Raw genomic sequence first — 41,619 nt, 5'->3', positions numbered from 1 at the left:
CGAGAGCTCTACCGACGCCTCGAAACCCCACCCCAACCACTTGACGCGGCATAGGAGCGTCCGTCCGGGCCGGCGCGGGCCGGCACGCCGTCGTGCCACCCGGCCGGGTCGGTCGGTCACGGCAACGGATCGGCGCTGCACACCGGCCGCACCGCCCCGGCCGACCCGACCAGCCTCCGCAGCCACCACGTCGTGCGCCCGGTGGCGCCCGCCGCCGGGCGGGGCCCACGCGCACTGGCGGGGCGCGGTCCGTGACCCCGTACCGACCGGTGACTCCGCCGCCCGACGTCCGCACCTGACACCGCCTCGTCGCGGGGCCGGCGGGGACGGTGGACGGCACCTGACCAGCCGAGCGAGGTGGTCACCCGGAGAATGATGTTGCGCGCTGACCGCTTTGCGCGATGTACAGACATGGCATCGACGCGACCGGCCCGGAACCGACACGGCAGGCATGCGGTGGCACGACCACCGGCTGATCGACCGCGGTCGACCCGTACGCCTGCCGTCGTCGCGCAGGCCACCCCGTCCTGCGCGGCCTCGGACACGGTGGTGGCGCGGTGCGAAAAGCCTCAGATCGGCCGTACGGCGTTGCCACCGTCAGGGAACGGTGGTTGACTGCTGCACCGTGTCAGAAGCCCCGATTACCGATAGGTCCACTATTTCGTGAAAGACGACGAGATGTCCACAGTGGCGGCACCGCATCGTCGACGCATGACGTGGCGGCAGCGAGCGGCCCGGTGGCTCGATCCCGCGCTCGCGGACGCCGCCGCGGCGAGCCCACCCCCACCCGAGAACCACGCGGAGGACCTCTGGCCGGCGATCTGCGACCAGTTCGCGCTGCGCATCCTCGCCTCCGCGTACCAGATGGGCAGCCACCTCGAAGCCGTGGAGACCGACGAGCAGGACCCGGAACGGCTCGAACGGCTCTACCGCATCGACCACGCGAACACCCGCATCCGCCGCCACGCGGAGAACCTCCAGGTGCTGCTGGGCCGCCGGGTCGAAGACGCCAGCCCGCAGACCGTCACCCTGGTCGACGTGGTCCGGGCCGCGTCTTCGGCCATCGAGCACTACCCCCGGGTGCGGGTCGGACACGTCGTGGACCTGGGCGTCGTCGAGTTCGCCGCCGACGACGTCATCCGGGTGCTCACCGAACTGCTCGACAACGCGACCCGCTTCTCGCCGCCCACCTCGTCGGTGGTCGTCTCCGCCTACGTCACCGAGGACGGCAGCGTGCTGCTCCGGGCCGAGGACGCCGGCGTGGGCATCGACCCTGGCCAGCTACCGCAGCTCAACGCCATGCTGGCCGGCGCCGCGCCGGCACCGGCCACCGGCAACCCCGCGGCCCACCTGGGCCTGCTCGTCGTCGCGCACCTGTCGCGCGCTCACCAGCTGCGGGTCAACCTCACCGCCCGCCCCTCGGGCGGCACCACCGCGACGGTGCTGATTCCCGGATCCCTGCTCTGCGAGGTGGCGCCCGCCGCCCGGCCGGGGCCTGCCGGCACCGCGCCGACAACGGCGGGCGGCCGGCCACCCGTCTGGGCCGGAATCCCGCACGGGAGCGCGCAGATGTCCAGGTCCAACGACAGCAGGCACGCCCCGACGGTGCGCCTGGCCACCCTCCTCGATGCCGCGCCGGCCGGCGACGGCCCGGCCCCGGACACCCGCCCGCCGGAGCCGGCCGGCGGCCTGCCCCGCCGGGTACGCGAGAGCGTACGTGGGCAGACTCCCTCGCCCGGGGCGCACCGCCCGCCGCCAGCGGGTACGGCACCCCAGCCCCCGGCCCCAGCGCCCGGCGGGTCTGCCTGGCCCGATGAGACAGCTGACTTCGCCGCCGGGGTCGGCGACGCCCGACCAGCCACCCTCGACGAAGGACACCCCTGATGACCGCACCGCTCGACGCACGCCACCAGCAGGTCGCCGGCCAGAGCCCGCCGGACTGCGCCTGGCTGGTCCGCCAGTTCGCCGACGACGTACCCGGCGTCACCCACGCAGTGCTCGTCTCTCTCGACGGACTCCAGCTCGCCGCGTCCGATCGGGTGCCCCGCGACCTCGGCGACCAGCTCGCCGCCCTGACCTCCGGGCTGCTCAGCATCGCCGACCGCAGCGCTGCCCTGCTCGACCTGGGGATGTCGGAATACCTGACGGTCCGGCTGCCCCACGGGCACCTGCTGTTCATGCGGGTGGGCGAGTCGGCGGGCCTGGCCGTGGCCGCCACGGCCGGCTGCGACCTCCGCGTCGTCGCCTACCGGATGACGCAGTTCGTCGGAGCCGTCCGGCACGCGCTCACCCCGCAGGTCCGTAGCGAGTTGCACCGCCACACCGCCGGCCGGCCGGCCCGCTGACCGTCCCGGAGCCCAAGGAGGTCTCCACCATGCCCACCCCGTACTGGAAGGTGCGGCCCTACGTCCTCACGGGCGGGCGCACCCGCACCCGGCAGCACCTGCTGGTGCACACCCTGGTGTCGGTGCCGTACTACGACGCCGTGTTCGCCTCGGGCCTGCTGCCGGAGCCCCGTTCGCTCTACGAGCACGCCCGCACGACGCGGTCGGTCGCCGAGCTGTCCGCCGTCTGCGGCATGTCGCTGGGAGTGACCCGGGTAGTCGTCGACGACCTCGCCGCGACCGACCGACTGTGCATCCACGGCGACACCGCCGCCTCCCCGTTCGACCACCGCCTTCTGGAGAGACTCCGCGATGGCCTCCGTCAGCTCGCCTGAGCACCCCCTGCCGACCTCGGCGAAGATCGTCATCGCCGGCGGCTTCGGGGTCGGCAAGACGACGTGCGTGCAGTCCATCTCGGAGATTCCGCCGATCAACACCGAGGCGTGGATGACGGCGGCGAGCGAGACCGTGGACCGGCTCGATCCGGGGATCGACAAGACGACCACCACCGTGGCGATGGACTTCGGCCGGCTGACGATCGGCGGGGACCTCGTGCTGTACCTGTTCGGCACGCCCGGCCAGCCTCGGTTCTGGCCGATGTGGGACGACCTGTGTCGCGGCGCGGTGGGCGCCCTCGTCCTGGCCGACACCCGACGCCTGGAGGCGTCCTTCCCCGCGGTCAACTATTTCGAGCAGGACACCGACCTGCCGTTCGTGGTCTGCGTCAACCTGTTCGACGGCGTGCTCACCCACCGCCTGGACGACGTCCGGGAGGCCCTCGGACTGTCCGCCCACGTTCCCCTGGTCGCCTGCGACGTCCGGGATCCCTCGTCGGTCGCGCGGGCCCTGGTGACGGTCGTGGAACACACCATGGCCAGCACCGCCGGCGCGGTCCGGTAGCTCACCCACCTGGAGGTACAGATGCGCAGAATCCTGATCGTCGGGGCCGGTCAGTCCGGGCTGCAGCTCGGACTCGGCCTGCTCGCCGAGGGCTACGACGTGACCATCATGTCGGCCCGTACGCCCGAGGAGATCCGCCGTGGCTGGGTGCTGAGCACACAGGCCATGTTCGCCGCCGCCCTGCACACCGAACGCCGGTACGGCCTGGATCTCTGGACGGAGCAGACGCCGCAGATCCAGGGGCTGCACGTGTCGCTGTCCGCGCCGCCCGGCGAGCGGGCCCTGCGCGTCCCATGCCCGCTGGACGACCCCGCGCAGAGCACCGACCAGCGGCTGAAGATGGCCGCCTGGCTGGAGCTGTTCGAGCAGCGGGGCGGCACCGTGCACTACCAGGGCGTGACCACGGCCGACCTGGACGGGCTGACCCGGCTCGGCCGCTACGATCTGACCGTCGTGGCGGCCGGCAAGGGTGACCTGGTGGGCGTCTTCGACCGTGACCCGCAGCGGTCGGTGTACGCCACGCCGCAGCGCGGGTTGGCCGTCGCGTACGTGCACGGCATGGCGCCGGACCCGCTGTGGCCCGAGCCGCACGTCAGCTTCAACGCGGTGCCCGGGCTCGGGGAACTCTTCGTCATTCCCGCGCTCACCCTGTCCGGACCGTGCGACATCCTGTTCTGGGAGGCGGTACCGGGTGGGCCGCTGGACCTGTGGCAGGAGCGGCGGGATCCGGCCGAGCATCTCAGGCTGACCCTGGAGCTGACCCGGCAGTACACGCCGTGGATCCACGAGCGGTGCGCCCGGGTGGAGTTGACCGACGGGCGGGCCACCCTGTCCGGCCGGTACACCCCCACGGTGCGCCGCCCGGTCGGCGAACTCCCCTCGGGCGGCGCCGTCCTCGGCATGGCCGACGTGGTGATCGCCAACGACCCGATCACCGGCCAGGGCAGCAACACCGCCGCCAAGTGCGCCGACGCGTACCTGCGCTCGATCCTGGAGCGCGCCGACCAGCCCTTCGACCCGGAGTGGATGGAGCGGACGTTCGAGCGGTTCTGGGCCGACACCGGCCGGGCGGTCACCCACTGGACGAACGCCATGCTCCAGCCGCTGCCCCCACACGTGCAGCAGATCCTCGCCACCGCCGCGACCAGTCCGGCGATCGCCCGCCGGTTCGCCTACGGCTTCTGCGACCCCAACGACCTGGACGACTGGTTCATGGCGCCGGACCGCGCGGAGCAGTACCTGGCCGCCGTGGCCGTCGGCTGACCCGCCCCCACGCCCGGCCGGCGCCGGTCGGCCGCGCGGCGGCGCGCGGGGGATCCACCGTCGCCGGCCCCCCGGGTACGACCGGGGGCCGGCGTCGGTCAGGGCCCGTGTGGCAGGGGCTCGGCCAGCGCCCGGAGGTCCGCCGGCAGTTGCACCATGGCGTCCGTGAATTCCCGGTGTCCGACCACCCGGTGCAGGGTCTGCAGGACGGCCCGCACGCCCCGCTCGGCGACCCCGCGGTCCACCCCGGCGCGGTCGGCCACCCGACGCAGGAACTCGTCGTAGCCGAACGCCTCCGGATCCTCCGTGCCCTTGATCAGCAACGGGCTCAGCTCGTCGGCGAGGTGGCCGGCCAGGGCCCCGGCCTGGCCACCACTGATCCGCTGGGTGAGGGTGCCGAGGGTGGCCTCGGTCAGGGACCGCGCCGTCTCCGGCGGTACGCCCGCCCGTGCGGCGACCTTCTCGACGAACTTCAGCTCGGCCATGCGACGTCCTTCCCGTGGCGAGGCAGCGTGGCTACCCGCGGCCACCGTCGGCAAACGCTCCGCCGCCGGCGCACGGCGACCACGCCCCTTGGCGTTTTGCGCTCTTTCTGCCATTTGTTCGGAAGGTGTCTTGTTCCTGACCAGCGGCGAGGCCCGTCCTCGACCCGTCGAGAGGGGACATCCGGTCGTCGCTCGACCCGCCCTTCAGCCTCCTGCGGCTACCCGTCCACGGCCGCCCGCACCCCTGCTGACCAGCGCTTATGTCGGATCCCATCAGTTGGGGCGACCAGAAACGGGTGGTATGACTAGAGGTGTCGACCACCGATGGCGCTCGTCGTCACACCCGGCACAGCAGCGGGTGCCACCAGGGCAGCGTGGTCGTCCGACTCCGGCAACCGCTCCCGACGGGGTACCCGCAACGACCTCAGGGAGTTGCCGTGCAGAGCATGCGGATCTGGCGCAACCGGCGACCGTTCGAGAACGCCGTCCTGGTCACCGCGCCCGTGTGCGGGCTCCTGCTGATCGCTCTCAACGTGCGCCCACCCTCGGTGGAGATGGCGATGCCGCGACCGATCCGGATCGGCTGGGAACTCGGCCTCATCGTCGTCGGGCTGGGCGGCCTGCTCGGCCTGACCTGGCCGGGACGGATCTCCACCGCCCTCGGCATCGAACTGGCCTCGATGCTCCTGCTGGGCACCCTCGCCGGGATGTACTCCGTCGCGCTGATGGTGATGTCCGGCCGGATGGCGATCGCCGCGACGTCGTTCATCACCGCGGTCGCCGTGGGTTCGTGGTGGCGCGCCACGGAGATCCTGCTCGACCTCCGCAGGCTGATCCGCAAGATGGACGTGGACAGCGGCAACTGTCCCACCGGCGGCCGACGATGACCCCGCCGGCCGACACCACCACCGCCCCGCAGTGGGTGCAGGTCGCCCTGTCCGTGCTCGGCGTGCTCGGCGGCGCCAGCGGCCTGGCCGCCATCGCCGCCGTCGTGGCCCAACGCGGCAAGTTCAAGGCGGAGGCGGCGGACATGCTCACCGACGCGGCACTGACCCTCGTGCAACCGATGCGCGTGCGGGTCGCGGAGCTGGAGGCGGAGGCGCAGGCCGCCCGCGAGCAGCTGAGGACGGCCCGGGAGCAGACGGAGCGGGCGACGGCCACGCTCAGCGACCTGCACGCGATGCTCGACCGCTGGTACGCGCTCATCTTCGCCCCCGACGCCACGCTGCGGTCGATCCGCAGCGCCGTACGGGAGGACCGCCGCCGGCGCGGCGAACAGTGGGATTGGGGGCCCGACCCGACGCGCCGCCGACCCTGACGGCGACCACCGACGGGCCGGTACCGGGCGGGGTCCGGATTCGGCCGCCGCCGGTGCCGTCGATGTGGGGCCGGGATGGCCGACGCGGATCGGGTGCCGTCAGCCCCGCTGCGGCGTCATCGCGGGTCGTCCTCGGCGGACGGGTGCGACCCGGAGGTGGCGCCGTCGACCACGGGCGCACCGGCGACGGCGTCCAGGCACGCGGTCACGGTGGCGGTGACGCCGTCGACCCCTCGGGTGAGCAGCAGGCCCTCGCTCAGCCGATGGGCCAGCCACAGGCCGCGTCCCCCGGCGACGTCGACGGGGGGCAGCCGCACGGGCAGACCTGACCCGGTCGCCCCGTGGTCGCTGACCTCGCAGATCAGCACGTCGTCCTGGCGCCGCAGGTGAAGGTGGCCACGGCCGCCACCGTGGCGCACCGCGTTGGTGGCCAGTTCGTGCACGGCCAGCACGAAGTCGTAGCCCTCGTCGCCGACGAGTCCCGCGCCACCGACCGCCGCCCGCAGCCGGTGCCGCAGGGCGGTCAGGGTGGCGGCGGTGAAATCCTCGGACATGAGCACGGACGCCGTGGTCGGCCGGGGGCTCACGAGCCCCGGGTCGAAAGACCCGGCGTCGTCATTCATGCTCGCAGGTTACCCACGGTGGAAATTTCCGCGACCGTTGCGAGGAGGCAACTACCTGCTGGTCGGAGCGTTGCCGGCCAGCGGGTACGTCGGTCGGCCCGCCGGCGCGGCCTCCGGTGCCGACGAGCGCCTGTGAGCGACCACACCGTGGTCACTGCGCCCGCTCCCCCTCGTCCAGGAATTCGTCGATCATCGGGGCCAGCCAGTCGGCGCGGTGCGGGATGGTGGTGTGAGTGGTGCCGGGCAGGATGGCCAGGCGGCAGGCGGGCAGGCCGGTCAGGTCGCCGGCCACCGCCCCGCCGAGCAGCCGGAACATCCGTACGGCGTGCTCGGGCTGGACGATGTCCGAGTCGGCCAGCACGATCATCGTGGGCGCGGCCAGCGCCCGGATCTGCTCGGGCGTCCACTGCGGCAGGTTCGCGTCCAGGACCTTCATCTTGGTGACCAGGTTGGGCCAGCCGGCCGGGTCGGGCGCGGTCCGCAGGTACTCCTCGTGGAACTCCGAGCCGTGCAGGTGTTCCGGTTGCAGGTCCTGGATACCGTCCAACAGTCCGGGGTGCAGGCCGGCGTCGTCGAAGCTCACCGAGGCGAGCACCAGCCGCCCGACCCGGTCGGCGTGGTCGGTGCCGAGGCGCAGCGCGACCGCCGCGCCCATGCTCCAGCCGAACAGGTCCGCCCGCTCGACACCGAGGCGGTCGAGCAGCTCGACCACGTCGGCGGCGAAGTTCTCCACGGTCAGCGGACGGTCGATGTCCGGGGTACGACCGTGCGCCTGCAGCTCGATGGCGATCACCCGGCGGCTCTTCGCCAGCAGTGGCAGGATCCTGCCGAACGAGGTGCCGATGCCGGAGAGCGCGCCGTGGACGAGGACGACCGGGCGGCCCTCGCCGGTGCCGTGTTCTTCGTGGTGGATGTCCATGTGCCGACGGTGGGCCACGGCGCTTACGGTCGGCTTCAGATCGCCTTCCGCGTCGATAGGATGGCCGCCGTGCAGTTCGGGGTGCTCGGGCCGCTCGCCGTCAGCACCGACGCCGGCGAGCCGGTCGTCGTACCCGGCACCAAGGTGCGGGTGCTGCTGGCCGACCTGCTGGCCCACCGCAACCAGGTGGTCTCGGCGGACCGCCTGATCGACGACCTGTGGGGTGCGGACGTCCCGGCCAATCCGGCCGGCGCCCTCCAGGTGCGGGTGTCCCAGCTGCGCAAGGCGCTCAACGACGCCGAGCCGGGCGCGCGCGAGCTGGTCGAGTCACGGCCGCCCGGTTACCGGCTGCGTACCGGCGCGGTGGACGCCGACCGGTTCGCCGAACTGGCCACCGCCACCGACGTGGACCGGCTGACCGCCGCCCTCGCGCTGTGGCGCGGCGACGCGTACGCCGACGTGGCCGACGCCGAGTTCGCCCGCGCCGAGGCCACCCGCCTGGCCGAGCAGCGCCTCGTGGTGCACGAGCGGCTCGCCGACGCCCGGATGGCCCGCGGCGAGCACGATCTGGTCGCCGCCGACCTGGCCGAGCTGGTCGCCCGGCACCCGCTGCGCGAGGGTCTGCGAACGTTGCAGATGCGCGCGCTCTACGCGGCCGGCCGTACCTCCGAGGCCCTGGAGAGCTACGCCGACCTGCGCGACCGGCTCGTCGACGAGCTGGGCCTCGACCCGGGGCCGGAGCTGGTCGCCCTGCACCGCAGGATCCTCGAACAGGACGCCGGCCTGAGCGCCCCACCGAAGGCCGCGATCATCCGGAACAGCCTGCCGGCCCGGCTCGACGGGCTGGTCGGACGGGCCGAGGCGCTGACCGAGCTGCGCGCCCTGCTCCCGGAGCAGCGGCTGGTCACGCTGATCGGGCCGGGCGGGGTCGGCAAGACCCGGTTGGCCACCGAGGCCGCCCGCGAGCTGGTCCTCCCGGACGGCGCCCACCTGGTGGAGCTGGCGCCGCTGCCGGTCGGCGATTCGCACGTCGCTGACGAGGTGCTCGGGGCGTTGGACCTGCGTGAGGCGGCCGGCGCCAGCGTGTCCGCCGTCGACCGGCTGTCCGCGGTGCTCCGGCACCGGCAGCTGCTGCTCGTGCTGGACAACTGCGAGCACGTCATCGAGCCGGTCGCCGCGCTGGTCGCCCGGCTGCTGCGGGACGCGCCCGGCGTGACCGTGCTGGCCACCAGCCGGGAACCGCTCGGCCTCACCGGTGAGCTGCTCTGGGAGGTGCCGCCGCTGGCCGTACCCGAGCACGACCGGGACCTCGACGCGGTCCGGCGCTCGGCCGCGGCCCGGCTGTTCGCCGCCCGCGCCGCCGCGCAACACCGCGGCTTCCACCTCGACGAGCGGACCGCCCCGGCGGTGGCGCAGCTCTGCCGCCGGCTGGACGGCCTGCCACTGGCCCTCGAACTGGCCGCGACCCGGGTACGCGCGCTCGGCGTGCAGGGCGTGGTGGACCGGCTCGACGACCGGTTCAGACTGCTCGCCACCACCCAGCGGGACATGCCGCCACGGCAGCGCACGCTGACCGCGGTGATCGGCTGGAGCTGGGACCTGCTGGCCGAGGCCGACCGCCGGGTGCTGGCCCGGCTCGCGGTGTTCAGCGACGGCTGCACGCCCGACGCGGCCGAGCAGGTGTGCCGGACCGACCTCGACGCGCTGGCCCGGCTGGTGGACCGTTCGCTGGTGGTGGTGGACGACTCGGGCGCGAGCCCCCGCTACCGGCTGCTGGAGTCGGTCGCCGCGTTCTGCCTGGAGCGCCTGGCGGACGCCGACGACGTCCGGGCGCGGCACGCGGCGTACTACACCGACCTGGCCGAACGCGCCGACCCGGAACTGCGCGGCGCCGACCAGCAGGAGTGGCTGGCCCGGCTCGACGCCGAGGCGGCGAACCTGCGCTCGGCGCTGGCCCACGGCGGCGGGCTGCGCCTGGCGGTCGCGCTGAGCTGGTACTGGTTCCTGCGCGGCCGGCTCACCGAGGCGCGGCGGGCGCTGGCGATGCGGGGCGACCCGGCCGAGGAGGCGCGCGCCGCGCCGTGGCGGGCCGGGTTCGCGCTGTTGCAGGGCGAACCGATCGCGCCGGGCGACCTGCGCGCCGCCCTGGCCGGCGACCCCGGCGGCCGGGCCGCGTGGTTCGTCGCGAACGCGGTCATCGATCGCAGCGACCTGACCCTGGCGGCGGAGCTGCTGCCCACCACCGTCGACGATCCCTGGACCGAGGCGGCGGTGCTCAGCTCGCGGGCCAAGCTCGCCCACGCCACCGGCGACCTGGCCACGCTGGAGCACGCCGGTAGCCGCTGTGCGGCGTTGTTCGCGCAGGTCGGCGACCGCTGGGGTCGGCTGCAGGCGACCGACTGGGTGGGCGGCCTGGCCGAGATGCGCGGCGCGCACGAGCGCGCCGCCGCCCTGCACCGGGAAGGGCTGCGCTGGGCCGAGGAGCTGTCGCTCTGGCCGGAGGTGGGCAGCAAGCTGTCCTGGCTGGCCTGGCTGGCGGTGCAGACCCGCGACTACGCGCAGGGCCGGGAGCTGGCCGAGCGCGCGTACCAACTGGCGGTGGAGCAGGACGCGCCGAGCGCGTTGATCTTCGCGGAGATCGGCCTCGGCCTGGCCGCCCGCCGCGACGGCAAGCTCGACGTGGCCGTCACGCACCTGACGCGCCTCGCCGAGCAGGGCCGCCGCGAGACGCAGCCCGCGCTGTACCTGCCGATGGTCCTGGTCGAGCTGGGCTACGCGGCCGAGCAGAACGGCGACCCGGCCGCCGCTCTGGCCCTGCACGTCGAGGCGTTCGACGCCGCGCAGGCGATGGAGTCACCGCGCGACGCCGTCAACGCGCTGGAGGGGATGGCCTCGGTAGTGCGCCCGCCCGAGGTCGCGGCCCGCCTGCTGGGCGCCGCGGCCGCCGCGCGGGAGGCCGCCCGGGCCCCGGCCGCGCCGGCGGAGCGCGACGAGACCGACCGGGTGACGGTACGGCTGGTCGCCGCCCTCGGCCGGGAACGCTTCGACGCGCTGGTCACCGAGGGCGGCAAGCTGGGCCCGGACGAGGCCCGGGCCCAGCTGAAGAGCGCGTCCGTCAGCGGGCCGCCTTCGGCCGGTACGAGGCGATGATCACGCCGCTGCGCTGCACCTTCGTGTCGATGAGCTCGAACGACGCCTTGAAGTCCTTCAGCGGTGCGGTCACGCTGTCGCCGCCCTCCAGCACCGGGTGGATCCAGAACCGCACCTCGTCCAGCAGGCCGGCCGCGATCAGCTGGGTGGTGACCGAGCCGAAGCCGTACTGGAGGATGGCCTTGCCGTCCTGCGCCTTGAGCCGGGTCACCTCCTCGATCAGGTCGCCCTGCAGCACCTCGCTGTTCTTCCAGGTGGGGTCGGTCAGGGTGGTCGAGGCGACGTACTTCTTGACGTTGTTGAAGTAGGCGGCGCCGGTGCTCGGGTCGCTCTCGTCCCGGGTCGGCCAGGCGGCGGACATGCCGTCGTAGGTGATCCGACCCATCAGCAGCGCGTCGGCCTCGTCGGTCTGCCCGGCGGCGAACGCGGCGGCCTCGTCGTCGAAGTACGGCATGGTCCACATGGGGTTCTCGATGACGCCGTCGAGGGTGATGTAGGTCGAGTTGATGAGCTTGCGCATCGGGATCTCCTGGCTGTCGGTGGTGCTCTCCGGTGACACCCAGAACATTGCCGGATCCCGCTTACGATTCGCTTCAGGCGCCCTTACGCACGCCGGCCCACTTCCCCCGCCGGGGCGGGATTGCTTCGCGCCGGACCGGGTAGCCCGCCGGACAGTCCCGCCGAGCGGAGGCACCCATGCCGATCACCCCGGAGACCGCCCGACCGCACGAGCAGCCGGAGGAGAACTCCCGGCACGGCCGGCTGAGCGTACGACCGGGTCCACCGGTAACCGCCACGGGCCGCACCGGTCTGGTGTCGTTCGACGCACCGGACGGTGAGCTGGTCGCCCAGGCGTACGTGCCGGCGCCGGCGGACGGCGGCCCGTACCGGCTGGCCCTGCTGCTGCACGGCGCCGGCGGGTCACCCCGGCAGGCCCTGGAGCTGATGCTGCCGGTCGCCGACGACCAACGCCTGCTGCTCGTCGCGCCGCAGTCCACCGCGGCGACCTGGGACATGATCGGGGTCGGCTACGGCCCCGACGTACGGCGGATCGACCGGGTGCTCCAGGAGGTCGTCACCGGCTACCCGATCGCCGGCATGCTGATCGGCGGGTTCTCCGACGGCGCGTCGTACGCGCTGTCGATCGGCCTGATCAACGGCGACGTCTTCGACGCCGTCCTGGCCTTCTCCCCCGGCTTCGCCGCCCCGCTGCTCACCCACGGCACGCCGCGGGTCTACGTCTCGCACGGCACCGCCGACCGGGTGCTGCCGATCGACCGGTGCAGCCGGACCCTCGTGCCGCGCCTGCAGACCCTCGGCTACGACGTCACCTACGACGAGTTCGACGGTGGGCACGACGTACCCGAGACCACCGTGCGCCGGGCGGTGGCCTGGCTGGAACCCGCCGCCTGACCGCGGGACCCGCCCCCACCTGCGTCGGAACCACGGCCGAGGCCGCTCACCAGCCGCCCGGTGTCCCGGAGCCGGAACATCGGGCTGTCGCGCCGGGCGCGGCGTTCGCCGGCGAGGTGACATCATGTGCGCGAACCGGCCGACTGTTCCGCGCGGGGAAGGATGAGCTGCCCTATGGCGCGCTTCGAGGCGACGACGTCCACCGAACCCGGGCGGGCGGTGGTGCGGCTCGCGGGCGAGTGCGACCTCGCCGCCCGGGAGGAGCTCACCGCCGCGCTGCTGACCGCCGTGGCCGGCGCCCAGGTCGTGCTGGTCGACGCGGGGGCGCTCGACTTCCTCGACTCCACCGGCATCCACGGCCTGGTCACCGCCCACCACGCGGCCCGCGCGGCCGGCGGCCGGCTCTACGTGGTCAACGCCCGCGGGCCCGTCGCGAACGTCCTGGCGATCACCGGCGTCGCCGACCTGCTGCGACCGCCCAGCGACGACGGCGTGGACCCACGGTGACGGCCCGTCGGCCGGTGGAGGACGACGATGTCTGACCGTCCCGGCACCCCGTCCTTCGCCGTCGCCACGATGCCGTACGCGCACGCCGACGACCTGGCGCAGGTCCGCGCGTTCGTCTGTTCCCGGGCCCTGGCCCGGGGGTTGCCGGCGGGCCGGGTGGAGCTGCTCGCGCTGGCGGTCAGCGAACTGGCGACCAACACGTTGCAGCACACCCACGGGGGCGGCCTGGTGCGGGTGTGGGCCGAGTCGGGCCAGCTCCTCTGCGACGTCGTCGACCAGGGCGGACCGCGCACGGTGGCCCGCGAGATGCCCACCGCCGGGGCGATCCGCGGTCGGGGGCTGGCAATCGTCGCCCGGATCTGCGACGAGGTCGCCGTCGAGCCGACCCCGGCCGGGACGGTGGTGCGGCTCCGGTTCCGCCTCTGAGGACGGCTCAGCGCAGCACGCGCACGGCCAGGGTGCAGGTGTCGTCCTCCGGGCTGGGCTGGTGCAGCACGTCGCGCAGCCGCGGCAGGGTCTGTGCGTCGGGGTCACGGGAGAGGTCGGACAGCGTCCGCATCACCGGGCCGAGCAGGTCGACCGTGTCGCCGACCCGGCGTTCCACCAGCCCGTCGGTGTAGAAGAGCAGCAGATCGTCGCCGCGCAGTCGTGGGCTGACGACCGGGTAGGTCGCGTCGGGGTCGGCGCCCAGCAGCAGTCCCGCGGGCCGCTCGAGTTCGGCGGTCGTCCCGCCGTGCGCCAGCAGCGGGGGCAGGTGGCCCGCCTGCGCCCAGGACAGCGACCGGGTCGCCGGGTCGTAGAGGGCGACCACCGCGGTCGCGGTGATCTTCAGCTGACCGCAGAGCCGGTTCATGTGCCCGAGCAGCGCGCCGGGGTCGCGGATGCCGATGGAGAGCCAGGCGACCAGCGCGAACCGCAGGTGCGCCATCCCGCTGGCCGCCTCCAGGCCGTGCCCGGCGACGTCGCCGACGGCGAGCGCGACCAGCCCGTCGGGCAACGTCTGCGCGTGGTACCAGTCCCCGCCGACCTGCACGGCGCTCTCCGCCGGCAGGTAGCCGACCAGCACCTCGAGGCCGGCCAACGGGACCGGCTCGCGGGGCACCGGCTGGATCAGGTTCTGCAACTGCCGGGCCAGGCGGTGCTCCGCCAGCGCCGTCAGCTCCCGGGTGTGCAGCTGGTCGCTGAGCCGCTCGATGGCGGTACGCGAGTCCACCCGGGCCGTCACGTCCTGCACCACGGCGTAGATCTTCACCGGAGCGCCGTCGGCGTCCCGGGCGACGTCGGAGAGGATGCGCAGGTACTTCACCGACGAGCCCGCCCGGAAGCGCACGGTGACGTCCGACGCCGCACCGCTGTCCAACGTCTGCCAGGCGGCCTCCCGCAGCCCGTGGTCGTCGGGGACGATCGCCGCGGACTGCTCGGCCCGCGACAGCGGGCCCAGTGCAGGATCACGCTCGAAGATCCGGTACATGCCCGGCGACCAGTCGCTGAGCCCGGTGATCAGGTCGTACTCCGCCCAGCCGAGGCTGCCCAGCAGCTCGGTACGCTCCATCCGGCGCTGGTGCTCGTCGAGCCGCTCCCACCACACCAGCAGGCCGCCCAGCACCCGCTGCACGCTGATGTCGAACAGCGAGTCGGCGACCACCCCGGCCTGCTTGCCCTCGTACCGGAAGTCCGGCACCCGGGCCGGCACGCCGCTGGCCAGCACCCGGTGGTACGCCTGCCACAGCGCGCCGCCGACCATGCCGGGGTAGAGCGCGCTGAGCAGCCCGCCCACCCGCCCGGCTCCCCGGCCGTAGACGTCGCGGCCCTGTTCGCTGGTGGCGGCGACGCGGAAATCGACGACCTCACCGTCCTGGGTCACCGGCAGCAGCCAGCTGCACCCGGACGGCAGCGCCGCCAGCACCTCCCGCACCGCTGCCACGATGGGGTCGTCCACCGACCAGGTCACCACCTCGGCATGGGTGGTCGGCACGCCCTCGTCTGCCATGCGAGCAGCGTAACGATCCCTCCCCGGGGACAGCGGTCCTGGCGACCCCCGGCCGGCGTGCGACGTGCTGCGGATGCGCCTGCTACACGACGGACGGTGTACAGCGAGGTCACGCCGGAGGGCGGGTCCGCCTGGTCGCCACGGACTCGCCACCGGCCACCTGTGGCGTTCGACGGAGGACCCGCCGGCCCTGCTGCCGACCATCGGACCGGGCGGACCCCGTATCAGGCCAGCGCCTGGGACGAGGGCGGTTCCCCGCTCGGCGGCCGTCCCCAGTGGATCCAGGACGCCGACACCCGTGGGCCGTCCGGGCCACCTCATCCGGCACCAATGGCGACCACCCGCGCCCAGTCCGGCGGCGAGTCCGGCACGTAGTCGGGATCCTCCTCGTCCACCGGCCGGGCACGGGGAAACAGTCCCACCACCGTCCGGCACGGCGGCCGCGAGGTCGGCCAGGGCGTCTGCCCGTCGGTCAGCACCACGACGACGTCCGGTCGGGGCCGGCTGCGCAGGGCCCGGGCGAAACCGGTCCGCAGGTCCGTTCCCCCGCCGCCGACCAGCGGGATGTCCTCTGCGCGGCAGAGCGGATGCACGACCCGGGCCGCCGCGTCGCACGGCAGGACGCTGACCAGGTCCCGCCGCCCGCCCACGGCCCGGGAGATCGCGGCGACCTCCAGCAGGGCGCTGCCCAGTTCGGCGTCACTGACCGACCCCGACGTGTCGATCACCACGCAAACCCGAGGGGGCGTGCGCCGCAGGCTCGGCAGGATGGCGCCGGGCACGCCGGCGGAGCGCCGCGACGGCCGCAAGTACGTGTAGTCCTCCCCCACCCCGGGGGCGGAGGCCGCCGAACGGACCGCCGCGCCCAGCAGCTCCCGCCACGGCTGCGGTGGATGGAACGCCTTCTCCGCCCACCGTCGCCAGCCCGCCGGCGTGGTCCCGGGCCGGGCGGTGATGCCCTCGGCCACCCGGAACCGCACCGCGTCCCGCTCCTGCGCGGTGAGCCCGTGCGCGCCATCGGGCCCCAGGTCCCACCCGCGCTCCAGCCCGTCGGCCCCGCTGCCGCAGTCCAACCAGGCCAGGTCCTGGGTATGCGGCCCGAGCCGGAACTGGCGCAGGTAGTCCTCCATCAGTTCACCCTCGGGCAGTCCCAGGTGCCCTGGATCGACGGACCCGTCGGGCCGGGCCAGGCCGTCACCGAACACGTCGTCGTTGATCTCGAAGTCGGCGGCGATGTTCATCCGCAGCCGTTCCCCCGGCCCGGTCAGGCCACGTTCGCGCGCCACCCGGTCGCCGCGCCCGTGGTGGTCGCGCAGCAGGTGCGAGACCTCGTGGACCCACACCCCGGCGAGTTCCTCGACCGGGGTCCGGTCCACGAACGCCGGTGCGACGTAGCACCGCCAGTGCGGGTCCACGGCCATCGTCGGGACCTGCCGCGACGGCACCACGTGCAGGGCGAACAGTGCCGTCGCCAGGTAGGGCCGGACCCGGGCGGCGTGCAGCCGGGCGGCGAAGAGCTTGTCGAGGTCCAGCATGCCGGTGCGGTCGGCGGTCACCGGCCGGCCCCTGCGGCGGCGGCCACCCGTGCCGCCGCCTCGTCGGCCCGCCGGGACAACGACACCGCGCCGGCGAGCCGCTCGATCGACGCCGGAACGTCCCAGTCCTCGCGGCGCAGCGCGGCGAGGGTCGACGCGGGGACGACCACCAGGTCCGGCGCTCCCGTGTCGAGCGCCCGGACCAGCAGCGCCCACGCCGCGTCCCAGCGGGACTTCTCCGGACGCCGGCGGACCGCCTCCACCACGCCGTCCAGCACGGCCTGGCGCAGGTCACCCCGCTCGGGCAGGACGGCAGCGGCCGGATCGGCCAGCAGCACCTCCGGGTCCGGCAGGTCCATCCGGTCCATGCTGGCCAGCAGCTCCAGCCCCGGGCCGTCCCCGACGGCGCCCCGGACCAGCATCGACAGCACCTCACGAGAGGTGCCCGCCGCGGTCGCGAAGGCGATCAGGCGCAGCGTCATCTCCCAGCTCCGCGGCGACGGCCAGGGGCCACCCCGGCGACCCTCGGTGGTGGGCAGCCGGTGCACGAGCGTCGGCCGGGCCGAGAGCAGCCCGCACACCGCGCGGCGGGCGAAGGCGACGGCCGCCGACAGCCGCCGCGGGTCGAGCCGGGGCAGGGCCGCCCGGGGCCAGGTCCCGCCGAGGCCGCGTACGACGACCTCGTGGTCGTGGGTCCACTGGAGATGGACGAAGCGATTGGCCAGCGGCGGGCTCAGCTCCCAGCCGTCCGCGGCCGAGGAGCGCGGGTTCGCGGCGGCCACGATCCGTACGCCGGGCGGCAGTCGCAGGGCGCCGATGCGGCGTTCGAGCACCAGGCGGAGCAGGGCGGCCTGCACGGCCGGCGGCGCGGTGGACAGCTCGTCGAGGAAGAGCAGCCCCCGGCCGGCGCGGACCAGGCGCACGGCCCAGTCCGGCGGGGCCATCGGCACACCCTGCACGGCGGGGTCGTCGCCGACGACCGGCAGCCCGGAGAAGTCGGACGGCTCGTGGACGCTGGCGATCACCGTGGTCAGCGGCAGGTCCAGGGACGCGGCGAGCTGGGTCAGGGCCGCGGTCTTGCCGATCCCCGGCTCGCCCCAGAGCAGCACCGGCAGGTCAGCGGCGACGGCCAGGGTCAGGGCCTCCAACTGGGTGTCGGGGCGCGGTTCGGTGGTGGTGTCGCCGAGCAGGGCGAGCAGCTCGGCGGCGACCGCGAGCTGGGTGGCTTCGGCGGAGATGTCGGTCGACATAAGCATGTGTGATCACCTTGTGGGTTCGTGACGGGTGGGACAGCGCGGCGGGCCCGGGCCCGTCGGTCAGCGCGAGCTGCCGTGGCGCGGGCGGGAGCGGCGGTCACGGGTACGGCGACGGTCCGAATGCTCGGGGCCGGGCCCGCTTCCGGCCAGCCCCGCCCGGAACAGCCCGTAGGTGACCCGCCGCGACGCGGCCGTCTCCAGTTCGTCGCGCAGCGCGCCGGTGCGCAGCAGCGCATCGGGGCCGAGCAGCGCCTCGACGGCGGCCAGCGCGCCGGCCGTGTCGCCGTGGTCCAGCCGGGCGCGGACGTCGTCGAGGCACTCCGGGTGGCGGTGCGCCTCGTCGATCGCCCGCAGGCAGGCGAGCGGCGTGCCGGTCAGCGCGGCCAGCAGTTCCTCCCGGCGGATCTCGGCCGGGTCGTGGTCCAGGGCGACGAGTACCCCGTCGACCAGGCCGATCCGGTGCTGGGCGCCCCGGCACCGCACGAGCCGTGGCTGCCCGGCCGGCTGCGGGACCCACGGCGCGCCGGCCGGCCGACGCTCGGGTGCCAGTGCCGGGGCCACCAGCGGGTGCAGCCGGTCGACCTCGATCAGCCCGGCGCGGAGCAGTGCCAGGTCCGGCAGCACCCAGGTCGCGGCGTCCGGGAGCACCGGCAGCTCCCCGGCCCGCCGGGCGACCACCGACGGCGACCGGAGGACGCCCCCGTCCGGATTCACCTGCAGGACGAGTCGACGGCGGCCGAGTCGTACGGCGACGGCACCGCCGGTCCGCCTCTCGGCGCGGAGCAGGATCTCGGCCTCGCCCGCCCACCTGTCCACCGCGCAGTTCAGCCCTGGCGGCGCCGCCGGCGACGGACCGGCGTCCAGTGCGGGGTGGCGGTCGGCAGGCAACCGGTCCGCCGCCGACCGCGTCCTCAGCTCGTCGGCCCGGCGCGCGTCCCAGAGGTGACGGTGCAGGTCGAGACGGAACCGACGGTCGGGGTGTGGATGGGGGTGCCGGCCGTCCCGGTGACCGTCCCAGAGCGCCAGGCTGAAGCGCTGACCGGCGTCCGCCCAGGCCGGTGGCGTGCGGGCCACCAGGTGCACCCCGCGGCCGCCGTCGCGTCCGGCCTCGTCGTACCGGGCGAGCGCGATGGTCAGGCCGGGGCGCAGCAGCCCGTCAGGGGCGATCCTCGGCAGGTGCCAGCGCAACAGGTCGGGCGCCAGCTCCCGGAGGTCGGCCCGGACCCGGGCCGCGAGTTCCCGGCCGTGGGTGCGGGCCATCGCGCGCAGGCTCGGGTCGACGTCGACGCGCGCGGCGGCGCACGCCCCGGCCCAGTCGCCAACGCGGCGACGGGCGGTCGCAGTCTCGATCATGGACGGCGGCACGGCGAACTCGCGCACGCGCCGCCAGAGGGAAAGACGAGAATCCGCATCCGCGGCTCGGGAGTGCATCAGCACTCACCTTGCGCGGACGGGACCCCCAATCTGCCACGAAGGGTCGTCATCGCGAGGGAGCATACCGCTCCGCACACCGGCTCTGCCAAGGGTTTCGCACCGGCTTGAATGCCCGGCGTGCCCGTTCGCCGTCACCCCGTCCGGCCCCGCCGCCCGCACCCATCCCACTTTTATTGCGCCGTAATATTGACGCGCCCTGATGGGATTGGGAAGGATTCCTTACCGGGACGAGGGCGGTCCCGCACCGAGAGGGTGCGGGCGGCCGACTCCCGTAGGGAGGCACCACGTGAGTTCATGCTGGCGCAGCCGCGTCGCACTCGTCGGAACCGTCGTCCTGGCCGCATCGCTGCTGCCGGCGTCGTCCGCTTCGGCCGCGAGCACCCAGACCGTCACCGTGTCCGCGGACCGGTCGGTCCAGACCGTCGACGAGGGCGGCCCGGCGGCGGTCACCGTCTCGGTGACCACGTCGGACGGACGCCCGTTGGCGGCCCCGACGACCGTCCGCTACACCACGGGCAGCGGCACCGCCACCGCCGGCGCCGACTACGCCCCCGTCGCCGGGGCACTGACCTTTGCCGCCGGCAGCCGGTCCGGCGCCGCCCGGAAGATCACCGTCACCGTCCACGGCGACCGGACGGCCGAGACCGCCGAGACCATCCCGCTGACGCTCGCCACCACCACCACCGGCGCCACCGTCGGCGCCCAGCCGGTCCTGGTGGTCAACGCGCACGGCCTGCCGTACCTCGACCGGAGACTGCCGGTCGACCGGCGCGTCGCCGACCTGCTCGGCCGGATGACGGTCGAGGAGAAGATCGGCCAGATGACCCAGGCCGAGCGGGCCGCCGTCGCGGCCGATCCGACGCTGGTCGCGCAGTGGCGGCTCGGTTCCGTGCTGTCCGGCGGGGGCTCGACGCCCGCCACCAACACGCCCGCCGCCTGGGTCGACATGGTCAACGAGTTCCAGGCCCAGGCGCTGAGCACCAGACTGCAAATCCCGATGATCTACGGCATCGACGCAGTGCACGGGCACGGCAACGTGTACGGGGCCACCGTCTTCCCGCACAACGTCGGCCTCGGGGCCACCCGCGACCCCGCCCTGGTGGAGCGGATCGGGCACGCCACCGCGACCGAGGTACGCGCGACCGGCATCCCGTGGAACTTCGCTCCGTGCGTGTGCGTCTCCCGCGACGAGCGGTGGGGGCGCAGCTACGAGAGCTTCGGCGAGGACCCCGCGCTGGTCATCCCGATGGAGACCGTCATCGACGGCCTGCAGGGGCGCCGCGCCGGCCAGCTCGACGACGCCGACCGGGTGCTGGCCACCGCCAAGCACTACGCCGGCGACGGCGACACCGACTACGACGAGGCCACCGCGGCCGCCAACGAGGGCAAGCCGTGGTGGGAGCAGCGGTACCCGATCGACCAGGGCGTGACGGTGACCGACCGGGCCCACTTCGCCCGGACCGACCTCTCGCCGTACGGTCCCGCCCTGTGGCGACACCACGTCGGCAGCGTGATGCCCTCCTTCTCCAGCGTGGACTGGACCGAGGACGGCCTCGGCAACCCGACCAAGATGCATGCCAACCGGGAGCTGCTCACCGACGTCCTGAAGGGCCGGATGGGCTTCGACGGGTTCCTGATCTCCGACTGGGAGGGCATCCACCAGATTCCCGACCCGGCCGAGCCGACCAACAACGGCCTGACCGCGTACAAGGTCCGGGTCGGCGTGAACGCCGGCACCGACATGTTCATGGAGCCGAACACCGCCCCGCAGTTCGAGGAGCTGCTCCTGGCCGAGGTGACCGCCGGCCGGGTCGGCCCGGCCCGCCTCGACGACGCCGTACGGCGCATCCTGCGCAAGAAGTTCGAGCTCGGGCTCTTCGAGCAGCCGTACGCCTCGGCGGCGAACGTCGACCAGGTCGGCAGCGCGAAGCACCGGGCGATCGGCCGGGACGCGGTGGCGAAGTCGCAGGTGCTGCTGAAGAACACCGGGCGGGCGCTGCCGCTGCGCCGCGACGCCAACCTGTACGTCGCCGGCCGCAACGCCGACGACATCGGCAACCAGGCCGGCGGCTGGACGATCACCTGGCAGGGCCAGTCCGGTGACCTCGTCCCCGGCACCACGATCCTGGAGGGCATCCGGCAGGTGGCGCCGCAGGCCCGGGTCACCTACAGCGCGGACGCCTCGGCGCCCACGGCCGGCGCCGACGTGGGCGTGGTGGTGGTCGGCGAGACGCCGTACGCCGAGGGGTACGGCGACGTCGGCGGCCCGGAGTGCGGCTGGTGCTCGACGCCCCAGCAGGAGGAGAAGTCGCTGCGCCTGCAGCCCGCCGACCAGGCCGTGATCGACAAGGTCTGTGCCGAGATCGAGACGTGCGTCGTCCTCGTGGTCTCCGGACGGCCGCAGATCGTGACGGACCAGCTCGGCAAGATCGACGCCCTGGTGGCGTCGTGGCTGCCCGGCAGCGAGGGCGCCGGTGTCGCCGACGTGCTCTTCGGCCGGCGGCCCTTCACCGGCCGGCTCCCGGTGACCTGGCCGCGCAGCGAGGCCCAGGTGCCGATCAACGTCGGCGACCGGGACTACCGACCGCTGTACCCGTTCGGCTGGGGACTGCGCACCGACCACGGCCGGTCCGGGCTGGCGGCCGTGGCCGACCAGCGGCCGGAGCTGCGCGCGGCGCTGGCGCCGGGCAACTGGAACGCCGACGGCTCACTGCGCAACGCGCCGGAGGTGCTGCGGCCGCTCGCCCGGCAGCTCGGCACGGGTCAGGGCTCCGCCGCACGGAACGACGCGATCCTCGCGGTGGCCCGCGAGGCCGCCCAGAACGCGGTCGTGCGGGGAAGCGCGCCGGCGGACTGGGCGGCGCTGATCGCCGAGGCCGACCGCGCCCAGCTCACCGACGATCCGGTCCGGGCGTTCACGCTGCTGGCCCGCGTCGCCGGCTGACCGGGCCGACCGCGCCGACGACCGGCGCGACCCCGGGTGCCGCCGCACACGGCACCCGGGGTTCGCCCGGCGGCCCGGGTGCCGCGCAGTAATTCAGCGCGCCGGCGGGTGCGACGCGGCTGCCCGCCCCTCGCGTCGGGCCCGCCGGGCCAGCCGCGCCCGCCGCCGGGTGCCGGTGATCCTGGTCCGCCGCGGCCGGCGCAGCTCCCGGCGCAGCGGCGGACGGAGCTCGGCCGCCCCGGCCAGCGCCGCCTGGCGCACCATCCGGTTGGCGTCGTCCGGATGGCACCCCGTTCCTCGCAGCAGGTCGCTGGCGGCGGTCCGAAGATCGGTGACGAGGGCGTCCCCGTACGACCGCACCCCCTCCGCCCAGGCCCGGCCGGCGAGGTGGGCGCATTCCCGGACCAGCTGCCGGGTCCGCTCGGGCTCCTCATCCGCCCGGCTCTCCCGGCGCAGCTCCGCGATGCCGTCACCCAGCCGACGAACCGCCCGGGGCAGCTGCGCCGGGACGGGTTCACCGTACTGGAGGGCGGTCGCGCTCCAGCGGGCCAACGCCCGGCTCATGAGGATCAGGCGCTCCAGGTGTTCGGCGTTGCGGGCGTAGCGATGGAACCGCGCCCGGCGGTGCCAGCGGGCCGGCGCCAGCGTCACCACCTCCTCCGCCCCACTGAGCGACTCGTTCAGCCGCCCGATGTCCGCGTCCAGCCCCCGCAGCCGGTCCAGCGCCCGGATCGCGGCGTCGGCGTCCCGGCGGGCCAGGGCGTCGGCCACCGCGTACAGCTGCTCGGTGACGGCGGCGAAGAGTGGCGCGGCCGCCCGGTCCAGCACCCGCAGCGGGTTGATCGGCAGCAGCAGCGCCACCACCAGCAGGCCGACTGCGCCGCCGACCAGCGCGTCGAAGACCCGGGGCAGCTCGAGGCCCCGTTGCATCGGGGCGAGCGTCGCGATCAGGACGGCGGTACCGCCGGCCTGCCCGACCAGGGCCCCGCCCCGGCCGGCCACCAGCAACGCGCTGGCGATCGCCAGCGCGACCACCGCCCCGGTCTGCCAGGGGCCGGAGCCGAGCAGGAACCGCAGCCCGTCACCGATCATGATGCCGATCCCGACCCCGGCCAGCAGCTCGAAGGTACGGCGGGCCCGCTGCCCGATGGCGGTGGCGATGGTGCCGACCGCGGCGGCCGGGGCGAAGACGTGCGCCCCGGGGCCGAGCAGGTGCTGGGCGATCAGGGCGGCGAGCCCCGCGGCCAGTCCGGCCTGCACCGCGATCACGACGGTCACCTCGAGCTGGCGCAGCCGCAACCGACCGCCCGCGCCGCCGCGCCGGCGGGCCTCGGCCACCGACCGGACGGTCCGCTCGGCGACCGCGTCGAGCGCTGAGCGCACGGGACCGTCGCCCGGACGACGATGGGCCATGGCGGCGGTTACCCGGCAGGCACCCGTCCAACCTTTTACGCCGCAGCGTCCGTGACACAGGCGGGGCCTCCCGCTCGGGTGTCGCCGCTCCGGAGTGGGCGAGCCGGGCCCGGATCAGGCGCCGGGATCACCGCTCAGGCGGGTACGGCGAGCCTTTGACCCGGCCTCGTACGCTTCCCGGGCGGCCCGCGTCCGCGCGGTGGTGGAGACGGCGGCGACCGGCACGTCCCACCAGGCGCCGCCGTCCGGGCCGGCCTCGAACGGGTCGGTCTCGACGTGGACGACCGTGGTGCGCTCCGCCGCCCGGGCGGTGGCCAGCGCGGCCCGCAGCTGCGCCGTGGTGGTCACCCGGATCAGGTCCGCGCCGAGGCTCGCCGCGTTCGCGCCCAGGTCGACCGGGAGCCGGCCGCCGGCCCGGTCGCGGTAGGCGGTGCCGAGCCGCTGCGCGCCGACGCTCTCCGAGAGCCGGCCGATCGAGGCGAACCCCTGGTTGTCCACCAGCACGACGACCAGCTTCACCCCTTCCGCCACCGCGGTGGCCAGCTCACCGGGCAGCATGAGGTACGAGCCGTCACCGACCAGCACGAAGACCTCGCGGTCCGGCGCGGCCAGCCGGACCCCGATCCCACCGGGGATCTCGTAGCCCATGCAGGAGTAGCCGTACTCGACGTGGTAGCTCTTCGGGTCGGCGCTGCGCCACAGCCGGTGCAGGTCGCCGGGCATGGACCCGGCGGCGCAGACCACCACGTCGCGCGGCCCGGCGGCGTCGTTGACCGCGCCGATCACGGCGGTCTGGGTGGGCAGCGCCTCCGGATCGGCGTGCCGGGCCCGGTCCGCCACGGCCGCCCACCGCTCGGTCAGCTCCGCCACGGACGCCCGGTACGCCGGCTCGGTGCCCCAGCCCGCGCACGCCGCGTCCAGCGCCGCCAGGCTCTCCCGGGCGTCCCCGACGACCTGCACGCCGGAGAGCTTCGCGGCGTCGAAGCCGGTTATGTTGACGTTGACGAACCGGGCGTCGTCGCCGAAGAGGGTGCCGGAGGCGGTGGTGAAGTCGCTGTAGCGGGTGCCCACCCCGATCACGAGGTCCGCGCCCGCCGCGATCTCGTTCGCGGCGGTGGTGCCGGTGACGCCGACCGCGCCGAGCGCGAGCGGGTGACCGTACGGCAGGGCGCCGGTGCCGGCCTGCGTCTCGGCGACCGGCACCCCGTGCTCCTCGGCGAATCGGCGCAGCGCCTCCGTGGCCCCGCTGTAGATGACCCCGCCGCCGGCCACCACCAGCGGCCGGCGTGCGGCGGTGACGGCCCGGGCGGCCCGGGCGACCGCGGCGGAGTCCGGGCGGGGACGCGGCACGTGCCAGACCCGCTCGGCGAACAGCTCCGCCGGCCAGTCGTACGCCTCGGCCTGCACGTCCTGAGGCAGGGCGAGGGTGACCGCGCCGGTCTCCACGGGATCGGTCAGCACCCGCATCGCGGCCAGCAGCGCCGCCGGCAACTGTTCCGGCCGGTTGATCCGGTCCCAGTAGCGGGAGACCGGCCGCAGCGCGTCGGTGACGCTGACCTCGTAGGAGCGGGGGTCCTCCAGCTCCTGCAGCACCGGGTTGGCCACCCGGGTGGCGAAGATGTCGCCGGGCAGCAGCAGCACCGGCAGCCGGTTGACGGTGGCCCCGGCGGCGCCGGTGACCAGGTTCGTCGCGCCCGGACCGATCGAGGTGGTGCAGGCCAGCGTGCTGAGCCGGTCGGTCATCCGAGCGTACGCGGCGGCGGTGTGCACCATGCCCTGCTCGGTGCGGCACAGGTGGTACGGCAGTTCCGCGCCGGCCGGCCCGGCCAGCGCCTCCCCGATCCCGGCGACGTTGCCGTGGCCGAAGATGCCGAAGCAGGCCGGGATCAGCCGCTGCCGTGCCCCGTCGCGTTCGGAGAACTGCCGGGCCAGGAACGTCACCAGCGCCTGCGCCACCGTCAGTCTGGGCATCACGCCTCCCGCGTCGTCGGGCCGGTCAGCGGCAGCCGCGGGTCGACCGGCTGGTCCGCCCAGCTGCCGCGGACCCAGTGGTGCCGGGGATCGTCCACACAGGCCATGCTCCGCGCCGGGCCCGGCCCGGCCAGCACGTTGAGGTAGTAGAGGTGGTAGCCGGGCGCGGCCATCGACGGCCCGTGGTAGCCGTACGGGACGAGCACCACGTCCCCGGCGCGCACCTCGGCCAGCACCTCGATCGGCCGTCGGGCGGTGCCGTAGACGCGCTGGTAGCCGACCGGGCCTCCGGGGCCGCCGGGCACGCCGCCGGCCACCTCGAAGTAGTAGATCTCCTCCAGCTCCGCCTCGACCCGGCCGTCGTCGTGGGTCCGGTCCTCCTCGTGCTTGTGTGGCGGGTAGGACGACCAGTTGCCGCCCGGGGTGAGCACCTCCACGGCGACCAGCCGGTCGCACTCGAACGCCTCCGGGGAGCAGAAGTTGTTGACCTGGCGGCTGGCCGGACCCGCGCCGCGCAGCTCGACCGGCACGTCCCGGGCCGCACCGTAGCGGGGCGACAGCCGGCGGGTGGCGCGCGCCGACGGCAGGGCGAACCGGCCCTCGCCGCGCACCGTCACCGTGGCGTCGCGCGGCAGGTACGCGAAGTCGGTGACCGCGGCGAAGACCGAGGCGCGGCCCGCCAGGGTCAGGCTCAGCCCGTCGCAGTGCACCGTCGCGGCGCCGGCCAGCGGCAGGACCAGCATCTCCTCGTCGCCGGTGGCGAAGGTGACCGTGCCGCCGGGGGGCAGGGTGAGCACCCGCAGGCCGGCGTAGCGCCAGCCCGCCCGCTCGGGGGTGACCTCCAGCGCCCACGGCGCCCGGGTGGTCGTGCCCCAGGGCAGGTGCGCCTCGACGGCGCTCACGCCTGCTGTCCGGTGGGGAGCAGCGAGCCGGCCAGGTCCACGGCGGCGGCCACGTCGTCGTCCGGCGGGTAGAGCAGCGCCCGGCCGACCACCAGGCCGCGCACACCGGGCAGCCGCAGCGCCCGTGCCCACCGCGCGTACACCACGTCCGGCGCCTCCACCGGGTCGCCGCCGAGCAGCAGCACCGGCAGGGTGGTCGCGGCGATCACCCGTTCCATCTCGTCGATCGCCGGCAGTTTCAACCAGGTGTACGCGGAGGTGGCGCCGAGGGCCTGGCCGACGCTGACGCCCTTGATGACCGCCTCGGGGCGCAGGTCGGCGTGCACCCGGCCGTCGGTGCGCGCCACCCAGAGCGGCTCGACGAGGGCCACCGTCCGGTGCGCCGCGAGGGCGGTGACCGCCCGGGCGCAGGCCTGCAGGGTCGGGGCGGTGCCCGGGTCGTCCGGGTCGATGCGGCAGAGCATCTTGCCGCCGTCGTAGCGCATCGCGGCGATGCTGTCGGCGTCGTACGCGGTGAACCGGTCGTCGAGCTCGAAGGTGGCGCCGGAGAGGCCGCCGCGGTTCATCGAGCCGATGGCCAGGCGGTCCTCCAGCGCCCCGAGCAGCAGCAGGTCCTCCAGGACGTCCGGGGTGCCGAGCACGCCGTCGACGCCCGGCCGGGACAGCGCCAGGCGCAGCCGGTCGAGCAGGTCGGCGCGCCCGGCCATCGCCATCGGCCGGTCCCGCACGCCGAGGGCGCCGCGGGCGGGGTGGTCGGCGGCGATGATGAACAGCGGCCGGCCGTGGTCGGGCCACGGCCGGCGGGTCCGGCGGGCGGCGGCCTCGGCGATCGCCTGTGGCCGGTGGGCGCGGGTGAGGGTCAGCGCGTCGTACTCGGTGCTCACCGGTCTTCTCCTCCCCCGGCGGCGATCGACGACGCCGGTTCCGACTGGACGGCACGGGCCAGCGCCGCGGTCTCGGCGTGATCGGGCATGGCGGCGGAGCAGGCCAGGCGGGAGGCGACGATGGCGCCGGCGGCGTTGGCGAAGCGCAGCGTCCGCTCCAGCGGCCACTCGCGCAGCAGGCCCAGGCAGAGCGCGCCGCCGAACGCGTCGCCGGCGCCGAGCCCGTTGACCACCTCCACCGGCACCGGCGGCACCCGGACGGTCTCGGTGCGGGTGCGGGCCAGCACCCCGGCCGGCCCCAGCTTCACCACGGCGAGCCGGGGCCCGCGGTCGAGCAGCAGCCCGGCGGCCCGCTCGGGGTCGCGGGTGCCGACGGCGATCTCCACCTCGTCGAGGTTGCCGACGGCCACGGTGACCCGCGGCAGCACCTCGGCGGCCGCGGCGGTGGCCGCCGCCGGGTCGGACCAGAACATCGGCCGGTAGTCCAGGTCGAGCACGGTGTGCGGGCGCCCGTCGCGGGCGACCAGCGCGGCCGCGTGCGCGTCCCGGCTCGGCTGCTGGCACAGGCCGGTGCCGGTGAGCCAGAAGACCCGGGCCGCGGCGATCGCGTCGAGGTCGAGTTCCTCGGGGCAAATCTGCAGGTCGGGGGCGGTCGGGCTGCGGTAGAACCAGAGCGGGAAGTGGTCCGGCGGGAAAATCTCGCAGAAGGTCACCGGGGTGGGCAGCCCGTCGACCGGGTGCACCTGGCTGTCGTCGACGCCGAAGTCGCGCAGCGCCCGGTGCACGTAGTCGCCGAACGCGTCGGCACCGGTGCGGGTGATCACGCCGGCGCGCAGTCCCTGGCGGCTCGCGGCGACGGCCACATTGGTGGGACTGCCGCCGAGGAACCTGCCGAACGTCTCGACCTCGGCCAGCGGCGTGCCGATCTGCAACGGATAGATGTCCACCCCGACCCGGCCGATGGTGAGCACATCGAGCATGCGGCGTCCTTCCCCGGCCGGCGATGCCGTGCCCGCCGGCCCTGCCCCCTGATTGGTAACAGCGCCCTACGAGTTCTGTCAATGTGTTGTCATGACATCCGCCCTCTGCGTTCGGTGACCGCTTCGGTACAGTGGCGCCCATCATCGTGCCCCGAGATCCCGCGCGTGCCCAGCGAGGAGGTGCCGTGACCGGCCCCGAGATCGCGGTCGACCGGAGCAGCCCGGTCCCGCTCTACTTCCAGGTCGCGGAGCAGTTCGCCGCGGCGATCCAGCGCGGCGACCTGGCGCCCGGCGACCGGCTGGACAGCGAGTTGCAGCTCGCCGACCGGCTCGGGTTGTCCCGCCCGACCGTGCGACAGGCCATCCAGCACCTGGTCGACAAGGGACTGATCGTGCGCCGCCGTGGGGTGGGCACCCAGGTGGTGCGCGGCGAGGTGCGCCGGGCGGTGGAGCTGACCAGCCTCCACGACGACCTGGTGCGCGCCGGCCAGCAGCCGTCCACCTCGGTGCTCGAACTGGCCACCGTGGCCTGCCCGGCCGAGGTCGCCGCCGCGCTCGGCGTACCGGTCGGCAGCGAGGTGCAGCACCTGCGCCGGCTGCGGTTCTCCGACGGGGAGCCTCTCGCGGTGATGGAGAACTGGCTGCCGCCCGACCTGGTCCGGCTGAGCATGGACGCGTTGCAGGCCAAGGGCCTGTACGCGATCCTGCGCGCCGGCGGCATGCGGATCCGCGGCGCCCACCAGCGGATCGGCGCGCGGGCGGCGACCGCCGCCGAGGCGCAGATGCTCGGCGAGCGGCGCGGCGCGCCCCTGCTCACCATGACCCGCACCGCCTACGACGACCAGGGCCGGTACGTGGAACACGGCGCGCACCTCTACCGGGCCAGCCGCTACTCCCTTGAGGTGACCGTCGCCGAGCGGTGACGGTGGATGTTTCGGGCTCATTTCAGTGACAGGTATTTACGTCGTCAGGCTGTCATGACATTGTGGCCGCAAACACCGCCGGCGGCGGACGTGCGGCCGGCGGGCGACCCGCGAGTCTCTTCGAAGTCTCCTTGCGAAGGGAAGCAGCCCATGACATCCAAGCCGAGACGCGCAGCGGGCGTGCTCGCCGCGTTCACCACCCTTGCCCTGGGCCTGACGGCCTGCGGCGACTCGTCCGAGCCGGCCGGCAAGGACGCCAAGAACATCACCCTCACGATCTCCGCCAACTCCATCGTGGGCGGCAAGAACTCCGCCGGCGCGGAGTGGATCGAGAAGTGGGTCATCCCCCGGTTCGTCGAGGCGCAGAAGGCCAAGGGCGTCACCGCCAAGGTGACGTTCGTGCCCAGCGGCGTCGACGACGAGCAGTACAAGACCAAGCTGGCCCTGGACCTGCGCTCCAAGGGCGGCGCCGACGTGATCGCGGTGGACGGCATCTGGGTGGGCGAGTTCGTCCAGGCCGGCTACCTCAAGCCGCTGTCCGAGGTGGCCGGTGACCAGGCTGACTCCTGGGAGGGCTGGTCGCAGATCCCGGAGACCGTGCAGGGCCTCGGCAGCTTCGAGGACAAGCGCTACGGCATCCCGCTCGGCACCGACGGCCGGGTCCTCTACTACAACAAGAAGCTCTTCGCCCAGGCCGGCCTGCCCGCCGACTGGCAGCCGAAGAGCTGGCAGGAGATCCTCGACGCCGGCGCCAAGCTCAAGGCGCTGCCCGGGGTGACCCCGATCCAGATCAACGCCGGCACCGCGATGGGCGAGGCGACCTCCATGCAGGGCGCGCTGCCGCTGCTGGTCGGCGCCGGCGGCGAGATCTACAAGGACGGCAAGTGGGCCGGGGCCAGCCAGCCGGTCAAGGACATGCTCGACTTCTACACGAAGATCTACGGCGGCGGCCTGGGCGATCCCAAGCTGCAACAGGAGGCGAAGGGTCGCGACAAGTCCTTCGCCGAGTTCGCCGCCAACAAGATCGGCATTCTGGCCGAGGGCGACTACTTCTGGCGCAGCGTCATCAACCCGAGCACCGGCATCGCCAAGATGGCCGACCGGGACACCGCCGTCGGGTACGCGATGATCCCCGCCAAGCAGCCCGGCGCGGGCATCCGCGGGCAGGACTTCGTCAGCATGTCCGGCGGCGGCGTACGGGTGCTCAACCCGAACTCCAAGTTCCCGTCCCAGGCCTGGGAGCTGCTGTCGTTCATGCACTCGGCGGAGGCGGTCAAGGCCGAACTCGCCGGCGAGGCACGGATCACCGCGCGGATGGACGTCAACAAGGAGGTCCTCGCTGGCGACCCGATGCTGAGCTTCGTCACCGAGAAGGTCCTCCCGGTCACCGCGTACCGGCCGCCGCTGGCGGTGTACCCGCAGGTGTCGGTGGCGCTGCAGGAGGCGACCGCCGCCGCCGCGTCGGGCCGCAGCGCCGACGAGGCCGCCGGGGCGTACCAGAAGAAGCTGGAAGGGATCGTCGGTGGCGCAGGTAACGTCACCTCCTGACCAGGTGGTGGAGGGGAGGCGCCCGGAGACGGGCGCCTCCCCCGCCCCCGACGCCGCCGGCCTGGGCCGGGCCCGGGCCACCGGGTTCCTCGTGCCCAGCATGGTGCTGATCCTGCTCTTCCTGGTGGTGCCGGCCGCCTGGACGATCTACCTGGGCGTGACCAACTACCGGCTGACCGGCCTGGCCGCCGCCAACCCGGAGATCGTCGGCCTGGACAACTACACCCGGGCCCTGAGCGACGAACGGTTCCGCTCCTCGCTGGTGCTGACCCTGCAGTTCGTGCTCGGCTCGGCGGTCATCGGCCAGGCCGGGCTCGGCTTCGCCATCGCCTTCGCGCTGCGCGACCGGCGCGGCCCGCTGCGCCGGGTGGTCGAGGCATTCGTCCTGCTCTCCTGGATCCTGCCCAGCTCGGTGGTGGCCTTCCTCTGGATCGCCCTGCTCGACCGGGACGGCGGCACCCTCAACACGCTGCTCGGCATCCCGGGCACGGCCTGGCTGCTCGACCACCCGATGCTGTCGATCATCGTGTTCAACACCTGGCGCGGCACCGCGTTCTCGATGATGCTCTACGCCGCCGCCCTGGAGAACGTGCCCCGCTCCCACCTGGAGACCGCCCGGCTGGCCGGCGCGTCCACCTGGCAGCAACTGCGCGACGTGGTCTTCCCCCGCATCCGGGGGCACGTGCTGACCAACCTCCTGCTGATCAGCCTCTGGACGTTCAACGACTTCGCGCCGTTCCTCATCACCGCCGGCGGTCCCGAGCAGCGCTCGGAGATCCTCCCGGTCTACGTCTACAAGGTGGCGCTCTCCGGCGGTGAACTCGGCTTCGGCGCCGCGATCTCGTTCGTCATGCTGCTGATCAACCTGGTCATCGCGCTGGTCTACCTGCGCATGCTAGGCCGGCGGAAGGAGACGGCGTGAGCAGCGCGACCAGCACGGCACCCACGCCGACCACCGAGCGGGAGGCCGGCACGGAAGCCGTCCGGCACCTGCTCGGCCGGGTCGCCCGCTACACCTTCCTCTGCGCCGTCCTCGGGTTCTTCGCGCTGCCGCTGCTCTGGCTGGCCACCGCCCCGTTCGACGACACTCCGACGATCACCGCGTCGCTGCCGCGGTTCACCCTGGACAACTTCCGCGCGCTGCTCGACAACCCGTACGCGCTCAGCTCGCTGCTCAACTCCGTCTACCTGGCCGCCGGCACCGCGGCGCTGGTGGTGACGTTCGGGGCGCTGGCCGCGTACGCGCTGAGCCGGGTCCGGGTGCCCGGCCGCGACGCGCTGCTCTACGGGCTGCTGCTGCTCTCGTCGATCGTCACCGGCACGGCCACCATGGTGCCGCTGTTCGAGTTGGCGTTCCGACTCAACCTGATCGACTCCCGGCTCGGGGTCATCCTGATCCTCAGCGGCGGGCTGCTGCCCGCGGCGATCTTCATCCTCAAGGACTTCATGGACGCCACGCCGACGTCCTACGAGGAGTCCGCCCGGGTCTTCGGCGCCAGCCCGTTGCAGATCATGCGGCACATCGTGGTGCCGCTGGTCCGCCCCGGCCTGGCCACCGTCGGGGTGTGGGCGGTCGCCAACGTCTGGGGCAACTTCCTGGTGCCGTTCCTGCTGCTGCGCGGGCCGGAGAAGGCCCCCGCCGCGGTGATCATGTACACCCTCTACACCGAGGGCGGCCAGGCCGACCTGCGGTTGCTCTCCACGTTCTCGCTGCTCTACTCGCTGCCGGTGGCGCTCATGTTCGTCTTCGTCAGCAGCCGGTACGGATTCCGCTTCCACGGAGGGATCAAGCGCTGATGTCCGCCATCACCATGCGCGACCTGACCAAGGTCTACCCCAACGGGGTGCGGGCCCTGGACGCCCTCGACCTGGAGATCGCCGACGGCGAGTTCTTCGCGCTGCTCGGGCCGTCCGGCTGCGGCAAGACCACCCTGCTGCGCACCATCGCCGGGCTGGAGGTCGCCTCGGGCGGCAGCGTGCACATCGGTGAGCGCGCCGTGACCAACCTGCCGCCCGGCAAGCGGGACGTGGCGATGGTCTTCCAGGACTACGCGCTCTTCCCGCACATGACGGTGCAGGAGAACATCGCCTACCCGCTGCGGATCAAGAAGATGGACCGTCGCGGCCGCGCGGAGAAGGCGGCGGAGACCGCCGACGAGCTGGGCCTGTCCGCGCTGCTGCAGCGCCGCCCGGGGCAGCTCTCCGGCGGGCAGCAGCAGCGGGTCGCGCTGGCCCGGGCGATGGCCTGCCACCCGCAGGTGTTCCTCCTCGACGAACCGCTGTCCAACCTCGACGCCCGGCTGCGGCTGGAGGCGCGCACCTTCCTCAAGCGGCTGCAACGCGAACTGGGCGTCACCACCGTCTTCGTCACCCACGACCAGGCCGAGGCGCTCGCCCTCGCCGACCGGATCGCCGTCATGGAGGGCGGCCGGATCCGGCAGGTGGGCACCCCGACCGAGGTGTTCCGCCGCCCCGCCAACACCTTCGTCGCCGGGTTCATCGGCTCCACCCCGATGAACCTCGTCGACGCCGAGGCGCAGGACGGCGAACTGGCGGTCGCCGGCACCCGGCTGCCGATGCCCGACGACGTCCGGGACCGGGTGAGCGCCGGCGAGAAGCTCGTCTACGGGGTACGCCCCGAATACCTGGACTACTCCGCCGAACCGGTGCCGGGGGCGCTGAGCGGGCAGGTGGTCGTGGTGGAGAACCTGGGCAGCTTCTCGCTGGTCTCCCTCGACGTGGCCGGCGGGGGCGTCGCCGGGCTCGCGGGGACCAGCGTCCAGGTCGTCGTGCCGGAGGGGCGCGAACCCGAACCCGGTGACACCGGCTGGGTGGTGCCCCGGCCCGGCCGGTCGCTGCTCTACCGGGACGGCGAGCTGGTGAGTGGGGCGGCGGCGGCCGTGCCGGCCGCGCGTACCGGCGCGGAGGGGTGAGCCATGGCGGTGCACCGGGGCAGGTGGACGCTGGCCGACCGCGCCGAGAACGTGCTGCGGACCCTGCCGGTCACCGTGCCGCCGGGCACCGCCGCGCTCACCGTACGACTCGACTACCCCCGGCAGGCCGGGGTGCTCGACCTGGGCTGCCTCGGGCCGGCCGGCTTCCGGGGCTGGTCCGGCGGGGCCCGCGACGGCTACACGGTGGCCGCCGACTGGGCCACCCCCGGCTACCTGCCCGGTGAGCTGGAACCCGGCGAATGGCAGGTGCTGCTCCGGTTGCACCGCATCCCGCCGGAGGGCCTGAGCTACGAGGTCACCGCCACCACCGGCACCACCCGGCCGGACGTACCGACGCCGCCGGCGGCGCCACCGCGCCCGGACCGCCCGCCGCGCCGCGCGCTGCCCGGGGTGGACGGCCGGCGCTGGATCGCCGGGGACCTGCACGCGCACACCGTGCACAGCGACGGCGCGGCCACCATCGACGAGCTGGCCGCCCTCGCCGCCGCCCGGGGCCTGGACTTCCTCGCCGTCACCGACCACAACACCGTCAGCCACCACCCGTGGCTGCCCGCCGCCTCGGCCCGGTACGGCCTCACCCTGCTGCCCGGGCAGGAGGTGACCACCGACCGGGGACACGCCAACGTGTTCGGCCCGGTCGGCTGGGTCGACTTCCGGCAGCCGCCCGACGAGTGGCTGGCCGCGGCGGAGCGGGCCGGCGGGCTGATGTCGGTCAACCACCCCCTCGGCGGCGACTGCGCCTGGCGGCAGCCGCTGACGACACGTACCCGGTTGGCCGAGGTGTGGCACTCCGGTTGGTGGGACCGCACCTGGGGCGCCCCGCTCGCGTGGGCGCGGGCCTGGCGCCCGGACGTGGTGCCGATCGGGGGCAGCGACTTCCACCGCCCCGGCGACGACGCGCCGCCCGGCTCCCCCACCACCTGGCTGCTGGTCGACGAGGACCGCGAGCCGCAGGCGGCCGTGCTCGACGCGCTGCGGGCCGGTCGTACCGCCGTGTCCGCCGGCTCCGACGCGCCGCTGCTGCTGCGCCTCGGCGACGAACTGCTCGCCCTCGACGCGGACGGCACGCTGCTCGGCTACCCCGACGGCAGTCACCGCGTGGTCCACGGCGACCGGTGCCGGCTCCCGGCCGGCGAAGGCCTGCACGTCCTGGAATCGCACCGTATGGAGGTGGTCGCACTGTGCAGCTGAGCGAACGCACCCGGGTGGCCGGCGCACCGGTCAACCACGGCATCTACCAGCACGACGACCCGCTCCTCGACCCGGACGACCTGCTCGCGGCCCTGTCCCGCGACGGGTACGACGGGGTGGACTCCGGCCCGATCGGCTACCTCGGCACCGGCGAGGCGCTGGCCGGCCGGCTCGCGGCGACCGGCATCGGGCTCGCCGGCGGCTGGGTCGACCTGCGCTACACCGACCCGGACGGCTTCGGCGCGGACCTGGTCCAGCTCGACGCGGCGCTCGACGCGTTCACCGCCGTACCGGCCGACGACGCCCGGTTCGCCCCCCGGCCCACCCTGGCCTGTCCCGGCAACCCCGGCCGGATGGCCCGGCCCGGCACCCCACCCGACCTCACCTCGGTGCTGCCGGCCACCGCCTGGCCGGAGTTCGCCGCCCGGGTGCAGCAGGCCGCCGACCGGTGCCGGGACCGGGGACTGGAACCGGTGTTCCACTACCACCTCGGCACCGACGTGGAGACCGAGGCCGAGGCCGATCGGCTGCTCGAACTCACCGACATCGCGGTCTGCCTGGACACCGGGCACCTGCTGCTGGCCGGCGGAGACCCGGTCGCGGCGGTCCACCGGTGGGCCGGCCGGATCGGGCAGGTGCACCTCAAGGACGCCGACCTGGCGGTCCACGAGCGGGTCCGGGCGGCCGGCGGTGGCCTGGCCGACGTGGTCGCCGCCGGTGGCTTCTGCGCCCTGGGCGCCGGCGACGTCGACTTCGCCGGGGTGCTCGCCGGCCTCGACGCCATCGGCTACACCGGCTGGCTGGTGATCGAACAGGACGCGCCGGCGCACGGGCGGGACCTCGACCGGACGCTGGCCGACCAGCGCGCCAACCGGCGCTGGCTCGAGGAGGCGCTGCGATGACCGAACCGGGCAAGCGGATCCGGATCGCCGTCGCCGGGCTGGGCATCATCGCCCGTACGGTGCACCTGCCGCTGCTGCAACGCCGCGCCGACCTGTTCGAGATCGTCGCGCTCGGCGACCTCTCCCCCACCCGGGTGGCCGAGCTGGGCGGCCGGTACGGCATCGAGCCGGGCCGCCGGTACACCGACGCCGCCGCGATGCTGGCCGACGGCGGGTACGACGCGCTGCTGCTGGCGACCTCCGGCTCGCACGGTGAGCTGGCCGCGGCGGCGCTGCGCGCGGGCCTGCCGGTGCTCTGCGAGAAGCCGCTGGCCTACACGCTGGCGGAAGCGGCCCGGCTGACCGAGCTGAGCGGCGGCGCGCCGGCGCTGATGGTCGGCTACATGAAGCAGTACGACCCGGCGGTGACCGAGGCCGCCCGGCTGCTCGACGAGTGGGGCGGGGCCGAGCGGATCCACGCCGTGGAGGTGAGCGTGCTGCACGCCGGCGGCGACCGGCAGCTCGCCTTCGCCAACCTGCCCCCGGCCCCCGCGGACGTGCCGCCCGGCGAGGTGGCCCGGCTGCGCGCCGCCGACACCGCGCTGCTCGACGCCGCGGTCGGCGGTGACCCGGGCGCCCGCACCCTCTACCAGATCCTGATCAACAGCATCTCCCACGACCTGTCCCTGCTGCGGCTCTTCACCGGCGCGCCGGCCAGCGTGGAGCACGTCGCGACCTGGCCGCTGGCGCCGGACGGGCCGGCGGAGCCGTCGGTGGAGATCAGCGGGCGGCTGCCGGGCGGGGCCCGCTACGGCATCCGCTGGCTCAACCTGCCCGACTACCCGGCCTACCGGGAGACGGTGACCCTGCACCACGCCCGGGGCTCGCTGGAACTGGTCTTCCCGTCGCCGTACCTGCTCAACGCGCCCACCACGTTGACCCTGGTGGAGACGCACGGCGACGGCGAGCGGCGGGCGGCGTTCCGGTCGGTGACCGAGGCGTTCGAGCAGGAGCTGGTCGCCTTCCACGCGATGGTCACCGCAGGCGCGCCGCCGCTGACCGGGATCGCCGAGGGCGCGACCGACGTACGGACCAGCCAACAGGTGGTGCGCCGCTTCGGTGAGCTGACCGGGGCGGCGATCGGCGGAGAGGCGGCCAGCTCATGACACGACCGACCGACATCATCGTCGTGCCGCACACCCACTGGGACCGGGAGTGGTACGAGCCGTTCCAGCGGTTCCGGCTGCGGCTGGTGGCGCTGCTGGACGACGTGTTCGACCGGATGGAACGCGACGAGCGGCAGCGGTTCACCCTCGACGGGCAGCTCGCCGCGGTCGACGACTACCTGGAGGTGCGCCCGGAGCGGCGCGAGCAGGTGATCGCCCTGGTCCGCGCCGGACGGCTGGCGGTCGGGCCGTGGCAGATCCTGCTCGACGAGTTCCTCTGCTCCGGCGAGAACATCGTCCGCAACCTGGAGCGCGGGCTGACCCGCAGCGCGGAGCTGGGCGGGGCCATGCCGGTCGGCTACCTGCCCGACATGTTCGGCCACATCGCCCAGATGCCGCAGCTGCTGGCCGGGGCCGGGCTGGCCCACGCCTGCGTGTTCCGGGGCGTACCCGACCGGGTCCGCACCCACGCGTTCGCCTGGCAGGCGCCGGACGGCACCACGGTGCGCACCGAGTACCTGCCCGGCGGGTACGGCAACGCGGCCGGCCTGATGGACGACGCCGCCCTGGTCACCCGCCGGGCCACCGACCTGGCCGACCGGCTCGGCGGCTGGCGACCCGAGGGCGCCACCGGCCCGACCCTGGCCATGTACGGCACCGACCACGCCGCGCCGGCCCCGGACGCCCCCGACCTGCTCGCCGCCGCCGACGTCGACGGCATCCGGTTCCGGCTCGGCACGCTCGCCGAGTACTTCGCCGCCCAGCCGACCACCGTGGACGGGCTGCCCACCGTACGCGGGGAGCTGCGCTCGCACGCCCGGGCGAACATCCTGCCCGGCGTGATCTCCGTGCGCGCCCACCTGAAGCAGGCGATGGGTCGCGCCGAGCGCCGGGTCGAGCGGTACGCCGAACCGCTCGCCGCGCTCTGGCACGACCGGTCCGTGCAGCGCTTCCTGGACATGGCGTGGACCCGGCTGATCGACGCGAGCTGCCACGACTCGGTGACCGGGTGCGGCTGCGACGAGACCGCCGAGCAGGTGGCCGCCCGGCTGGCCGAGGCCGACCAGCTCGGCCGGGCGGTCTGCGACCTGGTCGGGGCCCGGCTGGCCGCCGCCGTGCCGCGCGACGGGTACCTGGTGTTCAACCCCGGCCCGACCGCCCGGACCGCGCTGGTGCGCCTCGACGTCGAGGCGCCCGACGGCGCGGCGGTGGGGCTCGCCGGCGCGGACGGCACGACGGTGGCCGCGCAGGTCCTCGACCGGGCCCGGACGCTGCTCGCCGACGACCTGGTGCCGGCCGTCGACCTGCCCGGGGTGCTCACCCGGGTGCACGGCCGGGAGCTCTACGGCCAGGAGGTCACCCGGTGGTCGGTGTCGCCGGCCGACGCCACCCTCACCTTCGAGGTGGCCCGGCACGGCGACCCCGCCTTCGACGTGGAGGACGTCCGGCTGGCACTGGCCGACGCCGGCCGGCCGGACCACTGGCGGGTCCGCATCCTCGCCGCGCCCCGGCTGACCGTCGCCGCGCTGGTCGACGTGCCTGCGCTCGGCCACGCCGCGGTGCGGCCGGTCCCGCTGCCGGCCGGCGCCGCCCCGCTGACCGCCCCGGTCACCGTCGCCGACCGGAGCCTGGACAACGGACTGCTGCGCGTCGACGTCGCCGAGGACGGCACGCTGCGGCTGTCCACCCGGGACGGCGTCACGGTGGACGGGGTGGGCCGGATCGTCGACGGCGGCGACGTGGGCGACAGCTACAACTACGCCCCGCCGGCCGCCGACGAGCTGGTCGACAAGCCGCGCGCGGTACGCACGGTGGTGCGGCCCGCGGGTCCGCTGGTGGCCGTGGTGGACGTGGTCCGCGAGTACCGCTGGCCGGTGGCGGCCGACGTGGACGCCGGCTCCCGCGCGGTGGACCGGGAGGCCGTGGCGGTCACCACCCGGGTCGAGCTGCGCTCCGGCGAGCGGTTCGCCCGGCTGCGGATCGAGTTCGACAACCGCTGCGACGACCACCGGGTGCGGCTGCACCTGCCGCTGCCGTCCCCGGCCCGCACGTCGTACGCCGAGGGCCAGTTCGCGGTGGTGGAGCGCGGGCTGACCGCGGAGGGCGGCGGCGGTGAGGTGCCGCTGCCGACGTTCCCGGCGTCCGGGTTCGTGGCCGCCGGCGGGTCGGACGGCACGCTGGCGGTGCTGCTGACCCAGCCCACCGAGTACGAGCTGACCGACGCCGGGCGCGAGCTGGCCCTGACGGTGCTGCGGTCGATCGGGATGCTGTCGCGCAACCGGCACGCGCTGCGTGACGAGCCGGCCGGACCGCAGCTGCCCACCCCGTCGGCGCAGTGCCGGGGCGAGCGGACCGTCGAGCTGGCGGTGCTGCCGTTCCGGGGCGGGTGGCACGGGGCGGGGGTGACCGAGGCGGCCGAGGCGTACCGGCACGAGCCGCTGGCCTTCGCCGGCACGGCGCCGCCGTCCGTCGCGCTGCCGGCCCCGGCCACCGGGCTGTCGGTGACCGGTCCGGGGGTGGCGCTCACCAGCGTCCGGGACCGGCAGGGCCGGGTCGAGGTGCGGGTGGTGGCCGAGACCCCGACCGACACCGGGGCGGTCATCGGGGCCGGGCGGGCTGTCCGGGGGGCGTGGCGGGCCGACCTGCTCGGCCGGCCGGGCGAACGGCTGAGCGTCGACGCCGACGGTCTGGTCCGGCTGCCGTTGCGCGCCTGGGAGATCGCCACGGTGCAGCTCGACCTGGCCTGAGCGGCGGGCCGACCCGACGGGTGCCCCGATCCGGGGCACCCGTCACCGCTCGCCCCGCCGCGCCGTCACCCGGCGGGCGACGGCCAGCAGGTACTCCTTCCGGTCGGTCGGGTCGTGGTCGGTGCGGGGGCGGGTGGGCGGCTCGCCGTGGACCGGGCGGTGGTGGTCGAAGGTGGACTCGAAGATGCCCTCACCCCGGGTCAGCGTCGGCAGGCGCTGCTGCACGGCGTGCACCCGCCGCGCCGGGACGTCGCCCTCGACCACGTACGACGAGCCCCGTGCCAGCGTCGCGTGGGGCACCGCGTCCAGCCTGGCCAGCACGGGCAGGACGGCGCTGAGCGCGTCGCCCGGGAGCTCCAGCCGGAACCGGTGCATCGGCTCCGCCACCCGGGTGCCGGCGCGCCGCAGCGCCTCGACCAGCACCAGCGGGGTGAGGTTGCGGAAGTCCCCGGCGGTGCTGGACATGCTCTTGTCGAAGGTGCCGTGCGAGTGGCTCTGCCGGGCCCAGTACCCGGCGTGGGTCATCGTCACCTCGCAGTCGAGGACCTGCCAGCCGCGCAGCCCCTGGCGCAGCGTCGCCCGGACGGTCTCCTCGACCGCGGTGAAGAAGGCGGGCGGCATCGAGCCGAGTTCGACGCCGAGCCGGAAGCCGAACCCCGTGCCGGTCGCCGTGGGCGCCACGCGCAGACCCACGGTGGCCAGGAACGGGTTGGGCACCACCCCGATCAGCTCGACCGCCGCCCCGGTGCCGACCAGCCGTTCCACGAAGACCGTCGTCGTCTCCCGGAAGCCGACCGCCACGCCGTACTCCTCGGCGAGCGTCGCCTGGATGACCTCCTTCTGGACCTCGCCGTAGAGCGAGACGGTGATCTCCCGCCGCAGCTCGTCGACCCGCACGTTGATCAACGGGTCCTGTTCGGCGAGCTGGGTGAGCGCGGCGTGCAGGGCGCCCCGCTCCGCCTCCCGCTCCGGCACGACGACGGTCTCCAGGGTGGGCAGGGCGAAGTGGCGGCCGCCGGTGGATGCCGTGGGCCGCGCCGCCCCGACCGGGTCGCCGATCCGGACGTCGCCGAGGCCGCGCAGCAGCGCGATCCGGCCGGCGCCGACGGCGTCGTCGCGGACGGTCGCGCCGCGGTCGAAGACCTCGATCCCGGTGACCGTGGCGAGGCGTCCCGCACCGACCGGCAGCCGGTCCCGCACCCGTACGGTGCCACCGAAGAGCCGGACGTAGGCGATCCGCTCGCCCGAGGGGCCCCGCTGCACCTTGAAGACGGTGCCGGAGGTCGGGCCGTCGGCGCCCTCCTCGGCCACCGGCAACAGTTCGGTGAGGCCGGCGATCAGGGGTGCCACGCCCGCGCCGGTGATCGCGGAGCCGGCGAACACCGGGTGGACCAGCGCCTGTCGGGTCTGCGCCGCGAGGGCCCGGCGCAGCCGCCGTCCGGTCAGTCGCCGCTCGTCCTCGACGTACTCGGTCAGCAGCGCGTCGTCGTGCGCGGTGAGCAGGTCGAGCAGCCGCCGGGTGAAGCCCGGGTCGGTGTCGCGGTGGGGTACGCAGCGGGCCGCCGGCGTACCGGCGCCGTGCACCGCGCCCGTCGCCACCACGGCGGGGGTGAGCCGGGCGGCGAGGTCGCGCAGCACCCGGCCGGGATCGGCACCGGCCCGGTCGATCTTGTTGATGAAGATCAGGGTCGGCAGGCGCAGCCGCTGGAGCGTACGCATCAGCACCCGGGTCTGGGCCTGCACGCCCTCGACGGCGGAGACCACGAGCACCACACCGTCGAGCAGGTCGAGGACCCGTTCCACCTCGGCGATGAAGTCGGGGTGGCCGGGGGTGTCGATGAGGTTGACCGTGACCCCGTCGACGACGAAGGAGGCCACCGCGGACCGGATGGTGATGCCGCGTTGCCGCTCCAGGGCCATCGAGTCGGTGCGGGTGGT

At 74.5% G+C, this 41,619-nt stretch carries 35 protein-coding genes (1 of these 35 cut by a window edge); 21 read left to right on the top strand and 14 right to left on the bottom strand.

Features of this window, described 5'->3' with window-relative positions; all coding sequences use genetic code 11:
* Window positions 1–711: 711 nt before the first annotated feature.
* From V6U89_RS18745 to V6U89_RS18725, 5 genes are read left to right on the top strand one after another with little or no spacing between them, the layout of a single operon-like run.
* On the top strand, window positions 712–1,884 hold the full coding sequence (locus V6U89_RS18745; protein ID WP_334572563.1) for a sensor histidine kinase: 1,173 nt from the start codon (window positions 712–714) through the stop codon (window positions 1,882–1,884).
* Entirely contained in the window at window positions 1,884–2,345 is a 462-nt protein-coding gene (locus V6U89_RS18740) for a roadblock/LC7 domain-containing protein (protein WP_334572561.1), read from the top strand. Before V6U89_RS18745 ends, V6U89_RS18740 begins: the two co-directional genes overlap by 1 nt.
* A gap of 29 nt (window positions 2,346–2,374) precedes the next feature.
* Window positions 2,375–2,719, top strand: coding sequence for a DUF742 domain-containing protein (locus V6U89_RS18735; RefSeq protein ID WP_154936744.1), 345 nt, complete (start codon window positions 2,375–2,377; stop codon window positions 2,717–2,719).
* Window positions 2,697–3,284 carry a GTP-binding protein gene (locus tag V6U89_RS18730; protein WP_154936743.1) on the top strand — a complete coding sequence of 196 codons (588 nt, stop codon included), beginning with the start codon at window positions 2,697–2,699 and terminating at the stop codon, window positions 3,282–3,284. The genes V6U89_RS18735 and V6U89_RS18730 overlap by 23 nt, the downstream gene beginning before the upstream one ends.
* Before the next feature lie 21 nt (window positions 3,285–3,305).
* A complete protein-coding gene (locus V6U89_RS18725) occupies window positions 3,306–4,547 on the top strand; it encodes a styrene monooxygenase/indole monooxygenase family protein (RefSeq protein WP_334572558.1) in 1,242 nt (413 codons plus the stop codon).
* Between the two features lie 98 nt (window positions 4,548–4,645).
* Here V6U89_RS18725 and V6U89_RS18720 read toward each other — a convergent pair whose 3' ends face one another.
* Window positions 4,646–5,032: a DUF2267 domain-containing protein gene (locus tag V6U89_RS18720; RefSeq protein WP_334572557.1), complete on the bottom strand. Its 387-nt coding sequence runs from the start codon at window positions 5,030–5,032 to the stop codon at window positions 4,646–4,648.
* A gap of 446 nt (window positions 5,033–5,478) precedes the next feature.
* Between V6U89_RS18720 and V6U89_RS18715 the strand changes: the two genes are divergently transcribed.
* Together V6U89_RS18715 and V6U89_RS18710 are read left to right on the top strand one after the other, a co-directional pair.
* Window positions 5,479–5,919 (top strand): hypothetical protein, encoded by a 441-nt coding sequence (locus tag V6U89_RS18715; protein WP_334572568.1) that lies wholly within the window; start codon window positions 5,479–5,481, stop codon window positions 5,917–5,919.
* The gene (locus V6U89_RS18710; RefSeq protein WP_334572556.1) at window positions 5,916–6,350 is read left to right on the top strand and encodes a hypothetical protein; all 435 of its coding nucleotides are present in this window, start codon (window positions 5,916–5,918) and stop codon (window positions 6,348–6,350) included. The genes V6U89_RS18715 and V6U89_RS18710 overlap by 4 nt, the downstream gene beginning before the upstream one ends.
* A gap of 116 nt (window positions 6,351–6,466) precedes the next feature.
* Here V6U89_RS18710 and V6U89_RS18705 read toward each other — a convergent pair whose 3' ends face one another.
* Both V6U89_RS18705 and V6U89_RS18700 read right to left on the bottom strand, forming a co-directional pair.
* Window positions 6,467–6,973 carry an ATP-binding protein gene (locus V6U89_RS18705; protein ID WP_334572555.1) on the bottom strand — a complete coding sequence of 169 codons (507 nt, stop codon included), beginning with the start codon at window positions 6,971–6,973 and terminating at the stop codon, window positions 6,467–6,469.
* 151 nt (window positions 6,974–7,124) lie between these two features.
* Window positions 7,125–7,892: an alpha/beta fold hydrolase gene (locus V6U89_RS18700; protein WP_334572554.1), complete on the bottom strand. Its 768-nt coding sequence runs from the start codon at window positions 7,890–7,892 to the stop codon at window positions 7,125–7,127.
* A 60-nt stretch (window positions 7,893–7,952) separates the two neighbouring features.
* Between V6U89_RS18700 and V6U89_RS18695 the strand changes: the two genes are divergently transcribed.
* Entirely contained in the window at window positions 7,953–11,042 is a 3,090-nt protein-coding gene (locus V6U89_RS18695) for a BTAD domain-containing putative transcriptional regulator (RefSeq protein ID WP_442933945.1), read from the top strand.
* On the opposite strand, the gene V6U89_RS18690 is transcribed toward V6U89_RS18695, so the two are convergent.
* The gene (locus V6U89_RS18690; RefSeq protein ID WP_334572551.1) at window positions 11,008–11,610 is read right to left on the bottom strand and encodes a dihydrofolate reductase family protein; all 603 of its coding nucleotides are present in this window, start codon (window positions 11,608–11,610) and stop codon (window positions 11,008–11,010) included. The two genes, V6U89_RS18695 and V6U89_RS18690, sit on opposite strands and share 35 nt — an antisense overlap.
* A 128-nt stretch (window positions 11,611–11,738) precedes the next feature.
* Between V6U89_RS18690 and V6U89_RS18685 the strand changes: the two genes are divergently transcribed.
* From V6U89_RS18685 to V6U89_RS18675, 3 genes are all read left to right on the top strand, one after another.
* Window positions 11,739–12,455, top strand: coding sequence for an alpha/beta hydrolase (locus tag V6U89_RS18685; RefSeq protein WP_334572548.1), 717 nt, complete (start codon window positions 11,739–11,741; stop codon window positions 12,453–12,455).
* Between the two features lie 174 nt (window positions 12,456–12,629).
* Window positions 12,630–12,962, top strand: a complete 333-nt coding sequence (locus tag V6U89_RS18680) for an STAS domain-containing protein (RefSeq protein WP_334572546.1) — start codon at window positions 12,630–12,632, stop codon at window positions 12,960–12,962.
* Between the two features lie 27 nt (window positions 12,963–12,989).
* Window positions 12,990–13,388, top strand: coding sequence for an ATP-binding protein (locus V6U89_RS18675; protein ID WP_334572545.1), 399 nt, complete (start codon window positions 12,990–12,992; stop codon window positions 13,386–13,388).
* A gap of 7 nt (window positions 13,389–13,395) precedes the next feature.
* Here the strand turns inward: V6U89_RS18675 and V6U89_RS18670 are convergent, their stop codons facing one another.
* From V6U89_RS18670 to V6U89_RS18655, 4 genes are all read right to left on the bottom strand, one after another.
* On the bottom strand, window positions 13,396–14,952 hold the full coding sequence (locus V6U89_RS18670; protein ID WP_334572544.1) for a PP2C family protein-serine/threonine phosphatase: 1,557 nt from the start codon (window positions 14,950–14,952) through the stop codon (window positions 13,396–13,398).
* A 317-nt stretch (window positions 14,953–15,269) separates the two neighbouring features.
* Window positions 15,270–16,487, bottom strand: a complete 1,218-nt coding sequence (locus V6U89_RS18665; RefSeq protein WP_442933946.1) for a vWA domain-containing protein — start codon at window positions 16,485–16,487, stop codon at window positions 15,270–15,272.
* A 17-nt stretch (window positions 16,488–16,504) separates the two neighbouring features.
* Window positions 16,505–17,743, bottom strand: a complete 1,239-nt coding sequence (locus tag V6U89_RS18660; RefSeq protein WP_334572541.1) for an AAA family ATPase — start codon at window positions 17,741–17,743, stop codon at window positions 16,505–16,507.
* Between the two features lie 60 nt (window positions 17,744–17,803).
* The gene (locus tag V6U89_RS18655) at window positions 17,804–19,174 is read right to left on the bottom strand and encodes a hypothetical protein (protein WP_334572540.1); all 1,371 of its coding nucleotides are present in this window, start codon (window positions 19,172–19,174) and stop codon (window positions 17,804–17,806) included.
* A gap of 289 nt (window positions 19,175–19,463) precedes the next feature.
* On the opposite strand from V6U89_RS18655, the gene V6U89_RS18650 reads away from it, so the two are divergent.
* Complete coding sequence (locus V6U89_RS18650; RefSeq protein ID WP_334572539.1) at window positions 19,464–22,121, top strand: glycoside hydrolase family 3 N-terminal domain-containing protein; 2,658 nt, start codon at window positions 19,464–19,466, stop codon at window positions 22,119–22,121.
* A gap of 93 nt (window positions 22,122–22,214) precedes the next feature.
* On the opposite strand, the gene V6U89_RS18645 is transcribed toward V6U89_RS18650, so the two are convergent.
* The 5 genes from V6U89_RS18645 to iolC form a co-directional block, all read right to left on the bottom strand.
* Complete coding sequence (locus V6U89_RS18645; protein WP_334572538.1) at window positions 22,215–23,504, bottom strand: FUSC family protein; 1,290 nt, start codon at window positions 23,502–23,504, stop codon at window positions 22,215–22,217.
* A gap of 144 nt (window positions 23,505–23,648) precedes the next feature.
* Window positions 23,649–25,505: a 3D-(3,5/4)-trihydroxycyclohexane-1,2-dione acylhydrolase (decyclizing) gene (iolD, locus tag V6U89_RS18640; protein WP_334572537.1), complete on the bottom strand. Its 1,857-nt coding sequence runs from the start codon at window positions 25,503–25,505 to the stop codon at window positions 23,649–23,651.
* Window positions 25,505–26,407, bottom strand: coding sequence for a 5-deoxy-glucuronate isomerase (gene iolB / locus V6U89_RS18635; protein ID WP_334572535.1), 903 nt, complete (start codon window positions 26,405–26,407; stop codon window positions 25,505–25,507). Before iolB ends, iolD begins: the two co-directional genes overlap by 1 nt.
* Complete coding sequence (locus V6U89_RS18630) at window positions 26,404–27,291, bottom strand: Cgl0159 family (beta/alpha)8-fold protein (RefSeq protein WP_088961981.1); 888 nt, start codon at window positions 27,289–27,291, stop codon at window positions 26,404–26,406. The genes iolB and V6U89_RS18630 overlap by 4 nt, the downstream gene beginning before the upstream one ends.
* Window positions 27,288–28,271, bottom strand: a complete 984-nt coding sequence (gene iolC / locus V6U89_RS18625; protein WP_334572534.1) for a 5-dehydro-2-deoxygluconokinase — start codon at window positions 28,269–28,271, stop codon at window positions 27,288–27,290. The genes V6U89_RS18630 and iolC overlap by 4 nt, the downstream gene beginning before the upstream one ends.
* Window positions 28,272–28,456: 185 nt before the next feature.
* Here iolC and V6U89_RS18620 point away from each other — a divergent pair, with 185 nt between their 5' ends.
* From V6U89_RS18620 to V6U89_RS18580, 9 genes are all read left to right on the top strand, one after another.
* The gene (locus V6U89_RS18620; RefSeq protein WP_334572533.1) at window positions 28,457–29,194 is read left to right on the top strand and encodes a GntR family transcriptional regulator; all 738 of its coding nucleotides are present in this window, start codon (window positions 28,457–28,459) and stop codon (window positions 29,192–29,194) included.
* Between the two features lie 150 nt (window positions 29,195–29,344).
* On the top strand, window positions 29,345–30,742 hold the full coding sequence (locus V6U89_RS18615) for an extracellular solute-binding protein (RefSeq protein ID WP_334572532.1): 1,398 nt from the start codon (window positions 29,345–29,347) through the stop codon (window positions 30,740–30,742).
* Entirely contained in the window at window positions 30,717–31,664 is a 948-nt protein-coding gene (locus V6U89_RS18610; RefSeq protein ID WP_210778671.1) for a carbohydrate ABC transporter permease, read from the top strand. The genes V6U89_RS18615 and V6U89_RS18610 overlap by 26 nt, the downstream gene beginning before the upstream one ends.
* Window positions 31,661–32,539, top strand: a complete 879-nt coding sequence (locus tag V6U89_RS18605; protein WP_334572530.1) for a carbohydrate ABC transporter permease — start codon at window positions 31,661–31,663, stop codon at window positions 32,537–32,539. Before V6U89_RS18610 ends, V6U89_RS18605 begins: the two co-directional genes overlap by 4 nt.
* Window positions 32,539–33,675, top strand: coding sequence for an ABC transporter ATP-binding protein (locus V6U89_RS18600; protein ID WP_334572529.1), 1,137 nt, complete (start codon window positions 32,539–32,541; stop codon window positions 33,673–33,675). Before V6U89_RS18605 ends, V6U89_RS18600 begins: the two co-directional genes overlap by 1 nt.
* Before the next feature lie 3 nt (window positions 33,676–33,678).
* On the top strand, window positions 33,679–34,887 hold the full coding sequence (locus tag V6U89_RS18595) for a CehA/McbA family metallohydrolase (RefSeq protein ID WP_334572528.1): 1,209 nt from the start codon (window positions 33,679–33,681) through the stop codon (window positions 34,885–34,887).
* Entirely contained in the window at window positions 34,878–35,789 is a 912-nt protein-coding gene (locus tag V6U89_RS18590; protein WP_334572527.1) for a sugar phosphate isomerase/epimerase family protein, read from the top strand. The genes V6U89_RS18595 and V6U89_RS18590 overlap by 10 nt, the downstream gene beginning before the upstream one ends.
* Window positions 35,786–36,934: a Gfo/Idh/MocA family protein gene (locus V6U89_RS18585; RefSeq protein ID WP_334572526.1), complete on the top strand. Its 1,149-nt coding sequence runs from the start codon at window positions 35,786–35,788 to the stop codon at window positions 36,932–36,934. The genes V6U89_RS18590 and V6U89_RS18585 overlap by 4 nt, the downstream gene beginning before the upstream one ends.
* The gene (locus tag V6U89_RS18580) at window positions 36,931–39,681 is read left to right on the top strand and encodes a hypothetical protein (protein WP_334572525.1); all 2,751 of its coding nucleotides are present in this window, start codon (window positions 36,931–36,933) and stop codon (window positions 39,679–39,681) included. Before V6U89_RS18585 ends, V6U89_RS18580 begins: the two co-directional genes overlap by 4 nt.
* 42 nt (window positions 39,682–39,723) lie before the next feature.
* Here the strand turns inward: V6U89_RS18580 and V6U89_RS18575 are convergent, their stop codons facing one another.
* Window positions 39,724–41,619 carry the 3' portion of a translation factor GTPase family protein gene (locus tag V6U89_RS18575; RefSeq protein ID WP_334572524.1) on the bottom strand. Its footprint extends 117 nt past the window's final position, so only the last 1,896 of its 2,013 coding nucleotides appear in the window; its start codon lies off the right edge, out of view; it ends in the stop codon at window positions 39,724–39,726.

It is taken from the genome of Micromonospora sp. CPCC 206171, from assembly GCF_036906755.1.
GTDB lineage: Bacteria > Actinomycetota > Actinomycetes > Mycobacteriales > Micromonosporaceae > Micromonospora > Micromonospora purpureochromogenes.
The sequence above is the reverse complement of the archived record's forward strand: the minus strand, read 5'-3'. Positions and strand labels throughout refer to the sequence as shown.

Excerpts from the sequence above, each read along its gene's own strand:
- V6U89_RS18745 (WP_334572563.1), top strand. The coding sequence starts at position 712 with ATGACGTGGCGGCAGCGAGCGGCCCGGTGGCTCGATCCCGCGCTCGCG.
- V6U89_RS18740 (WP_334572561.1), top strand. The coding sequence starts at position 1,884 with ATGACCGCACCGCTCGACGCACGCCACCAGCAGGTCGCCGGCCAGAGC.
- V6U89_RS18735 (WP_154936744.1), top strand. The coding sequence starts at position 2,375 with ATGCCCACCCCGTACTGGAAGGTGCGGCCCTACGTCCTCACGGGCGGG.
- V6U89_RS18730 (WP_154936743.1), top strand. The coding sequence starts at position 2,697 with ATGGCCTCCGTCAGCTCGCCTGAGCACCCCCTGCCGACCTCGGCGAAG.
- V6U89_RS18725 (WP_334572558.1), top strand. The coding sequence starts at position 3,306 with ATGCGCAGAATCCTGATCGTCGGGGCCGGTCAGTCCGGGCTGCAGCTC.
- V6U89_RS18720 (WP_334572557.1), bottom strand. The coding sequence starts at position 5,032 with ATGGCCGAGCTGAAGTTCGTCGAGAAGGTCGCCGCACGGGCGGGCGTA.
- V6U89_RS18715 (WP_334572568.1), top strand. The coding sequence starts at position 5,479 with ATGCGGATCTGGCGCAACCGGCGACCGTTCGAGAACGCCGTCCTGGTC.
- V6U89_RS18710 (WP_334572556.1), top strand. The coding sequence starts at position 5,916 with ATGACCCCGCCGGCCGACACCACCACCGCCCCGCAGTGGGTGCAGGTC.
- V6U89_RS18705 (WP_334572555.1), bottom strand. The coding sequence starts at position 6,973 with ATGAATGACGACGCCGGGTCTTTCGACCCGGGGCTCGTGAGCCCCCGG.
- V6U89_RS18700 (WP_334572554.1), bottom strand. The coding sequence starts at position 7,892 with ATGGACATCCACCACGAAGAACACGGCACCGGCGAGGGCCGCCCGGTC.
- V6U89_RS18695 (WP_442933945.1), top strand. The coding sequence starts at position 7,953 with ATGGCCGCCGTGCAGTTCGGGGTGCTCGGGCCGCTCGCCGTCAGCACC.
- V6U89_RS18690 (WP_334572551.1), bottom strand. The coding sequence starts at position 11,610 with ATGTTCTGGGTGTCACCGGAGAGCACCACCGACAGCCAGGAGATCCCG.
- V6U89_RS18685 (WP_334572548.1), top strand. The coding sequence starts at position 11,739 with ATGCCGATCACCCCGGAGACCGCCCGACCGCACGAGCAGCCGGAGGAG.
- V6U89_RS18680 (WP_334572546.1), top strand. The coding sequence starts at position 12,630 with ATGGCGCGCTTCGAGGCGACGACGTCCACCGAACCCGGGCGGGCGGTG.
- V6U89_RS18675 (WP_334572545.1), top strand. The coding sequence starts at position 12,990 with ATGTCTGACCGTCCCGGCACCCCGTCCTTCGCCGTCGCCACGATGCCG.
- V6U89_RS18670 (WP_334572544.1), bottom strand. The coding sequence starts at position 14,952 with ATGGCAGACGAGGGCGTGCCGACCACCCATGCCGAGGTGGTGACCTGG.
- V6U89_RS18665 (WP_442933946.1), bottom strand. The coding sequence starts at position 16,487 with ATGCTGGACCTCGACAAGCTCTTCGCCGCCCGGCTGCACGCCGCCCGG.
- V6U89_RS18660 (WP_334572541.1), bottom strand. The coding sequence starts at position 17,743 with ATGCTTATGTCGACCGACATCTCCGCCGAAGCCACCCAGCTCGCGGTC.
- V6U89_RS18655 (WP_334572540.1), bottom strand. The coding sequence starts at position 19,174 with ATGCACTCCCGAGCCGCGGATGCGGATTCTCGTCTTTCCCTCTGGCGG.
- iolD (WP_334572537.1), bottom strand. The coding sequence starts at position 25,505 with ATGCCCAGACTGACGGTGGCGCAGGCGCTGGTGACGTTCCTGGCCCGG.
- iolC (WP_334572534.1), bottom strand. The coding sequence starts at position 28,271 with ATGCTCGATGTGCTCACCATCGGCCGGGTCGGGGTGGACATCTATCCG.
- V6U89_RS18615 (WP_334572532.1), top strand. The coding sequence starts at position 29,345 with ATGACATCCAAGCCGAGACGCGCAGCGGGCGTGCTCGCCGCGTTCACC.
- V6U89_RS18600 (WP_334572529.1), top strand. The coding sequence starts at position 32,539 with ATGTCCGCCATCACCATGCGCGACCTGACCAAGGTCTACCCCAACGGG.
- V6U89_RS18595 (WP_334572528.1), top strand. The coding sequence starts at position 33,679 with ATGGCGGTGCACCGGGGCAGGTGGACGCTGGCCGACCGCGCCGAGAAC.
- V6U89_RS18585 (WP_334572526.1), top strand. The coding sequence starts at position 35,786 with ATGACCGAACCGGGCAAGCGGATCCGGATCGCCGTCGCCGGGCTGGGC.
- V6U89_RS18580 (WP_334572525.1), top strand. The coding sequence starts at position 36,931 with ATGACACGACCGACCGACATCATCGTCGTGCCGCACACCCACTGGGAC.